This window comes from Longitalea arenae (genome assembly GCF_016924755.1).
Taxonomy (GTDB): Bacteria; Bacteroidota; Bacteroidia; order Chitinophagales; family Chitinophagaceae; genus Niastella; species Niastella arenae.
Map to the genome: position 1 here is coordinate 115343 of NZ_JAFFJX010000011.1, position 57671 is coordinate 173013.

General features: G+C 46.6%; 52 protein-coding genes (2 of these 52 running past the window's edge). 29 read left to right on the forward strand and 23 right to left on the reverse strand.

The genetic code is table 11. The annotated features are described in order from the left end of the window. The 5 genes from JT717_RS20230 to JT717_RS20250 form a co-directional block, all read left to right on the forward strand. A protein-coding gene (locus JT717_RS20230; RefSeq protein WP_205512855.1) for a methyltransferase crosses the window boundary here: on the forward strand, positions 1-230 show its end. 439 nt of this gene lie to the left of the window's left edge; the window shows 230 of its 669 coding nt (coding positions 440-669); its start codon lies off the left edge, out of view; its stop codon occupies positions 228-230. A gap of 174 nt (positions 231-404) precedes the next feature. Next, positions 405-1451 carry a radical SAM protein gene (locus JT717_RS20235; protein WP_205512856.1) on the forward strand — a complete coding sequence of 349 codons (1047 nt, stop codon included), beginning with the start codon at positions 405-407 and terminating at the stop codon, positions 1449-1451. A 175-nt stretch (positions 1452-1626) separates the two neighbouring features. Further along, positions 1627-3090 (forward strand): B12-binding domain-containing radical SAM protein, encoded by a 1464-nt coding sequence (locus JT717_RS20240; protein ID WP_205512857.1) that lies wholly within the window; start codon positions 1627-1629, stop codon positions 3088-3090. Beyond that, positions 3083-3892 carry a class I SAM-dependent methyltransferase gene (locus tag JT717_RS20245; protein ID WP_205512858.1) on the forward strand — a complete coding sequence of 270 codons (810 nt, stop codon included), beginning with the start codon at positions 3083-3085 and terminating at the stop codon, positions 3890-3892. The genes JT717_RS20240 and JT717_RS20245 overlap by 8 nt, the downstream gene beginning before the upstream one ends. After that, positions 3889-5295, forward strand: a complete 1407-nt coding sequence (locus tag JT717_RS20250) for a B12-binding domain-containing radical SAM protein (protein ID WP_205512859.1) — start codon at positions 3889-3891, stop codon at positions 5293-5295. Before JT717_RS20245 ends, JT717_RS20250 begins: the two co-directional genes overlap by 4 nt. Before the next feature lie 200 nt (positions 5296-5495). Here the strand turns inward: JT717_RS20250 and JT717_RS20255 are convergent, their stop codons facing one another. Then, positions 5496-6410, reverse strand: a complete 915-nt coding sequence (locus JT717_RS20255) for a hypothetical protein (RefSeq protein WP_205512860.1) — start codon at positions 6408-6410, stop codon at positions 5496-5498. 67 nt (positions 6411-6477) lie between these two features. Between JT717_RS20255 and JT717_RS20260 the strand changes: the two genes are divergently transcribed. The 5 genes from JT717_RS20260 to JT717_RS20280 all read left to right on the forward strand — a co-directional run bounded on the left by JT717_RS20260 (position 6478) and on the right by JT717_RS20280 (position 10508). After that, on the forward strand, positions 6478-7284 hold the full coding sequence (locus tag JT717_RS20260) for a sugar transferase (RefSeq protein ID WP_205512861.1): 807 nt from the start codon (positions 6478-6480) through the stop codon (positions 7282-7284). 265 nt (positions 7285-7549) lie between these two features. Continuing rightward, a complete protein-coding gene (locus tag JT717_RS20265; RefSeq protein ID WP_205512862.1) occupies positions 7550-8098 on the forward strand; it encodes a YceD family protein in 549 nt (182 codons plus the stop codon). A gap of 33 nt (positions 8099-8131) precedes the next feature. Then, positions 8132-8314 (forward strand): 50S ribosomal protein L32, encoded by a 183-nt coding sequence (gene rpmF / locus JT717_RS20270; protein WP_205512863.1) that lies wholly within the window; start codon positions 8132-8134, stop codon positions 8312-8314. A 68-nt stretch (positions 8315-8382) separates the two neighbouring features. Then, positions 8383-9330, forward strand: coding sequence for a phosphate acyltransferase PlsX (gene plsX, locus JT717_RS20275; RefSeq protein ID WP_205512864.1), 948 nt, complete (start codon positions 8383-8385; stop codon positions 9328-9330). Between the two features lie 203 nt (positions 9331-9533). After that, on the forward strand, positions 9534-10508 hold the full coding sequence (locus JT717_RS20280; protein WP_205512865.1) for a CPBP family intramembrane glutamic endopeptidase: 975 nt from the start codon (positions 9534-9536) through the stop codon (positions 10506-10508). A 15-nt stretch (positions 10509-10523) separates the two neighbouring features. Here the strand turns inward: JT717_RS20280 and JT717_RS20285 are convergent, their stop codons facing one another. From JT717_RS20285 to JT717_RS20305, 5 genes are all read right to left on the reverse strand, one after another. Then, entirely contained in the window at positions 10524-10727 is a 204-nt protein-coding gene (locus tag JT717_RS20285) for a hypothetical protein (protein WP_205512866.1), read from the reverse strand. A gap of 299 nt (positions 10728-11026) precedes the next feature. Further along, the gene (locus JT717_RS20290; RefSeq protein WP_205512867.1) at positions 11027-11254 is read right to left on the reverse strand and encodes a hypothetical protein; all 228 of its coding nucleotides are present in this window, start codon (positions 11252-11254) and stop codon (positions 11027-11029) included. A gap of 338 nt (positions 11255-11592) precedes the next feature. Further along, complete coding sequence (locus JT717_RS20295; protein WP_240348309.1) at positions 11593-12192, reverse strand: DUF4397 domain-containing protein; 600 nt, start codon at positions 12190-12192, stop codon at positions 11593-11595. A gap of 352 nt (positions 12193-12544) precedes the next feature. Continuing rightward, entirely contained in the window at positions 12545-14023 is a 1479-nt protein-coding gene (locus tag JT717_RS20300) for a DUF6600 domain-containing protein (RefSeq protein WP_205512869.1), read from the reverse strand. 435 nt (positions 14024-14458) lie between these two features. Then, positions 14459-15379, reverse strand: a complete 921-nt coding sequence (locus JT717_RS20305) for a polysaccharide deacetylase family protein (protein ID WP_240348297.1) — start codon at positions 15377-15379, stop codon at positions 14459-14461. Positions 15380-15808: 429 nt separating this feature from the next. Between JT717_RS20305 and JT717_RS20310 the strand changes: the two genes are divergently transcribed. Together JT717_RS20310 and JT717_RS20315 are read left to right on the forward strand one after the other, a co-directional pair. Next, positions 15809-16462 (forward strand): J domain-containing protein, encoded by a 654-nt coding sequence (locus JT717_RS20310; protein ID WP_205512870.1) that lies wholly within the window; start codon positions 15809-15811, stop codon positions 16460-16462. 81 nt (positions 16463-16543) lie between these two features. After that, on the forward strand, positions 16544-17104 hold the full coding sequence (locus JT717_RS20315) for a thioredoxin family protein (RefSeq protein ID WP_205512871.1): 561 nt from the start codon (positions 16544-16546) through the stop codon (positions 17102-17104). Here JT717_RS20315 and JT717_RS20320 read toward each other — a convergent pair. Beyond that, positions 17101-17718, reverse strand: coding sequence for a methyltransferase family protein (locus tag JT717_RS20320; protein ID WP_205512872.1), 618 nt, complete (start codon positions 17716-17718; stop codon positions 17101-17103). The two genes, JT717_RS20315 and JT717_RS20320, sit on opposite strands and share 4 nt — an antisense overlap. A gap of 187 nt (positions 17719-17905) precedes the next feature. Here JT717_RS20320 and JT717_RS20325 point away from each other — a divergent pair, with 187 nt between their 5' ends. The 3 genes from JT717_RS20325 to JT717_RS20335 all read left to right on the forward strand — a co-directional run bounded on the left by JT717_RS20325 (position 17906) and on the right by JT717_RS20335 (position 22528). Further along, positions 17906-19792, forward strand: a complete 1887-nt coding sequence (locus JT717_RS20325) for an ABC-F family ATP-binding cassette domain-containing protein (protein ID WP_205512873.1) — start codon at positions 17906-17908, stop codon at positions 19790-19792. Positions 19793-20037: 245 nt separating this feature from the next. Then, the gene (locus JT717_RS20330) at positions 20038-21567 is read left to right on the forward strand and encodes a M28 family peptidase (protein ID WP_205512874.1); all 1530 of its coding nucleotides are present in this window, start codon (positions 20038-20040) and stop codon (positions 21565-21567) included. Between the two features lie 142 nt (positions 21568-21709). Continuing rightward, a complete protein-coding gene (locus JT717_RS20335) occupies positions 21710-22528 on the forward strand; it encodes a CHRD domain-containing protein (RefSeq protein ID WP_205512875.1) in 819 nt (272 codons plus the stop codon). A 140-nt stretch (positions 22529-22668) separates the two neighbouring features. Here the strand turns inward: JT717_RS20335 and JT717_RS20340 are convergent, their stop codons facing one another. From JT717_RS20340 to JT717_RS20355, 4 genes are all read right to left on the reverse strand, one after another. Then, positions 22669-23616, reverse strand: coding sequence for a class I SAM-dependent methyltransferase (locus tag JT717_RS20340; RefSeq protein WP_205512876.1), 948 nt, complete (start codon positions 23614-23616; stop codon positions 22669-22671). Between the two features lie 102 nt (positions 23617-23718). Next, positions 23719-24924, reverse strand: coding sequence for an MFS transporter (locus tag JT717_RS20345; RefSeq protein WP_205512877.1), 1206 nt, complete (start codon positions 24922-24924; stop codon positions 23719-23721). 84 nt (positions 24925-25008) lie between these two features. Continuing rightward, on the reverse strand, positions 25009-25734 hold the full coding sequence (locus JT717_RS20350; RefSeq protein ID WP_205512878.1) for a DUF4197 domain-containing protein: 726 nt from the start codon (positions 25732-25734) through the stop codon (positions 25009-25011). A gap of 65 nt (positions 25735-25799) precedes the next feature. Next, on the reverse strand, positions 25800-26237 hold the full coding sequence (locus tag JT717_RS20355) for an acyl-CoA thioesterase (protein WP_205512879.1): 438 nt from the start codon (positions 26235-26237) through the stop codon (positions 25800-25802). An 83-nt stretch (positions 26238-26320) separates the two neighbouring features. Between JT717_RS20355 and JT717_RS20360 the strand changes: the two genes are divergently transcribed. The 3 genes from JT717_RS20360 (at position 26321) to bamJ (ending at position 28411) form a co-directional block, all read left to right on the forward strand. After that, positions 26321-26656, forward strand: a complete 336-nt coding sequence (locus JT717_RS20360; protein ID WP_205512880.1) for a hypothetical protein — start codon at positions 26321-26323, stop codon at positions 26654-26656. A 409-nt stretch (positions 26657-27065) separates the two neighbouring features. Further along, positions 27066-27611, forward strand: a complete 546-nt coding sequence (locus tag JT717_RS20365; protein ID WP_205512881.1) for a thioredoxin family protein — start codon at positions 27066-27068, stop codon at positions 27609-27611. A 53-nt stretch (positions 27612-27664) separates the two neighbouring features. Further along, complete coding sequence (gene bamJ, locus JT717_RS20370; protein ID WP_205512882.1) at positions 27665-28411, forward strand: BamJ family beta-barrel-assembly machinery protein; 747 nt, start codon at positions 27665-27667, stop codon at positions 28409-28411. Between the two features lie 56 nt (positions 28412-28467). Here bamJ and JT717_RS20375 read toward each other — a convergent pair whose 3' ends face one another. From JT717_RS20375 to JT717_RS20385, 3 genes are all read right to left on the reverse strand, one after another. Next, the gene (locus tag JT717_RS20375) at positions 28468-30258 is read right to left on the reverse strand and encodes a DUF4139 domain-containing protein (protein ID WP_205512883.1); all 1791 of its coding nucleotides are present in this window, start codon (positions 30256-30258) and stop codon (positions 28468-28470) included. Positions 30259-30589: 331 nt separating this feature from the next. Continuing rightward, complete coding sequence (gene glgP / locus JT717_RS20380; RefSeq protein ID WP_205512884.1) at positions 30590-32245, reverse strand: alpha-glucan family phosphorylase; 1656 nt, start codon at positions 32243-32245, stop codon at positions 30590-30592. A 161-nt stretch (positions 32246-32406) separates the two neighbouring features. Further along, positions 32407-33354 carry a hypothetical protein gene (locus JT717_RS20385; RefSeq protein ID WP_205512885.1) on the reverse strand — a complete coding sequence of 316 codons (948 nt, stop codon included), beginning with the start codon at positions 33352-33354 and terminating at the stop codon, positions 32407-32409. Positions 33355-33614: 260 nt separating this feature from the next. On the opposite strand from JT717_RS20385, the gene JT717_RS20390 reads away from it, so the two are divergent. Both JT717_RS20390 and JT717_RS20395 read left to right on the forward strand, forming a co-directional pair. Next, positions 33615-34283 carry a metal-dependent transcriptional regulator gene (locus tag JT717_RS20390; protein WP_205512886.1) on the forward strand — a complete coding sequence of 223 codons (669 nt, stop codon included), beginning with the start codon at positions 33615-33617 and terminating at the stop codon, positions 34281-34283. After that, complete coding sequence (locus tag JT717_RS20395; RefSeq protein ID WP_240348299.1) at positions 34273-36156, forward strand: Nramp family divalent metal transporter; 1884 nt, start codon at positions 34273-34275, stop codon at positions 36154-36156. The genes JT717_RS20390 and JT717_RS20395 overlap by 11 nt, the downstream gene beginning before the upstream one ends. A gap of 83 nt (positions 36157-36239) precedes the next feature. On the opposite strand, the gene JT717_RS20400 is transcribed toward JT717_RS20395, so the two are convergent. After that, positions 36240-36851 carry a Crp/Fnr family transcriptional regulator gene (locus tag JT717_RS20400; RefSeq protein WP_205512887.1) on the reverse strand — a complete coding sequence of 204 codons (612 nt, stop codon included), beginning with the start codon at positions 36849-36851 and terminating at the stop codon, positions 36240-36242. Positions 36852-36860: 9 nt separating this feature from the next. Continuing rightward, positions 36861-37463, reverse strand: coding sequence for a Crp/Fnr family transcriptional regulator (locus JT717_RS20405; protein WP_205512888.1), 603 nt, complete (start codon positions 37461-37463; stop codon positions 36861-36863). Positions 37464-37655: 192 nt separating this feature from the next. On the opposite strand from JT717_RS20405, the gene JT717_RS20410 reads away from it, so the two are divergent. Beyond that, positions 37656-38888 (forward strand): isocitrate dehydrogenase (NADP(+)), encoded by a 1233-nt coding sequence (locus JT717_RS20410; protein WP_205512889.1) that lies wholly within the window; start codon positions 37656-37658, stop codon positions 38886-38888. 854 nt (positions 38889-39742) lie between these two features. Here JT717_RS20410 and JT717_RS20415 read toward each other — a convergent pair. Next, complete coding sequence (locus JT717_RS20415) at positions 39743-41650, reverse strand: beta-N-acetylhexosaminidase (RefSeq protein WP_205512890.1); 1908 nt, start codon at positions 41648-41650, stop codon at positions 39743-39745. Between the two features lie 141 nt (positions 41651-41791). On the opposite strand from JT717_RS20415, the gene JT717_RS20420 reads away from it, so the two are divergent. From JT717_RS20420 to JT717_RS20430, 3 genes are all read left to right on the forward strand, one after another. Beyond that, a complete protein-coding gene (locus tag JT717_RS20420) occupies positions 41792-42619 on the forward strand; it encodes a universal stress protein (protein ID WP_205512891.1) in 828 nt (275 codons plus the stop codon). 66 nt (positions 42620-42685) lie between these two features. Then, positions 42686-43594 (forward strand): LysR substrate-binding domain-containing protein, encoded by a 909-nt coding sequence (locus tag JT717_RS20425; protein ID WP_205512892.1) that lies wholly within the window; start codon positions 42686-42688, stop codon positions 43592-43594. A 66-nt stretch (positions 43595-43660) separates the two neighbouring features. Beyond that, positions 43661-44836 carry a threonine synthase gene (locus tag JT717_RS20430; protein WP_205512893.1) on the forward strand — a complete coding sequence of 392 codons (1176 nt, stop codon included), beginning with the start codon at positions 43661-43663 and terminating at the stop codon, positions 44834-44836. Positions 44837-44981: 145 nt separating this feature from the next. Here JT717_RS20430 and JT717_RS20435 read toward each other — a convergent pair whose 3' ends face one another. From JT717_RS20435 to JT717_RS20450, 4 genes are all read right to left on the reverse strand, one after another. Beyond that, positions 44982-46031, reverse strand: a complete 1050-nt coding sequence (locus JT717_RS20435) for an agmatine deiminase family protein (protein WP_205512894.1) — start codon at positions 46029-46031, stop codon at positions 44982-44984. 233 nt (positions 46032-46264) lie between these two features. Beyond that, a complete protein-coding gene (locus JT717_RS20440; protein WP_205512895.1) occupies positions 46265-47143 on the reverse strand; it encodes a carbon-nitrogen hydrolase in 879 nt (292 codons plus the stop codon). A 140-nt stretch (positions 47144-47283) separates the two neighbouring features. Continuing rightward, the gene (gene bshB1, locus JT717_RS20445; RefSeq protein WP_205512896.1) at positions 47284-48021 is read right to left on the reverse strand and encodes a bacillithiol biosynthesis deacetylase BshB1; all 738 of its coding nucleotides are present in this window, start codon (positions 48019-48021) and stop codon (positions 47284-47286) included. Between the two features lie 296 nt (positions 48022-48317). Next, on the reverse strand, positions 48318-49457 hold the full coding sequence (locus JT717_RS20450; protein WP_205512897.1) for a serine hydrolase domain-containing protein: 1140 nt from the start codon (positions 49455-49457) through the stop codon (positions 48318-48320). Between the two features lie 277 nt (positions 49458-49734). Between JT717_RS20450 and lpdA the strand changes: the two genes are divergently transcribed. Next, positions 49735-51138, forward strand: coding sequence for a dihydrolipoyl dehydrogenase (lpdA, locus tag JT717_RS20455; protein ID WP_205512898.1), 1404 nt, complete (start codon positions 49735-49737; stop codon positions 51136-51138). Between the two features lie 174 nt (positions 51139-51312). On the opposite strand, the gene JT717_RS20460 is transcribed toward lpdA, so the two are convergent. Next, complete coding sequence (locus JT717_RS20460) at positions 51313-52050, reverse strand: DUF4197 domain-containing protein (protein WP_205512899.1); 738 nt, start codon at positions 52048-52050, stop codon at positions 51313-51315. A gap of 53 nt (positions 52051-52103) precedes the next feature. On the opposite strand from JT717_RS20460, the gene JT717_RS20465 reads away from it, so the two are divergent. Both JT717_RS20465 and JT717_RS28880 read left to right on the forward strand, forming a co-directional pair. Continuing rightward, complete coding sequence (locus JT717_RS20465; RefSeq protein ID WP_205512900.1) at positions 52104-53237, forward strand: NAD(P)/FAD-dependent oxidoreductase; 1134 nt, start codon at positions 52104-52106, stop codon at positions 53235-53237. Between the two features lie 258 nt (positions 53238-53495). Then, positions 53496-53813 carry a four helix bundle protein gene (locus tag JT717_RS28880; protein WP_369411725.1) on the forward strand — a complete coding sequence of 106 codons (318 nt, stop codon included), beginning with the start codon at positions 53496-53498 and terminating at the stop codon, positions 53811-53813. 36 nt (positions 53814-53849) lie between these two features. Here the strand turns inward: JT717_RS28880 and JT717_RS20475 are convergent, their stop codons facing one another. Beyond that, complete coding sequence (locus JT717_RS20475) at positions 53850-55004, reverse strand: MFS transporter (RefSeq protein WP_205512902.1); 1155 nt, start codon at positions 55002-55004, stop codon at positions 53850-53852. A gap of 371 nt (positions 55005-55375) precedes the next feature. Here JT717_RS20475 and JT717_RS20480 point away from each other — a divergent pair, with 371 nt between their 5' ends. Together JT717_RS20480 and JT717_RS20485 are read left to right on the forward strand one after the other, a co-directional pair. Beyond that, positions 55376-57217: a sensor histidine kinase gene (locus JT717_RS20480; RefSeq protein WP_205512903.1), complete on the forward strand. Its 1842-nt coding sequence runs from the start codon at positions 55376-55378 to the stop codon at positions 57215-57217. Between the two features lie 135 nt (positions 57218-57352). Then, positions 57353-57671, forward strand: the beginning of a protein-coding gene (locus JT717_RS20485; protein ID WP_205512904.1) for an HAD family hydrolase. The gene runs 350 nt beyond the window's last position; 319 of the gene's 669 nt are visible here — the first part of the coding sequence; it begins with the start codon at positions 57353-57355; the stop codon falls past the right edge of the window.

The window sequence follows — 57671 nt, forward strand, 5'->3', positions numbered from 1 at the left end:
ATGCCTGGTATTGCGGCGAAGCGGGTGAGTATTTCCAGCAATTGTTCTGCGGATTACAAAACTATATGCATGCACAGTCCATGGTGCTGATGATCCTGTGCGATGGCTGTGATATACCCATGATCAAAGAAATGGCCCGGGCGAATGGGTTTAGATTGTATTGCGTGTTTGAGAAGAAGAATTGGATTGAAACTAATTTCATTTTTATGATTGAGAAGTTGACTGGTTGACGAGTTGACGAGTTGAAAAGTTGACAAGGTTGACAAGTTGATAAAGGATAAAGAAGGTGATGAAGTAATAAGTAGTATGAGATCAGAAAAAATGTAGTGAGGCTTGAAATTTGGGCCATTGACCATTCACCATTGACCATTCACCATTGACCATTCACCAATGACCATTCACCAATGAAACTAACCGAACTATATCACACCTACCAGCGTTACCGGACGCTACAGACCGATGTCATCAGCGCATTGCCGGTGGTGATCCTGATGCCGCACAGCGCCTGTAACTGCCGCTGTGTAATGTGTGATATCTGGAAGGGCAACAATCACCTGAAGCAATTGACCGAGGCAGATATTAGCAGCTTGCTGGGCGCTTTCCGAAAATTTGGTACAAAGGTAGTCGTGATGTCGGGCGGTGAAGCATTGCTGAATCCCCATTTCTTCCGGTTCTGTGAGATGCTGAAACAGGAAGGCATTGCAGTTACCTTATTATCGACCGGTATTGCCATGGATAAAAAAGTTGACCAGTTATTGGAATGGGTGAACGACATTATCGTGTCACTCGATGGCGATGAAGCCCTGCACGATCAGATCAGGCAGCTACCCGGCGCCTTTCAGAAAATGCAAAAAAGCGTGCAATTGATCAAAGCCATTGACCCGAAGTACCGGATCACCGCGCGCACGGTGATCCACCGGTTGAATTTTCGGCACTGGATCCAGATCGTACACAGCGCTATGGAGATGGGGCTCGATCAGATCAGCTTTTTACCGGCGGATGTCAGCAGTCATGCATTTAACCGTTCCACTTTGTGGGATGCTGACCGGCAACAGGAAGTACTGGTGCATGAAGAAGAGCTGCCGGCCTTACAGGAAGCGGTAGCGGAACTGATCAGAGATCATCATCCCGCTATCAAAACGCATTTTATTGCCGAATCGCCGGAGAAACTGCAAAAGATCTATGGTTATTATGCGGCTTTTTATGGTAAGCAGCCTTTTCCTTATAAGAAATGTAATGCTCCCTGGGTGTCAACGGTGATTGAAGCCGATGGTACGGTGAGGCCCTGCTTTTTTCATGACCCCTTTGGCAATATTCATCAGCAAAAGCTGGAAACGATCATTAACAGTAAGGCAGCGATCGCCTTCCGGAAAAACCTGGATATGGATAAAGATGAGACCTGTGTGAGGTGTGTATGTTATTTGAATTTGTCACCCCGTGCAGACCTGTAAGGCGCCTCATTTGAGTTTGCCTTTGCAGTTGGTCGTTTGGCACCTGACAGGTCGAGCCATACATAGATATGGACCTGTCAGGATCGCGTAAACATTTTCAACGCAAGCCTCTGCCGTGAACCTGACAGGTCCTGGATCGATTCAACATTGACCATTCACGATACAAAGAACAAGAATGAATAAGACCATCCTTTTCTCGCACTCCTACTTTCTCCGCTTCGATCCCAAACAATGGGCTACCGGGCAACCCTATCCGCCGCTGGCCACCTTATATGCCGCCGCGCTGATGCGCGACAAAGGTTATGCCGTGTCTTTATTCGATACCATGTTTGCCCATAGCGCCGGTGACCTGCTGCCGGCCCTTACCCAATACCAGCCCCGCTTCTTCGTATTATATGATGACGGCTTCAACTACCTCACCAAAATGTGCCTCACCAATATGCGGGAAGCTGCTTTTGCCATGATGAAACTGGCCAAAGCCAATGGCTGCACTGTCATCGTGTCCAGCTCAGACAGTACGGATCATTTTGAACAATATTGCCGGGAAGGCGCCGACTTCGTGATTATCGGCGAAGGCGAAATGACCCTGCTGGAACTGGCAGAGGCCATCGGTAAGGATCAAAACGATTTTCAGCAAATACCGGGACTAGCATATATGCATAAGGGCACAGTGATCAAAACGCCCCGCCGCCTGGTCATGAAAGACCTCGATCTGCTGCCCCAACCCGCCTGGGACCTGGTTGATATTAGGCCTTACAGATCCATGTGGCTCAAAAGCAGCGGTTATTTCTCGCTGAATATGGTAACCACCAGGGGTTGTCCCTTCAAATGTAACTGGTGCGCCAAACCGATCTATGGCAATCGCTACAATGCCCGCTCACCGGAAAAGGTAGTGCAGGAACTATTATGGCTGAAAGAAAAATTCCGGTTCGATCATATCTGGTTTTGCGACGACATCTTTGGACTGAAACCAGGTTGGGTGCATGCTTTTGCCAACGAAGTAGAACGGTCGCAATTGTCGTTCCGCTTCAAGATCCAGGCACGCGCCGATCTCTTATTACAGGAAGATACCATTAAAGACCTGGCCCGGGCGGGTTGTTTCAATATCTGGATGGGCGCCGAAAGCGGTTCTCAAAAAATCCTCGACGCCATGGATAAAGGCACTACCGTTGAACAGATCTACCAGGCCACCCGCTTATTAAAACAACATGGCATTCATCCGTCTTTTTTTATACAGTTTGGTTATCCGGGCGAAACCAGGGAAGATATCGCAAAAACCATCCGGATGATCAAAGATCTGCTGCCATTTGAAATGGGTATCTCGGTCTCCTATCCATTACCCGGTACGCCATTTTACGAACGGGTAAAAGCCGAGCTCAATAACAAATCGAACTGGACAGATTCTGATGAGTTATTGCTGATGTTCCGGAATACCTATCCGCCCCGCTTTTATAAAAAGCTGCACCGCTATGTGCACCATGTCTTCCGCAAACAACAGGGCTGGGTAGCTTTCCGGCAACTTATAAAAAATCCTTTCGCAGTGTCCATCAGCGATTGTAAAAAAATAGCGTCTGCCTGTTGGCATATGCCTTCCCTGCTGATAGAACGTATGCAATTAAACCGGTATGCGCATGAGTAGAGCAAGCACCTTCGATGTACTGGCAGCTGACTATGATGCTGTGTTCACCGAAAGCCTTATTGGCCAGGCCCAGCGCCGGATAACACACAAATGGTTGCGTCCCCTGCTGAGCGGCCAAACAGTTTTACAACTGCTCGAGATTAACTGCGGTACCGGCGCCGATGCCTGCTGGATGGCAGAACAAGGCCATTATGTAACGGCCACCGATGGCTCCGCTGCCATGATCTTCAAAGCACAGCAAAGAACAGCGATCACTGCTTTACCGCACGCACCGGTATTTCAAACCTGCTCGTTTGATGAATTGCAAACGGCCTTCCAGGGCCGCCGCTTCGATTGTATCGTTTCCAATTTTGCAGGTTTGAACTGTGTATCGCCTGCAGCGATGAAGGATTTGTCGGTCCAGCTACAATCGTTATTAAAACCAGGCGGTTACCTGGCCATCGTCTTATTCGGCAAATATTGTTGGTGGGATACTTTGTATTACCTCTTCAAAGCCCGGCCGGCCCAGGCATTCAGAAGATGGACTAACAAAGAAGTATTGGTGCCGCTTTCCCCAACAGTGAAACAACCGGTTTATTATTATTCCGTAAAAACATTCACCCGGTTCTTGTCGCCTTTACAGTTGATCCGGAAAAAACCGGTGGGGCTATGCATCCCCCCTTCCTGGCTGGAACTGTACATACAGCAACATCCCCGCTTTTTCCAGACCCTGGTAAAAGGCGAAGATATCCTGGGAAGTATGACCCTGTTTGCCAGTTTGGCCGATCACGTTTTCCTGTTATTTAAAAAAGAGCTGACATGAAGATTCTGCTAACACACGGATATTTTTTAGAAGAAGACGCCAAAGAACAAGCCATCATGCGGCCCTATGTTCCGCTGGGCATCCTGTATATTTCCGCCTATCTCGAGCAATACGGGTATGAAAATGATGTATTCGATAGCACTTTTTCTTCATTCGATAAACTCTGCCTGCGGTTACTAGAGCAACCACCGCAGGTCATTGGCATTTACACCAACCTGATGACGAAACTGAACGTACTGTGCATTATCCGGTTCATCAAAAGCACTACCGCATTACAACATACGAAGATCATCCTGGGCGGACCAGAAGTAAGGAATCATGCCCTGAAATTCCTGGAGCATGGCGCCGATTTCATTGTTTCAGGCGAAGGGGAACAGACCATGCTGGAGCTGGTGCAATTTATAGAAGGTACATTTCCCGGTGATCTGGCTGATATTGAAGGGATCTCATACCTCGATACAGCAAAGAACCTGCTACAAAATAAAGAACGCACTAGACTAAAGAACCTCGACGTTTTGCCTTTTCCCAACCGGCATAAAGTAATCCTCTCTTATTATTTCGATGCCTGGAAAGGCCGCCATGGCACCAGCACCATCTCGGTAAGTACTATGCGCGGCTGCCCCTATAGTTGTAAATGGTGCAGCCGGGCGGTATACGGACAAAGCTACCGGCGCAGAACCCCGGCAAAAGTGGTGGATGAGATCGAGCAGATCAAAGCCAACTATGCGGTGGACAGCCTCTGGTTTGTAGATGATGTTTTTACGGTCAGTCATGTCTGGCTTGAACAGTTTACCGAGGAGATAACCCGCCGTGATCTAGTGATGCCTTACGAATGTATTACCCGGGCAGATAGAATGAATGAAGAAGTGATCATCAACTTAAAGAAAAGTGGTTGTTTCCGGGTATGGATAGGCGCAGAAAGCGGTTCTCAAAAAATAATTGATCTCATGGATCGCCGCGTGGAAGTGCAGCAGGTGCAGCAAATGATACAGCTGGCGCGCAAATATGGGCTGCAGGCCGGCACCTTCATTATGGTGGGTTATCCCGGCGAAACGAATGAGGATATTTATGCCACCGTACAACATTTAAAAAATGCCGATCCCGACCTGTTCACCATTACAGTGGCCTACCCCATTAAAGGAACGCCCCTCTATGCAGAAGTGGAAGACCGCTTTATTACCCACCTGCCCTGGGACAGCAGTACCGACCGGGACATTGACTTTACCAGAACCTATAACAGGAAGTATTACGACTATGCGATACAAATGATCAACCTGGAAGTGAACTACCACAAGGCGTTGAAGAAACCAGTTGCTAATTTGTTCAGGCTGCCAATGCTCAAACTAAGGTCTACCCTGGCCAAAGGGCATATGTGGCTGGAAGCAAGGAAGCCGATTAGCTAATTTGCTGATGTGCTAATTTGCTGATGTGCTAATTTGAGAATGTGATGATGTGACAATGTGATAATGAAATACACCGGTATCGGATGACATTACTATTGAGAATGTGAACGTATATCCTAAAGCTTAAAAATCAGAACTATGAACCGAAAACTTTGAACTTGGAACCATGAACTGAGAACTGTGAACTTAGAACCTTGAACCTAGAACTTTGAACTATGAACAGAGAACTGGTTTAACTTGGTGGCATAAGTTTCCAGCACTTTTTTCTGAAAGAAGTTGGGGTTTGGTTTTGAAAAATGCTTTCCGGTTTCTAATCCCATAAGATCTCCATGTGTATTGGTCCTTTTCAATAGTTCTTTTTTCTTCCAGCGGCGGGAGGTGATATGCATTAAAAAAGAGTCAAGGGCATCGCCAAGCCGGTTATCCAGCATCCATTCCAGCGCTTTTTTAAACCAGCCGGAACGGGTCGTTAGCATAGATGGTTTACCGATGGACTGATTGGGAAAATATTCTACAGTCCAATTGTTCTGATTGTAAAATGTATCCATGGTACCATTGCCGCAAACCGGCAAGAGGGTTATGAGTTCAGTGGCGGTGAAGATATTCTGTTCATGAATGCACATGGCTTCTTCATCAATATAATAGTTCATGCAGTACCAGTGTTGATGTCCTGTGATATAGGTCAGTTTTTTGAAAAGGTGCATGAGTGTTCGGGCTATCCACAAGCGATTTCTGCAGGTAATTATAAAAAAATCAATATCGGTATCCTGGTCAGCGAAGTTCTTTGATAAGGAGCCGGAAATACCGATCCCACGCACAAAAGGGAACTGGTATAAAAAGCCGCCAACACGGTAAGCCGTCTTTAACAATTGCGCCGCCTTATGATTACCATCAGTTCTTCTTGTACACAAAGCCGGATCAGCTTGTAAAGAGTAAAAATTACCCAATTGAAAAAGGCGCTGATCCTGTACCAGTTGTTTCAATGCCCGCGCTACTGCATCCATTGCTACCGGTTGATCCAGAAAATAGTAGATCTCTTCCCTGGTTAGCGGATAATTAAAAATATCAAAATACGCTAATGCTTTTATGATGCTTTGTTCAGCTTGTACAGGCATTCAATAAGTATTTAATGAAAAAGCAACTGTATAAATATATTGGCCGTATAGTTGTATTAAGAATACTATGATTCGTGAAAAAAGGTTGCCTGCATTGAAAAGGACCATCCTGCGCAAATACGTTGATACCAAAAAGGGTTATTTCGTTTGCAAACGAATAGTGGATGTATTGTTTGCAACGGTCGTAATCATTACTATACTTAGTTGGTTATTACCGGTGCTGGCATTACTGATAAAATGTACATCTAAAGGTCCTGCATTCTTCCTGCAAAAAAGAACCGGCCGTGGGGGCAGATCATTCACCTGCTATAAGCTGCGTACACTCGTTCATAACCCGGCCGCGCAGCCTAAGCACATGGCCGTACATGAGGAGCCTGTTACAGCCCTGGGGCGGTTCCTGCGGCAGTCGAACCTTGACGAACTGCCCCAGTTCTTTAATGTGCTGGCAGGCAGTATGAGCATTGTTGGTCCGCGCCCCCATATGCATGCCGATTGTGATGCTTTTGGGGAATTAATTCCCGGGTACAAATTCCGCAACCTGGTAAAACCAGGCATTACCGGGCTGGCCCAGGTAAAAGGATATCATGGTAAAGTGGTAAGCCGCGACTGTATCTTTAAAAGATTTGAATGGGATGCCTGGTATGTTCAGCACGCCAGCCTTTCACTGGACATATATATAATAAATGCTACCGCCTGGAACCTGCTGCTTTTCCTGGCAGGAAAGAAAAAAAGCCAGCCTCAACCACTGGAGACAGAAGAAGATACCATGCTGCAGGCGCCTGGGTTTAGCCCGGCCCTGATGAGCCGGGCCGATGGACTGCCGGCCATTGCAGAAAAAGAACTGCAAACCAGGAATTCCGAACTTTCCAACTGATGCGTGATACCGCTTGAAGGCAGGGCCTTTGCCGCCGGCAAAGGCTCATCTTTTTTATAATATCATCTATGGAGGCTGGTCAGAAGTGCTGGCTGAGGTAGTTAGGGACTTAAAAGCCATGCTTTTATAGTAATTTTGAACTGAAATCGGGGATATCGGGGTAAGGATGCTGGCTGTTGCAGCTATTTTTGCCATTTTTTTGCGATAAGCTTTAGCTGTTTGCCTGAGAATCCCTACCTTTGCAAACTCTTTAAAAGGGTAGTTCATGAATAGCCGTCGGAATTATGATATTGCTTTTGTAGGATTGAAACCGGGCCTTCATGAGTTTGAATATACCGTCGACGATAAGTTCTTTGTAGAATACCAGGAACAGGACTTCCGGAATTGCACGGCGCACGTTAAACTGGCGCTGGAAAAGCAAAACGGCTTTATGCTGTTGAAATTTGAGATCGGCGGCAAACTGGAAGTTAGCTGTGATCGCTGTGGCAATAACCTGCCGCTGGAATTGTGGGACGAGTTCAACATTGTTGTAAAAATGGTGGATGAGCCCGATGTAATGAACGAACAGGAAGAAGATCCCGACGTGTATTACATCTCAAAGGGTGAAAGCCATTTGCACATTGCCGACTGGATATATGAATTTGTGAACCTGAGTATTCCTATGCAACGGATGTGTTCTGAAGATGAATTGGGCGGACCGCATTGCAACAAAGAAGTGCTGGAGATGCTTAAAAAACTCGAGGAGCAGAAACAAACATCCAACAATCCTTTATGGAAGGGATTGGAGAAATTTAAAGATCTGGAAGACAGTTGATTTTTTTAAAATTGAAGTTATAAATCTGAGTGTATGCCTAATCCAAAACGGAGACATTCCCAACAACGGGGTGCTAAAAGAAGAACACACTATAAGGCTGAAAAAGTAACCTTGAGCAAAGACAGCACTACAGGTGAAACGCATGTTCGCCATCGCGCTCACGTAAGTGAAGGTAAATTATATTATAAAGGGAAAGTAGTTATTGAAAAGGCTTAATGGAATACGTTAAGCTCCTTTGTAATCTCCTTTATTCATTATAATATAATAAGCCTCGTTGCCGGAAAATGACTATCTGTTTAGACATGATGGGCGGAGACTTCGCACCGCTGGAAGCAGTAAAGGGCATCCGGGACTACCTGGCAGAAGCTGAAAATCCGGCTCTGTTGTTTCTGGTGGGTGATGAAGCGCAGATCAATCCTTTGCTGCAGCAATATCAGATCCCGGCCGATAAGGTACGCGTTTTTCACGCCCCACAGGTAATTGATTATAACGAATCTCCTACCAAAGCGCTGAAAGAAAAGCAGCAATCATCCATTGCTGTTGGTTTTCACCTGCTGGCATCTGGGAAAGCGGGCGCTTTTATCAGCGCCGGAAATACCGGGGCCATGCTGGTTGGTGCTATGTATAGCATTAAACCCATCGAAGGTGTTCAGCGCCCCACTATCTCAACCATCATTCCAAAAGACAACGGAAACACCGGTCTGTTGCTCGATGTTGGCCTCAATGCCGACTGTAAACCCGAGCACCTGAACCAGTTCGCCCTCCTGGGTTCGCTGTATGCGAAGCATATCCTGGGCATTGATAATCCGCGTGTTGCTTTGCTGAATATCGGTGAAGAAGAAGGTAAGGGTAACCTGTTGGCGCAAGGTACCTATCCCCTGCTGAAAGAAAATGAGCAGATCAATTTCGTAGGCAATGTGGAAGGACGGGATATCCTGCTCGATAAAGCCGATGTAATGGTGTGCGATGGATTTACCGGAAATGTGATCCTGAAAATGGCTGAATCATTATACGAGATCACGCACCGCAAAGAGATCAAACACGATTACCTCGATCGCTTTAATTTTGAGCTCTATGGCGGAACCCCCGTGCTGGGTGTTGCCAAACCGGTGATCATTGGCCATGGCATTTCTCACGCCAAAGCCTTCAGTAATATGATCCACCTGGCGCAGAAAATGATCGCCACCGACCTGCTGGGTAAAATGAAGACCAGTATCACGCCGAACGCTTAACGCGGAACGCAAAACGCCGAACACGCCAACTATATCATTTAATATAAACGCCCATCCTGGTGTAACCGGGATGGGCGTTGTTTTTTGGTTCAATGGTTAATTGTGGTTCTACTGGTGCCAGCTGCGCCGGCCGGCAGCTTATTTTTGGCTTTTGTGATTTTTGTAGATACCTTCCGCAGCCAACACACAATTGATATTTACAGATGAATGAGATCATTGGTTACCTGAAGAACTACTTCCAATCCATCAACCGCACCGTTTTCCTGCTCATTACCCTGCTTGTAGCCATCGCCATCACCTGCAATTATACCCTTGGCATTGAACGTGCTATCGTTGCGTTTCAATCCTGGCCCCTGCGAATCGCCGGCTTTTTCCTGCTCTTTGCCTTTATCTTTTCCCTGGCCTGGCTGCTGCAATTTCTTCTGGCCCCGGAAACCATACCACTTTCCGCTGGCAGGCTCCCCATGCCCGCAGGACCGGAATCCGCCGGAAGCCGGATCTTTTTCATGCTGCTAATGGCAGCACCAGCTATTTTTGCCCTGAAGATCAGCTTTGACGTGGTCTCGCGTACCCTTACGGCGCCGTTAGCGTTTCCCTGGAACCAATATTGGTACAAGGTGCTCGACTGGCCATTAAAATTGTTGGTAGTAGCCCTGCCCGTGGTCGCCATCTGGCGCCTGGGCCGTTTTGATGATCCAATGGCCGGTTTGCAGGGCAAAGGGTTCCAGCTTCGGCCTTATCTGTTGTTATTGCTGTGTATGGTGCCGCTGATCGCCTTTGCGGCCACCCAGCCTGATTTCCTGCACACCTATCCCAAGGTGCAGCGCATTGATGTGCTGGATCAATACGTGACCAATAGCCTTCCCTGGAAAGTGTTGTACGAGCTTTCTTATGGGATCGACTTTTTGACCATCGAATTCTTCTTTCGCGGATTTTTGGTGCTTGCATTTGCACGCTTTGCCGGTAAACATGCCATACTACCGGTAGCGGCATTCTACTGTGCTATACATTTCGGAAAGCCCCTGTTTGAATGTATCACCTCTTATTTCGGGGGCATCATTCTTGGCGCTGTAGTGTACAATACACGTAGTATCTGGGGAGGATTAATACTTCACCTCGGTATTGCCTGGCTCATGGAGCTGGCAGGCTACCTGGGGCATGTTTATAAAGGAGTGTAAAGCACCTATGCTGGATTACAGCAAATAAAGATTTTTCTGTTTAATATAAGCACAAAATGGATATTCCCGGGCAATGGCGTTTAAACGGGCCACTGTTTCTTCGCTGGGCGGAGTGGGTTGTACATTCTCACGCAGGAGCTTATCTGCAATAGTGCTGTTTTCGAAGGTGGGCGTTGCTGTGCTCGTAGCGGTTGCCAATGTGAAAGTTTTCTTTTTCATGCGCCAAAAATTTACAAGTAGTGAAAAAATGTAATTGAACAGGCTTTCCGTTGGATACGTGCTACTAAAATCAGGACGACTTCATATGGCAGAAAAAAGAAAGAATCGGAATTCGTTTAATCTATGGCAAGTAGGAAACAAGGAAGAAAGTACTTAGGAAAATGATCTACTCAAAGATAGACCAAAAAATGTAAATGAGCCAGCTTTTAACAAAAAATATAAGTGCCCAGTACCTGAAAAACGGGTTTATAAAGACAAGTACTTAGGTACACCCATAGTTTTATTCATATGCCATTTAATCACAATGGATCATTTACTTTCTGTTTATAGTATACGCAAAAAGGATATTCCTGCGCAATGCGATTTAGCTGTGCTATAACCTCTTCACTGGGTGGCGAAACTTTATTTACTATCTTAACCGGCTGCTCGCTGATGGTCTTTCTCTTCTTTATGCGGCGCGTATACTTCCGGGTGATAGCAGGCAACTCCAAAGCAGGAGCATACATAGTTGCCGATGTTTTCTTCATGCGTTAAATCTTTATTATGGTTATGAGATGATGGTAAACTAAATATGTATGTGCCACAACATGTGAATTGTGCACGTGCTACTACAAACATCAGGATAACCAGATCATTCAACGGGTACCTGCTAAAGAGGACGTGAGTGAGGATTAACTATTCAAAATAAAGTTCGAGAACTGAGCTGTAATAATTGCGTTTTGAAAGTTATCAAATTTAGACCTTTTTGATATATAATCCATATTTTTTAACCAATTCAGCTAATAAAAAAACCGGATGACAAACAATGATCATCCGGTTGCTTATAAATCAATTACTACTATCAAACGTTGTTCACACGCCGATCCTAATCAGCTGCCTGCAGTATTTCCAGGCCGAACTGATTCTTATCTGTTCCACCTTTGATACCCTTCAGAAAGATGGTATAAGCCTGCCCCTGCGCCAGGAAAACCGAAGTCCTTTGGGCAATGACTGAATCGGCACCCGCCTTCTTTACTATAATATTATAAGTATTGGGAACCGTTCCGGTGAACTGGTTAAAGAAATCGCTTTGCGTATTATCAGCATGCTGACGGCCGGTCTCAATTTGCGAATTGTCTAAATACACATCTACTTCGCCAATATCCGGGCTCATATGGAAAAACCGGTAATAGGCTTTGTCAGCTGTGAGCACCCGGTAATCATCCCTGATCCTGACTGCGCCCACATGGGTAGAGTCGATATTATACAGCAAGAGCGTATTATATTGAAGGGAGTCGTATAGGCCGGTACCCAGACTGGCCACCACGCTATCGCTGCCCGTTTTCTTAAAAACGACGCCATAAGCCCCCGGCTCAAGCGCGGAATAAGCATCCGCCACCATACCTGGTGTTATTGAGGAAGATGCCGGCTGGGAATTTCCATTGAAAAAGACCTGGATGGCAGGTGCCCTGGGCGCCAGATGCATTAATGACAAATATGTTTTTGGTGTAGGAGGGGTGGTTTGTGTCTCCTTCAAACAGCCACTTAACAACAAGGATAAAAAAGACAGTGCGCCCAAAGCCAAAAAAACATTTTTTCTTACTTGCACAGTTTTCATTTTTAGTTTAAAATATAATTATGGTGTTTAAACCTGGTGGCAACTTCACCAACTGGCCGGCTATCAGACCGCGAATGTACCAATTAGTTTAGCTGGATATAATGATTTTCTGGCCTTTATGACAATCAGCCAATAGGCTCCGTTGCACCCGCTTTTATATTATAGCTGCTTATAAAGTAAAAAGGGCTCATTCAGCCCTTTTTGTATCGAAAAAATCATTTTATCCCTGCCGGATCCAGCCGCCACGTCCCTGCCCCCGATCACCGCGGTTCTCTCCACCCTGGGGTGCTGTCCGCTGCTCCCGGCCAAACCCGCCCCTGTCTTCCTGGCTGCGGCGTTCAAACTGCGGTTGCTGCTGGGGCCTTTCGCGCATCAAACGCTCCTGTTGCTGCCTTCTTTCTTCAAACTGCCGGCGGTTGTTTTCGGCCTGGTTATTTCGTTCCTGCATTATGCGCTGCTGCCGGTCACGTTCTTCGAACAAACGGCGGCTGTTCTCTGCCTGGGCATTCCGCTCGCGAATCAAACGCTCCTGCTGTTGCCTCCTTTCTTCAAACTGCCGGCGATCATTATCCCCGCTCCTTTCCCGGATCATCCGTTCGGGCTGCTGCCGCCTTGCTTCGAATGGATGGCGGTTGTTTTCGGCCTGGTTATTTCGCTCCCGCATCATGCGCTGCTGCCGGTCACGTTCTTCGAAGAAACGGCGGTTGTTCTCTGCCTGGGCATTCCGGTCGCGCGTCATGCGCTGTTGATCGGCTCTTTCCTCAAATGGGCGGCGAACGTCTTCCCCACTCCTTTGCCGCATCATTCGATCCGGTTGCGACCTGTCTGCAAAACGACGGTCATTGTTACCGTGATTGGTTTCGAAACGCCGGTTCTCGCGCCTTCCATCGGCCATGTTCTGCTGTTGATCGCGGTTGAACCGCTGCACCCTTTCAGGCGCATAGCGGGCATTATCGCGGTTTACCCGGGGCCGGTAGATCGCCACTTCATTGTTGCGATAATTGGTTCTGCCTGGCCTGGCGGCGTCCCGCACCGACACGCTGCGAAACGGATCCCTGGCATAGCGGGCTACCTCTCGGTGGCCGGGCCCCGTGCGGAACACGTTCCGTTCATGATGATAATTATTAATGATAGTAGTGTTGTTAATAATGGTAGTGTTCCGTTGCACGTTGACGTAATAATTGGAAACACGCGGCGAAGCGATGTACTGCCTGTCTACAAAACACCAGTAATTAGCAGGGGGGTTATAATGGCCGAACGAAAGATTTACACTAAGCTGGAATTGCGGACCCAATGGCGCCCAGCCATAATAACTTCCGCCGCTGCGCCAGCAAACCCAGGCCGGAGACCATTCATAACCGGGCATCCACAGCCAGCCATAATAGTCATCGTAAAACCAGCGGCCATAGTGGAAAGGCGCCCAGCCCCAGCTGTAATTCGACACCCACATCCAGCCAAAATCATCTGTAAAGACCCAATGGCCGTTGGTGCTATAAGGTCTGAAGCCGGCGCCGATATCAGGGCGCCATACATAACCGTATTCAGGATAATCAATCCAGTTTCCATATGGCTCCAGCTCGTTGTAGAACGTCTGGTAAGAAACCTGCACCGATACCTGGGCAGTTGCTTTATGAGAGGCACTGCCAAACAGCAATACCATGAGTATTGTCGAAGTGCTGATTGCTTTGCATCGTTTCATTTAGGTATATTTTAGCATACACGATCGGGAGAGAAGTCAGGCTTGCGGCTTATTTCTTCCTTATCAAGATAAAACGAATACAATGCCAGCGTTCAGGCAATTATGTCTTTTACAAATACTTTATGTGAAGAAAGGTATAAAACTGATGTGCTGATGTGCTGATGGCTGGTGAAAAACGGTTCCGATAATCAATGAGGCCCTGAAAGAATGTGATAATGTGATAATTCGATAATGTGATAATGAAATGCAACAGTTCCTATAACCAGGAGATTGTAAAAGAATGTGACAACCCGGTTACCGGGACAAGTTGTGATAATTCGATAATGGAATAATGAAATACAGTGGAAATGGTAAAGGTGTGAAACGTTACAGGCCCCTGTAACTTCTAACCAGGAACCTGTAACGCAGAAAACGACAACCGGCAACCGGTAGCAATTAATAATATTTAAAGCCCGTGCGCATCGCTTTATATAATGCAGTGGGTTTCATAGCAGGTACAATAATGCGGCGAATGGTGAACAAGGGATCCTGTTCGTCGCGTGGTGCATACAACTGGAATGCAGCGATCATACCTCTTTTCTTCAGTTCGGGAATCGCCTGCGGATTCCACAAACCAAACGGATAAGCAAAGTATTTGATCGGCTTGCCGGTAATAGCTTCAAGCTGTTTGGTAGGCTTTTCAATTTGCGTTACCCAGTCATTTCCCTGGTATTTTTTCACATTGTGGTGATCCCAGGTATGTGAAGCAATGGTATGTCCTTCATCGGAAAGATCTTTGATCTGTTCTTTGGTCATGTATCTCGGGCGGCCGATAGATACGGTCATCACAAAGAACACACCTTTGAAATTATATTTGTCCATGATGGGCTTGGCCACCGTGTATTGATCCAGGTCGGTATCATCGAAAGTGAGCATGACCGGCTTGGAAGGTAACGGCGTTCCTTCATTCAGATAAGCATACAACTGATCGGGCAGGATCGTATGGTAACCACTATCGGCCAGCATTTTCATTTGTTCGGCAAATGAAGCCGGTGGAACAATATACGCCTGGGCTGTTTTTGAATCAGTAGGCTTCCAGTCACGGATCTGGTGATAACATAAAATGGGAACTTCCGGTCTGTCGAGAATGGTTTTGGGATCAGCTACTTTGATACCATCGACAGAAGGCATGGGCGCCGCTTTTTCAGAGGCTGGAGCAGTTCCTGCGGGCTTTGACAGTTCAGGTGTGGATTTACCGCTTACATCAGCGGCATTCGCTGAGGGACCAACCTGGCAATTGGCTGCCATAAAACAAAAGAAAGCAATTACAAGAATAGCTATCAATTCAGGCTTCGAACGAAAAGTATGTGTTTTCATAGAACGTCGCAAACTTACGTAAAATAGGCATTGAATAAACGGACAATACCGTTGATTTGTTGTAAAATGTACTATGCAGCGCTTATTTTTTTTGCACATTCTGGCAGCAGGCAACAGCTTTGCAGTTTTTACGATAAAACAACACCAAATACACTTAGCGAAATTCCGGTAATACTATTAGGTGGCTAGTGGCAATTGGCGAGCGGCGGGTGGGAATAGCAAGTAGAAAAAGGCAGCAATGGCAAATGGCGAGTGGCGAATGGGGAATGGCAGAAATGACGCGAGAGTCGCTAAATGTCGCGAGTGACGAATAAAAGCACCACTAGCTACTAACTATCAGCCACTAGTTACTCACTCACCGTTTAACCGTAGCTTTGCCCTTCATCATTGACCATTGCCCATTGACCATTCACCATTGACCATTGCCCAATGAATCAGGTAAAAGACTATTATAAAATTCTCGGTCTGCCCTCGACCGCTTCCCTGCAGGAGATCAAACGCTCATTCAGGCGGCTGGCGCAGCAATACCATCCCGACAAACATGGTGGTAGTCATATGGCGGCAGCCCAGTTCCGGGAAATACAGGAAGCGTACAAGACACTGAGCGACCCAAAAAAGCGGGAAGCCTACCATTATCAACGCTGGTATGTGCGCAGCACCGGTAACTCATTTGCCAGCGCCCCGCTCACCCCTGCCCGTATCCTGCAGGAATGCCGCCTGCTGCAACAGTATGTTGCCTCCATGAATATCTTTCACCTTCGTTATGATGCCGTGAGCCTGCATATTCGCGATTTACTGACAGATAATGCCATTGGCATTTTGCATGAACAGCATAATACAACCATCAACCGCGAGATCATTCAAAGCGTGTTGACCGCCGCCCTGCCCCTGCCTAAGAAATTCTTTATGCCCATCGCTGAACGGTTGCTACGCTTGGCCGGTGATGATGCCACCGCCCTATCATCCATACAACAGGCAATGGCCAATAAAAAGCAACGTCATGTGTGGGATAAATACAAATGGGTGCTGGTGCTGGTGATTACCGCATTGATCATGTGGCTGATGTACCGCTATGGCCTTTAACATGGCCAAAACCATTTGAGAAAACAGCTGTTTAGATATAGAACCTGGTAACAATTAAACGCGACACTTTATACATTCATTATGGCACGCACACCTTCTGTTATGACAGCACTGGGCAAAAAAGCACCCGACTTTACCTTGCCCGATACGGTTAGTGGAAAAGAGTTTTCGCTGCAGGATTTAAAAGGCGCCACCGCCACCGTGATCATGTTCATCTGCAACCATTGCCCTTTTGTAAAACATGTGAATACCGAACTTGTACAATTGGCGAATGACTATAAAAACAAGGGCATCGGTTTTATTGCCATCAGCTCCAATGATGTGGCCGGTTATCCGCAGGATGGTCCCGATCAGATGAAACTGGTGGCCGAACAACTGAAGTATCCATTCCCCTATTTATACGATGCGTCACAGGATGTGGCCAAAGCATATGAAGCAGCCTGCACACCCGATTTCTTTATTTTCGACAGCAAGCTGGTGCTGGTCTATCGCGGTCAGCTCGATGATGCACGCCCTGGCAACGACAAACCGGTCACGGGATCAGATATCCGCAATGCATTGGATCATTTGATCGAAGGAAAGCCCGTTCCGGCTGACCAGAAACCAAGCATTGGCTGCAATATCAAATGGCGGGAAAGTTAAGTGCTTCCGGGAGCGCGCGGTACGGTCAGGCGCGGGATCAGCATGGGAACCGTTTGTTGATAGCGCCGGTATTGCTCCCCGAACTGAGCCACCAGCTTTTTTTCTTCCAACCGGGCGCCAAAAACCGTGTACAGCGTTATAACCAGACAGGCCAACAGATTATTCAGGTAAGGAAATAAGAGGAAGAGCGACCAGATAAAGAGCAAAGTGCCGAAATACAGCGGATGCCGGACATAGCGGTGCATTCCACCCTGCTCCAGCGCCAGCGGCGCTTCTTCTTTATAAAATACGCTGATGCCACTGAGTGAGAAAAAGTATTTCCTGATCACTACCGCCATGATAGCTAGGCCCGCCAGCGCAGGTAAACAGCACAAGAGCATTAGCCAACCGGGCATTATGAATAAGAAGTGGCTGTCCATCGTGTATTGAAACACGAGGATACCAATGAGGGTGACCGCCGCAAACACCGAATAGGAAAAATGATAATATTTATACCTGGCTCCCAGCCAGCGCTGCATGAGGCGCTTCCACCCATCGGCCGCCAGTACGCTGTGCAGTATCCCGAATAGCAGCCATAAGAGCACGAGGATAATATGGTTGATGAGATAAACCAATCAGTACTTTACTGTAAGTTACGTGCCAGCGGGCAATGAAAATACAGTTACAGGTTACAAGTTGCAGGGGAACAGGGGCGAGCACGAGCTGCATCTTGAAACACAGCAACCTGGGACTTGTAATTGCAACCGGTTGCAGGCAACCGGCGCCTGGTGACCGGTAACTGTTTTCAACTATCTTTGCGCCATGCATTATGTATCTGTAGAAGCGCTCGGCAAGTCGTTTGGCGTAAAACCATTGTTTGAGAATATTTCTTTTCACGTTGAAGAAGGCGATAAAATAGCGCTGGTAGCCCGTAACGGCAGTGGCAAAAGCACCCTCTTGCGGATCCTCGCGGGTAAGGAAACGGCCGATAGCGGCACGGCCTGGATCAATAAAGAAGTGACCGTAGCGCTGTTTGAGCAGGACCCTGTTTTCGATGAAAAGGGCTCGATACTCGACAATATCTTCTACCATAATCACCCCGTTATCAATGCCATCAGGGAATATGAAGCGATCAGTGAAGAAGGTGACCCCGAAAAACTGGGTGCAGCCATTGTAAAAATGGATGAGCTGGGCGCCTGGGACTTCGACGCCAAGGTAAAACAGATCCTGGGCAAACTGAATATTCATCACCTCAACCAGCCGATAAATACCCTTTCCGGCGGTCAGCGAAAACGCGTTGCCCTGGCCAAAACGCTGATCGATATCGGCTTTGAACATAAACATGTGCTACTGATCATGGACGAGCCTACCAACCACCTGGATATAGAAATGGTGGAATGGCTGGAAAATTATCTCGATCAGCAAAATGTTACGCTGCTGCTGGTGACCCACGACCGTTATTTCCTGGATTCGGTATGCGAAGAGATCTGGGAACTGGATGGCAGCGAGCTCTTCGTTTACAAAGGCGATTATGAGAATTACATCGAGAAGAAAGCGGCCCGCCAGGAAAGCGATGCTGCCAGCATAGAAAAAGCACGCAATACCTACCGTAAGGAGCTGGAATGGATGCGCAAACAGCCCAAAGCGCGCACGACCAAAAGCAAAAGCCGCCAGGATAATTTTTACAAGATAGAAGCCAAAGCCAAGAAGCGCATTGAAGATGCACAGCTGGAATTGCAAATGAAAATGAACCGCCTGGGCGGTAAAGTGATCGAATTGAAGAAAGTGTACAAGAGCTATGGCGATAAACCGATCCTGAAAGGTTTCGATTACACTTTTAAAAAAGGCGAACGCATTGGCGTGGTGGGTAAAAACGGCGTTGGGAAGTCCACCTTCCTGAATATCCTGCAGGGTTTGGAAACGGCCGACAGCGGCAAGATCAATATTGGTGAAACGGTCATTTTCGGCAACTACTCGCAGCAGGGACTGGTGCTGAAAGAAGATATGCGGGTAATTGAATTTGTTAAAAGCATGGCTGAAAGCTTTCCGCTGGCCAGTGGTGGCGCATTAAGCGCCGCGCAGTTCCTGCAATTATTCCTCTTTCCGCCCGAGCAGCAATACACCTATATTTCCAAACTCAGCGGTGGTGAAAAAAGGCGCCTGCATTTATTATCCATCCTCTTCCGCAATCCCAACTTCCTGATACTCGACGAACCTACCAATGACCTCGATCTGCCTACACTTGGCGTACTGGAGAACTTCCTCAGCGATTATCCCGGTTGTTTACTGATCGTATCCCATGACCGGTATTTTATGGACCGTCTCGTTGATCACCTTTTTGTGTTTGAAGGCGATGGCGTTATCCGCGACTTCCCGGGTAACTATTCCCAATACCGGTTATGGTTAAAGGATAAAGAAGAAGAGGAAAAAACTGATACAAAAGCAGCCGCAAAAACAGAAGTGAAACCCGCCGCGGCCGCAGCGCCTGAAAAGCGGAAATTATCGTATAAGGAAAAAAGGGAGTTTGAACAATTGCAGCAGGATATAACCAGGCTGGAACAAGAAAAAGCAACCATTACGGAGCAATTGAACAGCGGCTCTTTGCCTTTTGACCAGTTGCAGCAATTATCGGTGCGCATAAGCGAGATCACCAACCTGCTGGATGAAAAGGAAATGCGTTGGTTGGAATTGAGTGAGTTCGAAGGATAAAGTTGCCTTACAAGTTCCAGCTTACGTGAAATTCAGTTACCTGTTGCCAGTTACCAGTTGCCGGGGCACAAACCAATGGCAGGCTGAGTATTGGCAGACTTGCTGCATTAAGGGCCTGGTAACCGGAAACCGGAAACCGGTAACAACAACATTCACCATTGCCCATTTATCATCCACCATTCAACAATCTTTCCTTAAAAAATAAGCGAACTCATTTATTTTTGAGATCAAACAAAAATCACAATATGAGAAGGATGTTCCTGGTTATGGCTATAGCCGCAACTGCCGCTGCACAGGCGCAGAAGATCGGCGACCCCAGGCCATTTGCCAATTCAATAACGCCAGACGATCTTAAGAAACACCTGTACATTGTGGCAGGCGCCGGTATGGAAGGCCGCGAAACCGCCACGGAAGGACAACGAAAAGCGGCCGCTTATATCGAAGATCAATTCAAATCACTGGGCCTGCAAGCCGGTAACAAAGGAAACTTTCAGGCGCCCTTCCCCATTTACCAGGATTCCCTGATCAGCGCTGCTATAGAAGTGAATGGAAAACAGTTTGCCTTAGCCACTGATTTTTCTATAAACATCAACATGTCGCATACCAGCACCTTATTAGGCAGCGAAGTGCTTTTTGCCGGTTTCGGCACTACCGACAGCAGTCAAAATGCTTACAAAGATCTGAATGCGCAAGGCAAGATCGTGTTGGTAATGCAGGGCGCCGCTCCCCCTGCTTCCGGAGGCACGAGTGCGGGCAGCCGTACGCGGTTCAACCAGTTTGCCGTGGTGGATGCGGCGCTGAAAAAAGGCGCTGCCGCTATTTTAATGGTGCAAAGCGGTTTTCCCCGCCGCAGTCTGCCTAACAAGGGAGGTCAGCATCTGCATGGATTCAAAAAAACCATTCTTCCGAATACCTATTATATTTCTGAAGAGGTGGCCAAAGCGATCATGGGCAGCGATTATGAAACGGCCAAAGAAGCAGGCAGGAACGGATATCTGCAACCTAAAACCTACGAAGCCAATATTAAGCTGGAAATAAAAAAAGAATTGAATGAACTCACCAGCACCAATGTGATCGGTTTTCTGGAAGGCGGTGATAAAAAAGACGAGTATGTTTTTATTACGGCGCATTACGATCACCTTGGCAAACGCGGCGATTCCGTGATCTACTACGGCGCCGATGATGATGGTTCGGGCACGGTAAGTATCCTCGAACTGGCCGAAGCATTTACAAAAGCAAAAGCGGCCGGTAAAGGTCCCCGCCGCTCCATTGTGTTCATGGCTGTTTCAGGCGAGGAAAAAGGCCTGTGGGGGTCTGAACACTATAGCGATCATCCCTTATTCCCGCTGGAAAAAACAACAGTTGATCTGAACATCGATATGATCGGCCGGATCGACCCGAAGCGTAAGGAAGGCGATAGCACCAACTATGTATATGTGGTAGGTGATGATAAGCTCAGCTCTGACCTGCGCCCGATCAGCGAGGCCATGAATAAGAAATACACCAAACTGGAACTGGACTATAAATACAATGCTCCAAAAGATCCCGAACGCATTTATTACCGCAGCGACCATTATAATTTCGCCCGTAAAGGGGTACCGATCATTTTCTATTTTAATGGCACCCATAACGATTATCACCGCCCCACCGATACTCCTGACAAGATCAATTACAAGCTCATGGCCAAAAGGGCACAGCTGATCTTTTATACAGCCTGGGAAATGGCCAACCGCAACGAGATGCTGAAAAGAGATATTCCGCTTACTGAACAATAGTTTTTGTAATCATCGTTTAAATAAAATGCCGGACATGAACCTGCTGTCCGGCATTTTATTGTTATGCTTAGAACTTTGAACCTGGAATATAAAGCAACCTCCCCTCCTGCCCCTTCGTATTATATGACAAACACTCCATAATATGAAAAAATTACTGCCTCTAACGGTAGCGGGTTTTGTATGGCTTGCTATGGTGTTTTCCGGTTGTGATAATGATGACGACGAAGGCCCGGGCATTGTGAGGGAATGGCACGTGGATATAAAAGCAGTCAATGAAGTGCCTGCGCCGCCAGGCAGAAATGAAGAGGGCGATGCATCCATTGAATTGCTGTCAGATAATTCGCTGAAATACAACCTGCATATTCACAATCTCTCCCCCAGCGATCAATTGACCAATGCACATATTCATACCGGCGACGCCGGTACTTCCGGCGGCATCCTCATTCCCTTCAACCCCAGTTTTACCGGGGCCGGCACCATGGGTATTGTTACCGGGCTAAGGCAGGGACAAATAGATACACTGTTAAGCCGACCGGTATATGTAAATGTTCACTCGCAGCAGGCGCCCGCCGGGATCGCGCGTGGGCAGCTTGACAAAGAAGTTGTGCTGGCAAGAGATATAGCGCTTACCGGCGCCAATGAAGTGCCTCCTGTTAATACCACCGCTACGGGCACGGCCATCTTACGGCTCACGCACGATAAAGTACTTTATTCGATCGTAACGGTGAATAACCTCGAAAGCAATGATACGCTAACAGTAGCCCATATTCATCCGGGTGCAGCCGGCACCAATGGCCCGCCGCTTATATTCCTGGCTAATAATATTAATGACTTTGGCGTATTGAAGATCTCGAATCCGCTGGATGATGCGATGTATAATCAACTTATTAATAACCCCATGTATGTAAATGCCCATTCCCGCCGCCATGGACCGGGATTGGTAAGGGGGCAGATCAGGTAAACGATATGCTGATTAGCTGATGTGCTGATGTGCTAATGAATACATGCTTTCGCCATTAGCACATTAGCTAATTAGCAAATTAGCTAATTGTCATTCCTACATTGCAAAAACAATGCTCCATGATCCACTTACCTAGCCCGTCACCGCTTTAATTTAAAACAATACCGAAACAGCTTTCCTTCAAAATCAAAAGGCGTTGTAGCGCGCGTAATGTCTTTGATGTCGCTTGCATCGATGAGCGCATGGTTCAGTTCAAACTTGCGGTAATTGGTGCTGAAGTAGATGGTGCCGCCGGGCGTTAAGGCGCGTAATGTTTTATTCAGTAATTCAGGATGATCACGCTGGATGTCGAGAAAATCTTTCATGCGCTTGCTGTTGCTGAAAGTAGGCGGGTCCATGATCACCAAGTCGAAAGAACCAGGTGCCAGGGTATCGAGGTATTGTTTTACATCGGCATGTACATAGTGATGCTTTTTTTCATCGAAAAAATTATTCAGCCGCATATTCTCTTCGGCCCATTGCAAATAGGTCTTTGACAGATCCACCGAAGTAACACTGGCCGCATTACCGGCAGCTGCATATACAGAAAAGGATCCGGTATAACAAAAGAGGTTCAGTACCCGCTTTCCACTCGCTTCATCCCGCACCATACCCCGCGTTATGCGGTGATCCAGGAAGAGACCGGTATCGAGATAATCGCTCAGGTTCACCTTAAATTTCAGTCCGGCTTCTTCAACAATAAAATTGGCGCCTTCTTCAGCTACCCGCTGGTATTGCCCCAGCCGGCCCGGTTTGCGCTGCCTTTCTTTGATGTAAACATTATCGGCCGGCATTTGCAGCACTTCGCAGATCAGCTCGATCGTGGTTTCCAGCCAGGCTTCGTGCTCAGCTTCTGCCATTTCAAATTTCCGCTTATATTCGGCCAGGTAGATATTATCGCCGTACCGTTCAATACATAAAGCAAATTCAGGCAGATCATGATCGTAGATCCGGTAACAGGTAATGCCCTGGCGGCGCGCCTGCTTGCCGATATGCCGGTATACTTTGGTAAGCCGGTTGCGGAACATCTGAAATTTTTCGGGAGACATGCCGCAAAAATAATGTGATAATATGATAATGAGATAATGAAGGCAGTCGTCAGTGAAGCTTATATTCAAATAGATGCAAATGCAAGCGCTGATTACCAGCAATTACAGTTTGTACGCTTTGCGCAACCAGATGAATCCAATAGCGGTCAAAATGCTGGTGCCCCCCAATAGCCACCACAAGACATCGAAGCCGGCATGTTCAGCAACCTGCGATCCCAGGAAAGGTCCGGCCGTTTGCGCTATTGACCAGGCAATTGTATACAAGCCTGCGTATTGGCCCCGATTATGGTCAGCACTGCGGGAAGTCCAGAAAGTGTTCATAAATGGCAAGACCAGAATTTCACCCATGGTCATCACTACCATCATCACCAGGGCCATCACATGATCGATATGAAAAATGTTCAGCATTAAATAAGCAATCCCTACGAGTATCGAGCCCCTGGTTATATAAAAAAGGCTTGACCGCCGGCCTTCCAGTTTAAAGATCAGTACCATTTCAATAACAGCGATCATTACCCCGTTCAATGCGCCAATTAAACCAATGAAGGCTTCGTTGAAATGAAGCGCAATCTTGTAGTAGGCATTCAGGTTAGTGAATAACTGGAAAAAGCAAGCTGCAAACAGAATGGTCAATAAAATGAACCACAGGTAAACTTTATCGTGGTACGGTGAATGGGAAGGATCGGCCATGCTTTCTTTTTTTTCCTGCTTAACCTGTTTTGATGGATGCAGGAAATACCAGAGGAGCACAGCAGCTGTAAGATTGGTGGCGCCATCTACCCAAAACAATAATTCATAATTAATGGCCGCCAGTAAACCGCCAATAGCGCTTCCCACGGCCCAGCCCAGGTTAATGGCCAAGCGGTTAAGTGCATACGAACGGGTACGGGCGCCTTCTTTGCTATAGGCAACAATGGCGGTTGAATTAGCAGGCCGGAATGCTTCATTCACCATGCTCAGCAAAAAAGTGAATAAACAGATCAGGGGAAAAGATCTCATCTGTCCCAACACCATAAACAACACACCACCACCCGATAAGGTAATCAGCTGAACAGGATGAAAGCCCAGGCGATCGGTTAATTTTCCGCCGATGAAGCCACCGGTTACTGAACCCAATCCAAACAATGCCATTACTACACCAGCCTGGCCAATGCTATATCCCATGGATGGACTGGTAAGATAAATGGTGAGGAATGGCAAGACCATGGTACCGCTGCGGTTCACCAACATAACAAACGACAGCCACCAGGTAGATGGAGACAAACCACTATAAGCACTTTTGTAGAGAGAAAGTGTTTTCGAGATCATGTGACTGTTGTATTATAAAAAAAACACCCCCGACTGGTCGGGGGATGCAATTTATAATAAATCTCAAAGCAGACGGAAGATAAATTAGCTGCCAAACACTTTTTTCAGAATATCAGATACTCGCGCAGCAGGATCTTTACGGATCTTTTGTTCTTCCTGAGCAACCTGGTAGAACATTCCGCTCAACGACTTCTCGGTAACATAACCCGCTAAGTCGGGGTTTATTTTATTAAAGGTGGTGGGCAGTTTGTTGTATGCATCGAATACTGTTTTCCAGTATTGGGTAGCCGATGTTTTTTGTAAAGCCGTATCAATTACCGGACGAAAAGCACTGGTAAGGGCCGTTACCGTTTTACTGCGCAGGTAACCGGTAGCGGCTGTATCACTACCTTTTAAAATGCCCAACGCATCCTGAATGCTCATGGTCTTTACCGCATTCACAAAGATAGGCGCTGCAGATTTGCTGGCTTCTTCGGCAGCCCGGTTCATCGACAAAATCGCATTGTCAACCAATTTGCCCATCCCCGCCGTACGTAATGCATTTTCAACTTTTTTTGCTTCGGGCGGCATCAGCACTTTAATGGCGGCATTGGCGAAAAATCCGTCTACCGCAGATAATTTATTAGCACTATTGGTTGCACCAACACTCAATGCTTCTTTTAAACCGGCAACAATGTCTTCATTGCTTAAGGAAGTAGTGCTGCCACCGGTCGCTTTATTCAAAATGCCACTTGCTTTCTTCAATAAGCCACTTTGTGCAAATGAAGCAACACTGGTAAGAAGTAACAGGGGTAATACAATTCTTTTCATAGTGATATTTATAATAATTCAGCTAAAATAACGTGTTAAATGGTAAAAAGTTGTTAAGCCTTCCCTTATTTATCCCACGCAAACTGTTCAGCCTTAGGCATTTTCTCAAATACATGTTTTACTGTATCGGGCGGAACCGTAAGTTTACGCTGCACTACATCCATCCATGCACCGTCAACAGTAAGTATTGCAGCGATTTCATCGCCATTTTTCCTAATATTATGCTGAATGCTCCAGCGCGAAAAGTCGGGCCGGGTTCTCAATAGTTGAACATCTATAGTAATGGTATCGCCCATTTTTAACTCCCGTCGGAACACACATTCTTCCCGGAAAAGAATAGGGCCAAACTGGTGTTTGATCATAAACGAAGGCGTTAAACCATGTTCACCCAGGAAAGACACGCGTACATAGGCCCCAAAATCATAATAAACAGAATGGCGTAAATGAAAATTGGGATCAAGATCAGACCAGCGGATTTCCAAAGGTTTAATATATGTACTCATAAAATATATTAAAATTGATGGGATCAAAATTAGTCAGTTCTCTTTATTCTTAGTATTTTTTCCATCTCACGTAATCCTGTCATGTGCGATCACTGACCGCCATCATATGTTTAACAGCCTTTCTTGCATTGCAATATGGCAAGCTGATCAGCTATTGGAATTGCCGGTTCGCCTCTATCTATACGTCAACGCGATGCGATTGCGTAAAACCTTTGCTCGACCTGCATAAAGATACTGCCCACTACCCTGCGGGCACATTAAAAGAAAAGACCGTTGAGATCATCCTGTTCCATGAAGGGCCGTCTTCCTGGCAAGCGCCTGCAATACCGGTCATTTATGTAATGACCTATATCGACGTGATCCCTGAGTCATTTACCGCTGCTATTTTCCAGCCTCCGCGCTTTACGCCCAACGCTTAACGCCAAATACTCTATTAATACAACTGGTTTGCGTGCCTGCTGGTGACCAGATTAATCAACGCAAGGCATAATCCCCCCGAGGTGTTATACGCAGGTAATTTGTGTCTGCCCAGCCAAAGCCCTGGTGGGAACTTATGCGTTGTACACTCCGGGTTAACCGTTGAGCGTCCGGCGTTCTGCGTTCCGCGTTTAGCGTTTTGCATTGTCGTTCAGCATTGAGCGTTCTGCGCTCGAGTTTAGCTTTTGCATTGCCGTTCAGCATCGAGCGTTCTGCGTTCCACGTTCCGCTTTCCGCATTTTAATCACTCACCAATTTTCTACTATGCAACTTAATATAACTGTAATAGCTATGTTCTTTTACGCAGTTTCTGCCTGCACTCATAATTTGTATAACCAACAAACCCAAGCTATGAATCGAGAAGCCACCGATAAAAGAGGCAATCTCATCCTGCTCGGCAAGAGTAGCCGCGAACGCCTGGCCCGCGCGCCATTCGATGTGTGGTTTACCAAAAATTTCGAAGCATACCTGGTTGACAGCAGCACGGCCGTTCAATTAAAACCCCTACTGAAGCATAAGCAGTTCCTGTTGTTCATGGGCACCTGGTGTGGCGACAGCCGGCGGGAAGTGCCCCGGATCTATAAGATCCTTGACTATTGCCAGGTAAAACCGTCGCAGATACAATTGATCAATCTCAATAACAGCGATACCGCTTACAAACAAAGTCCCGGCCATGAAGAACGGGGTTTGAACATCCTTCGCGTACCTACCCTGGTCATTTATGAAGACGGCCGTGAATGGGGCCGGATCGTGGAATCGCCGGTACTTTCCCTGGAAAAAGACATGCTGGCCATTGTGTCAGGTGCGCCGTATGAACACAAGTATAAGAACCGGGGAAATGCCCAGCCGGCTAAAATGGCTGATACTAGCAGGTCACAAGCCGGTAAGTGGCAATAATTCAACAATGAATTCGTTTCATTCACTTACTTTTGATCCCTAAAATTTAGATAATGAAAAAATCTGTGCTGTTGGTCTTAGCCTGTTTACCCGCCACTGCAATATTGGCCCAGGCGCCAGCCAAGAAAAAGCCTGTTACAGCTACTCAAAAACCCGCTCCAACGAAAAAAACTGCAGCTACCGCCCCCACTGCACCCATCCTGAAAAATTCTGCCGATTCATTTAGTTATGCCATTGGCCTCAGCATTGCCAGCTTTTATAAAGCCCAGGGCATAAGCGATATAAACAACCAGTTAGTGGTGAAAGCCCTTGCTGATGCAAAAGTTGATAAAGCCCTGCTGAATGAGACCCAGGTCAATAACTGCATAGTAAATTATATGCAGAAAGCACGCAGTGAGAAAGCATCGCCCAATAAAAAGGCCGGAGAAGCATTCCTGGCAGAAAATAAAAAGAAAGCCGGTGTAGTTGCCTTACCGAGCGGATTGCAATACCAGGTGATTAAAGAAGGTACCGGTGCCAAACCAAGCGCAGATGACCAGGTAAAAGTGCATTATCATGGTACACTGATCGACGGTACTGTTTTCGACAGCTCCGTTGAACGCGGTCAACCCATTACACTTGGTTTAAAGAATGTAATTCCCGGTTGGACGGAAGCGTTACAATTAATGTCTGTTGGCAGCAAGTGGAAACTCTTCATTCCTTCAGACCTGGCCTATGGCGATAACCCGGCCGGCCCAACCATCAAGGAAGGCTCTACCCTGATCTTTGATGTTGAATTGATCGAGATCGTAAAACAATAAAGCTTATAAAAAGTAATCCCTCCCGGTGTTTCGGGAGGGATTACTTTTTATGTTTATTACAAATTGATCGCCCTGTCCTTCGGATACTTCACACTATAACTTACCCGGTACTTTTTTATTTCACCCGGCGCCAGCTGCGCCTTCCAGGTTAAGATCCCTGTCTCCGTATTTACCGCAGCACCGTCGTGCTGCAGCAATTCCACTTCAATGTCTTTATTGGTCGACACCGGGTATTGATCCCGCAACTCCATCTGAATAGCTTCTTTCTTATTGTTGCGTACGGTTATTTCATAGGTAAGGGTCTGTTTCTTGTTGGCCCCCAGGAATTTTACACTGCTGAAATCGGCCAGCCTTTCGCGGTTCACCACTACCCTTTTATCTCTGCCCAATGTAAGGTTCAGCGTGTCCAACACAGAACCCGCATCAACAGAGGTTTTTCCGATATAGGTCCCTTCAAAAATGATATTGGCTTCGCCCGGCAACAGGTTCAGGGCTTCCCAGTCAACGATCTCGCCCAGCAGGTAAGCATCTTTATCGAGGCGGGGCGCGCTGTAATATTTGTATTGGGCCGGGATCTTGTAATCTTTCAGGTTCACGTTCTGTTCCTTGCCATTCGAAGGAACATCATAGGGCAGATCAATATCAAAGACCACATTCAACTGGTTGTCTTTTACCGCTACGTAATCACCCATCTCTTTCAGGGTCACCACAACCGCACCCCCATTGGCCCGGCTTCCGTAAATAGCCGTGGCCTGCGCATCTTTCAATACTTCCATATTTTTTATAGCACTCTTGCTGATCTTCCTGAACTCTGCCTTACTGATGATGGTTCCATTCACAACATACACCGGCTCCGCTGCCTGTTTTTCACTTTCCGCAACATCGCTATTGCTGTATCCTCTTACCACCACTTCTTCCAAATTCGCAGAAGGGGCAGCCACACCTGCTATCCTGTTGCTGTAGTAAGGAGCCACATAACCTACCGGATCAACATATGCGAGGAACCAGGCTTTTACATCGGGCGCATTACTATGCTGCGATGGCACTGATGTAGACAATGCCAGCTTAACCTGCTTCCAGTCGATACCGGTGCTTTGTACCAACCTGGCTTTATAAGCCAGTGAAACCGGTTTATTGATATTCTCTACCCGCAGATCATAGGAAGGGTTCCAACCAGCAGCGGGTGTTACATATGAGATGTTGAAATCGTACTGACCGGCCAGTGGACTATACAATTGCAGCAGCAGCTTACCGATCGTTTTGTTATTCTTCTGCTCTTCTTCTTTTATCTGTTTGGTGAGTTTACCCGAAATAATAAATAGTTTCGACTCTCTTTCCTTATACCGGCTGATCTCATTTTGCAGTTCCAGCGTTTTGTTCTTATAGTAATCCATCATTTTGGTTAACTCGGTAACGCTCACCCCGGTTTGATCACCACGGATCTCCTTGTTTGCTTTCAACAACTCGAGCAGTTCCTGATCGGTCTTCAACACTACCTGCACTTTGGTAATTTCATCTTTGATCACGTCCAGCGAATCTTCCAGTCTTTTTACAACAGGCGTCTTTACTTCGGGCCGGAGAAAATCGGTAGAAAATTCAACAGACAGGATCGTAACATTCCCATTACTGCCTATTTGCAAACTGTTAATATCAATGCGGTTGCTGATATTATCTATTACCAATTCATTATTGCCCTGGTTTAACGAAACTTTAGCGCTATGCGTTAACTCGGCGCCGCTGCGATAGACCATCGCTGATCTTAAGACCGAGGAAACAATATTTTTATCATCGCCGGCCTGTACGGATGCTGCCAGCAGGGACATTAAAACGATCAGTATGCCTTTCATATACTTTGGTTTAGTGAGTGATTTTCATAGTGGATGCACAGGTATCAATAATTACATAAATCCGTTGCAAGTAGTTTACAGGTTTCAGGTTACAGCGCGTGCGAAACTGCTGTTTTGAGCTTTGTTATAAAGCCCTGTAACAGGTACCTTGTAACCGGTACCGCCACTGCTTAATGTGAATAGCATAATTAAATCATTCAGATTGCTTTATCAATTACCGCCTGCCTTTCAAAAAAAAAAGGACCACCTGCAACCCAGATGATCCTTTGATATATTTGAAACATCGTACTTCCTGCTTCTTACCTCGTACTTCTCCTTTAGAACGATGTTTTTACTTATAAAGCAATTCATAGTACTCATTCGCCATCCGGCCCGAGTCGAACTGGAAGCGTACATCGCGCATCCCGTTTTTAGCGATCTGGCGCCAGGTATCGTAGCGCTCATAGTACATCGGCAGAATATCATGCTCCAGCAGGTCATAGATCTTATCCAGATCATACTGGTCCTGCTCCTGCACACTCATTTTGCTGTAATCAGGTTTCGGCACTACAAAACCATTATGGCCCTGATCAATAAATTCGGGTATCCAGCCATCTGAAGTAGAGAAGTTAACGGCGCCATTCATAGCGGCTGTCATTCCACTGGTACCGGAAGCTTCGCGCGGTACGCGTGGATTGTTCAGCCAGATATCCGCAGCCTGCTTCAGCCGTTTGGATAAGCCCAATTCATAACCGGCCAGCACAGCTATATTCTTGTAACCCTTGCTCAGGTGTACCAGGTTATTAAATTCATTGATGGCCGGGTAATCCATCGGGTATGGTTTGCCTGCCCAGATGATCTGAACCGGGTATTTGGTACTGCTCAGTAATTTTTCAAAACGCGCTTTATCGCGGGTGATCAGTTCCGAACGTTTGTAACCGGCAAAACGGCGCGCCCATACAATGGTGAACACATTTGGATTAAAGAGCTTACCCGTTTGATCGGCCACAATTTCGAAGGCCCTGCGCTTCAGGTATTTCTTGCGATCGTCCCACCAGCTGTCATTGCCTTCCTCTGCCGCGCGGTATAATTGCTTATCGGCCCAATACCGCCAGTTCTGCGCATTGGTGATAGAAATGATCGGACAAATATTCTCATACCTGCCCCACATCAGCCGCGATACTTCGCCGTGTAATTTCGATACGCCGTTTGCCAGGTGGGCAAAACGTAAAGCTACCAGTGAGTGATTGAACTGATCATCCTGCATGCCGGTTAGCTTACGCACTTCCTCAACACTCAATCCACAGAAGTAACTCATTTTATGGCAGAGATGAATATCATGTTTTTCATTGCCCGCTTCTTCGGGTGTATGTGTGGTAAAAACCAGGCGCTTCTTCACTTCTTCCACCTTGTTGCCGAACTTTTTATACAGGTAGAAAACGGAAGAAACACCATGAGCTTCATTCAAATGATAAAGCTCGGGATTAAAGCCGATCTCATCCATCAACTTGGCGCCGCCTACACCCAGCAAAATAAACTGGGCAACTTTAGTGGCCACGTTGGCATCGTATAAGCGGTGCGTGATCGTTTGTGAGATATGATCATTCTCCGGAACATCGGTGCTCAATAAAAACAGCGGCGCTGTTTTAAAGGTTTCCGGGTTCAGATAATATGCTTTCACCCATACCAGGTGATCGTGAATGGTAATTTGAAATTTGATACCTGTATCTTCCAGGAAATGATAATTCTTTTCGAGCCAGGTTACCTGCAGGGTATGATCCTGGTTACGTGCCTGATCATAATATCCATACTTCCACAAAATGCCAACGCCCACCATGTTCTGTTGTAACTCATATGCACTGCGTAAATGCGAACCCGACAGAAAGCCTAAACCGCCACTATAGATCTTTAACGGCTGATGAACCGCAAATTCCATTGAAAAATAAGCTACCCGTTTGCTGTATTTAGCTTCTATCGGGTAGGGAACTGTAAAATTCGTAAAACTCATATACACTGATCTTTTAACATTCGGGCACCGATATGTATTTGTGCCAATTGTGTGATTCAAAAAGCGACTAAACCCTGGCGAATATAACGCAAATTCAAATCCCCGGCAGCTTGTTACTACTAATGAATGTTAGTATGTTGTACTGCAGCATAGTCAAGCTGCTATTGTTTAGCCTTTGCGGCTTTCTTTTTCGGGTAACTGCCACTGAAAAAGCATTGTATATCACGGTATGAACCGCACCCGCCTTTTTCTTTCATGGTCACTTTGCTGCCGCTAAATGTAAACTCGAGCGAACAGGGATTATCACTTTTAACAAACTGCGCCACCGTTGGTGATATAAAACGGGCAGTTCCTTTCAATTCACCTATGCATTTCCCGCCATTCTTCTCAAAATGAACGAAGAATACCATCTCCGAAGCATTCCTGCCATCCCGTATGGAAACGAAATTCTTTTTATTTTCAATATAGTCGCCTGAAAATTTATTGGTGGCCGCCAAGGTATCTATTGGATTAACCACATCTTCAATAATATCTTCATTCGGCTCGGTAACAATAAGGGTAAAATTATCCACGTTCCGGTCGTAGAAATAAACGTTCCTTTTGTAGAGCAGCTCGCCACCTGTTTTTCTGGTTTCCCTGTATGTAGTGATCTGGAATTTTGAATCGAGCAGACCATAGGCCGAAGTATAACGGTCAAAGCCGGTTTTGAGAATGGGCATGGCCTGTAAAAATTTGTTCTCCCGGCTGAAAGTGGCCAGGTACACTACTCTTTTATTGCCAGCTACTGCCGCCGTGAACAAATATTTTTCTTTTTCCTTCTCCTGTGTTCTTCCCAATGCATAAAATTTCGGTGCGGCTGTTTTGCCAAGATCATTTCGCCATATACTATCCGGAATGAATTTGGAGAAGGTGTTCAATTCAATTGCCATGGAGTCATTTTGCTTTCTGGTAAGCATGGTATCGGCTACAATAAAGGGCAGGGATGCTTCGGGGTAAAAGGCAACAAAATCTGCAGCTGTTTCTATATCACCTGCCTGTAATGCCGTTTTCTTGTCCTTGCATGCAAATAATAACAATATCAATCCCAAACTAAAGAGGTACTTCTTCATACAAAATCCGATAGCTGTTGATGAATAAAAATACGCATTCATAATCACTTCCAAAAGAAAACGCCGTTCCAGCCCCTGATGCTGAAGCCTGACCAGGCACCGTAATGACCATCCACGCGCACTGGGAGGTAAGGCCAAACAACGTGTTAATTATGGCAGGCATTGTTTGGAACCAGGGAATTTATTTTTTAGATTTGTCTAAATTTTATTTTAGGTAAACAATAAAAGCAGGGAAGTTCGTTATAATAAACAACAAGCGTATGGGTCCAAAATATTCGAGCAGCAGAGAAAATTACCTGAAAGCGATCTTCCACCTGCAGGAGATCCATGGCACGGTGACCACGAACGACGTTGCCAATGAACTGCAGACCCGCCCCGCTTCGGTGACCGATATGCTGAAAAAGCTGAAGGCACAGAAATTACTGCTGTATGAAAAATATAAAGGCTTTAAACTGAATACGGAAGGGCGTAAAGTCGCCCTGCAGATCATTCGCAAACACCGCCTGTGGGAATACTTCCTCGTGGAAAAACTACGCTTTGGCTGGGATGAAGTACATGAAATTGCAGAAGAGCTGGAACATATCAGCAGTAAAAAACTGATCGACCGCCTCGATGAGTTTTTAGGGTTCCCTAAAAGTGACCCGCATGGCGATCCGATCCCCGACAGTCAGGGCCGCTGGACGCTCACCCGGCAGGTAGACCTGCTGAACCTGCCCATCAATCAAATGGCAGAAGTGAGCGGTATCGGCGATCAGTCGGCAGAGATCCTTGAATTGCTGAACCATAAACATATTGCCCTGGGCACCCGGCTGGAAGTAAAGAAAAAATTCGCCTTCGATAATTCCATTGAACTGAAAATAAAGAATCAGTCCCCCGTAACCATTAGTGAACATGTAGCAAAAAACGTATTTGTGAAATATGATGAATAGAATAAAAGGAGATGCTTCGTTAAGTGAGGTACATGAATCGGTTGATATCAGTAAAAAGAGCCTGGGCTGGCGGCGGATCCTGGCTTTTTTCGGACCGGCATACCTGGTAAGTGTCGGATATATGGACCCCGGCAACTGGGCCACCGACCTGGCGGGTGGCAGCCGTTTTGGGTATGCCCTCATTTGGGTTTTATTAATGAGTAACCTGATGGCCCTGCTGCTGCAAACCCTGTCGGCCCGGCTCGGTATTGTACGGGGCCGCGATCTGGCGCAGGCTAACCGCGAAACCTATCCCCGCCCGGTCAATTTCCTCCTTTATATCCTGGCCGAAGTGGCCATTGCCGCCACCGATCTGGCCGAAGTACTGGGCATGGCCATTGGTATTAACCTGCTGACCGGCTTACCGCTGATCTGGGGCGTAGCGATAACTGTATTCGATACATTTTTATTGCTGTTCCTGCAACGGCTTGGCATTCGTAAAATGGAAGCCTTTATCATTGGCCTGGTAGCCATTGTTGGCCTTTCTTTTCTCGTTGAGATCATCATTGCCAAACCGGCTTTTGCCGACATTGCTACCGGATTAGTGCCCAGCCTGCCCAATGACCAGGCCCTGTATATTGCCATCGGCATCATCGGGGCAACGGTAATGCCACACAATTTATACCTGCATTCTGCACTCGTACAAACACGTAAGATCGCAAAAACAAAAGAAGGCATTAAACAGGCCTTAAAATGGAGTTTTGTGGATTCGGCGGTGGCCCTGAATGTGGCCTTCCTGGTGAATGCGGCCATCTTAATTCTGGCAGCGACCACCTTCTTTAAAAAAGGACTGGTAGAAGTAGCGGAGATCAAGCAGGCGCATCAATTGCTGTCGGGGTTGTTAGGTTCTTCGGTAGCGCCGGTGCTTTTTGCCGTGGCGCTGATAGCGGCCGGACAGAGCTCTACCGTGACGGGCACGCTGGCCGGACAGATCGTAATGGAAGGATATCTCCGCCTGCGCATCAATCCCTGGATGCGGCGCCTGCTCACCCGTTTACTGGCCATTGTTCCCGCCATCCTGGTGATAGCCATTGCCGGTGAAAAGGAAGTTGACAGCCTGCTGGTATTAAGCCAGGTTATATTGAGTATGCAGCTGGGTTTTGCCATTATTCCGCTCATTCATTTTGTAAGCGATAAAAAGACGATGGGCGATTACGCCATCAAACCGGTTGTGCAGGTGATTGCCTGGCTGGTTACCACCATTTTGGTGTACCTGAATATTCGCATGCTGGTGAATGAAGCCACCGGCTTCTTTGCGGGTTCAACGAATATTTTCTGGAAGGCGGTGATCATAGCCGGCGGGGCGATCTTCCTTGGCCTGCTGCTTTATATTATTTTCTATCCGGTCTTCAGCAAGCGGTTGAAGGCCGGCAGCATTCAAATGCACCCGCAAATGGAAGGTTTACAAAAGCTCAATATTCCATCCTATAAGAAGATCGCAGTAGCGCTGGACTTCGGCGAGCAGGACGATACCCTGCTGGCCCATGCCATCGGGCAGGGACAGGGCCACGCCGAATATGTGCTGATCCATGTAGTGGAAAGTGCATCGGCCCGCATCCTGGGCCGGGAAAGCGATGACTATGAGACGCGGCACGACCTGGCGCGATTGCAATCCTATATGCAGCAATTGCAGGAGCAGGGTTTAACCGCTACCTGTCACCTGGGGTTCAGGCACAGGGCCGAAGAGATCGTTCGTATTATCAAAGAATCCGGAGCCGATATGCTGGTCATTGGCGCCCACCGGCACAGCGGCATCAAAGACTGGTTATATGGGGAAACGATTAATTCCGTTCGTCATGAACTGAAGATCCCGATCCTGGTCGTAAATTTATAAACAGCTCAGTTATTCAGTTATTCATCTTGCGACTACTGTATTAACTTAATAACTTATGAACGAATAACTCAGGAACTGAATAGCTACCGTTTAATATACAGCAAATGCTTTAACCTGCTGAAAGTTTCCGGTTTGATATTGAGATAAGAAGCCAGTACTTTTTGCGGCACCCGCTGCAGCATTTCCGGATGGGTGTTCATGTATTCGATAAAACGCTGGCGGGTAGATGTATTTAGCTGCTCGAAATAGCGGCTGTCCTTTTTAATGAACATCTGCATAATGATGGCGCGACCGAGCGCTTCGGCTTCCGGCACTTTATCCATCGCATCCTGCATGCGATCGAATTTAACAGATACCAGCACCGTTGGCTCCAGGGTTTGAATGACCACTTCGGAGGGTAGCCGGTGATGGAAAGAAATTTCTGATTGAATGAAATGGCCTTCGGTGGCCAGCTGCAGGGTTACTTCACCCCGGATGGAAGAAGGAATATATTTGCGTACAAGCCCTTTGATAACAATGTTAAGGTAATCCTCCATTTCGCCCTGGTTTACCAGCTTCTTCTTTTTATCGAAACGGCGGATCTCGAGGTAAGGAATTAATTGTTCAAGCCCCTCACGGCTGATCGGTGAGAACCGTTGCAGGTGTACCAGTAATTGTTCGTAGCATTCCCTGGCAACAATAATTTTATCCCCCATAGAAAAACATCATTTAAGATAAGGAGCATCTGAGCTTTTTTTGGTTCTCAGCAAATGCTTCAGGCGGCTGAATGTTTCCGGTTTGATGTTCAGGTAAGATGCCAGGTATTTTTGCGGCACCCGCTGAAACAGTTCCGGGTTATCAGTCATAAAACGTAAAAATCGTTCTTTGGTACTAAACCGGATGCGTTCCAGTTCCCAAACCTCTTTTTGCAGGAACAGTTCGGTAATGATCAGCCGGCTCAGGCGTTCGAGTTTAGGGTAGCGGCTATATAACTGTTCTGCCCTGTCATGGTGCAGGGAGTAGAACGTGGTGGGCTCAATGGTCTCTACCACATATCCTGAAGGCATTCCGGAAAAGTACGACACTGAGGAGGAGATCAGCTCTCCTTCTTTGGCGATCTGGGTAATTATCTCTTCCTTGCCTTTATAGAAAAACTTACGCGCGAGCCCTTTGATCACGAAATATAAATATTTCTCCGTTTCATTTACATCTGTGAGGCGAACTTTCTTGTCAACAGATCTTACTTCAATGGAGTTGATGAGTGCTTCCAGCTCTTCAGCCGGAAGATCAATAAACTGGTCTATATACTTTTGTAATATAGCAACCATACTGCAAGTTATAATTTATCAACAATTATTGTCAGCGTTTAACCGGGAGCCTTTGTTTTTTAGGTACTACCATGTAGCACCAGTATGGAAAACATCATACACCTGTACTGGTTGGGAGCTAAAAAGCCTTTTGCACATTTGGCCATTCTGCTGTAGGTTTGCACCCTTATTTGAAGGCAAAAACAAGCATTTATGGCACAAAAAATCAATGTACAGAATCCTGTTGTAGAACTGGATGGCGATGAAATGACACGCATTATCTGGAAGTTCATCAAGGATAAACTCATCCTTCCCTACATTAACGTCGATATTAAGTATTACGATCTGGGTATTGAATACCGCGACAAGACCAATGACCAGGTAACTATTGATGCCGCCAATGCCATCAAACAGTATGGTGTTGGAATCAAATGTGCCACCATCACCCCTGACGAAGCCCGCGTAAAGGAGTTCTCCCTGAAACAAATGTGGAAGAGCCCCAACGGCACCATCCGGAACATTCTCGATGGTACTGTATTCCGTGAGCCTATCGTAATCAACAATATTCCCCGCCTGGTTACCAACTGGACTGCCCCGATCATCGTTGGCCGTCACGCTTTTGGTGATCAGTACCGCGCTACCGATTCCGTTATCAAAGGCAAAGGCAAACTTACAATGACCTTTACTCCTGAAGACGGCGGCGAACCGCAAACTTTTGAAGTATACAACTTCAAAGGCGATGGCGTGGCAATGACCATGTACAATACCGACGAAAGCATTAAGGGTTTTGCCCGCAGCTGCTTCAATATGGCCCTCGCCAAAAAATGGCCATTGTATCTCAGCACCAAAAACACCATTCTTAAGAAATACGATGGTCGTTTCAAGGATATCTTCCAGGAGATCTTCGACAATGAGTTCAAACAGGCATTCCAGGAAGCGAATATCGTGTACGAACACCGCCTGATCGATGACATGGTAGCCAGCGCCCTGAAATGGAACGGTAATTTCGTTTGGGCCTGTAAGAACTACGATGGCGACGTTCAAAGCGACACCGTTGCACAAGGTTTTGGTTCTCTGGGCTTAATGACCTCGGTATTAATTACCCCCGATGGCAAGACCATGGAAGCTGAGGCTGCCCACGGCACCGTTACCCGCCACTACCGCGATCACCAGGCCGGTAAACGCACGAGCACCAACCCCATCGCTTCTATCTTTGCATGGACAAGAGGTTTGGCCTTCCGCGGTAAACTCGACGGCAACCAGGCCCTTATCGACTTCTGCAACACATTAGAGTCTACCTGTATAGAAACAGTTGAAAGTGGCAAAATGACTAAAGATTTGGCCGTTTGTATTCATGGAAATAAAGTAGAACACGGAAAACACTACCTGTATACCGAAGAATTCCTGGATGCGATCGATGCTAACCTGAAAAAGAAAATGGCTTAATCGGCCCCCGGTTAACAATAAACGGGTTACATATAAGCAAAAAGCGCCTTCCGGCCCAGCCCGGCAGGCGCTTTTTTATAACTGCCCGGCCGAAAAAAAGGCCCCTCCCGTAAACCGGGAGAAGCCTTGTGATGATAATACCCCTTAACTTACCTATTTCAATATTGTTGTTTTTAGTAACTACGGAAAAAAGCTACATTATTTGTGCCTGACCTTTCCTTCACCATAAAAATGCTGTTAAGGAAAGACTAAACCCCAAACTGACGACCCATTCACCATTTTTGCGGATAGTAGCCTGTGACAATATTTCTACAAAACAAGTCCCCCCGGTGTAGCGGGAGGACTCCTTGAAATGATTGATTAAACCCTAAACCTGTAATTATATAGATGCAGAACCACTATGAGCTTAGCGGTTAATCATCACCTGTTATGCAGGGCCGATGATCTTTTTTATTGACAGCACATGCAATAAAATCGTTGCGCCTTCAGTTAAGTATTCGAGTTAACAATGAAATAATCGCATGTGCTAACATTAAATATGCCGTGCCAGGCGGTGCGAGAAATGGGAAGCGACTACAGCGATGATGCCTGTAAAATAGCAGCATAATCATTATCTTAGATATTAGTACAAATAATATTTTGCTGTTAACCCGAAAAGGCCGAACGTTATTTTTTAAAATTGAATTTACTTTTCCAGTATAAGTCTTCTTGCCAGGGGAACGCCTATGTACATGTGAAGGATTAAACAAAAGTACGGCCGGCGTTCCTATTTTATTTTCTACCAAACGAAAATGTTCCGATAGCCAGGGCCATCGGAACATTTGCTTTCATAATCAAATTATCACATTAGCTGGTTACTTCTTTTTCTCCGCTCTTTTCCGCAGCTCAGTTACAGGAATAGTGACCATTCGTCCAATCGGTTCTTTACCCCTGTAGGTGATCATCCGCACATTTACCGCATCCCTGGGGATCTGTACCGGCTGGGTATATTTGGGATAAAAGCGATCGGGGAATGAATTATCGAAGCTGTAATAGATATCCAGTCCTTCCACTTCAGTGCTCAGATCGAGCTTCAGCAATTCACCGTCCTTGCTTACATTGATGATAGGATCATACATGCTGGGCGCGTATTTGATCTCGGCCACTTCAAAACGTTCGAAATGATCTTCCACGCGGCGGATAAAATCATTCCAGTTCTTTTTTTCCGCAGGTGACCAAATGCTTTCCGCAACCGCAAAGGCGCGGGGCCAGGTCATGTATTGCGCATGACGCATGTTGTAAATCTGTTCAGTCCATAAATTAGCTTGTCCACCCTTGATGAACTTCGGGTCTGCACCTTTGGGAACGGGTTCAAACTGGTATGAGGCTTTCAGACGTACGCTTTTGTAAACAGGGGGTTCAATAGCGGGATCGCCCTGCATCAGGTCGATGTACGTATGGTCATTCGGGCTCATGACCACTTCATGCTGCATTTTGGCGGCTTCTGCCCCACCCTTCGATCCACGCCAGCTCATAACAGCCGCATTCGGCGCCAGGCCACCTTCCAGGATCTCATCCCATCCGATCATCTTTTTGCCCTTCGACTCTATGATCTTCTCCACTTTCTTTACAAAATAACTTTGCACCTCATGCAGATCTTTCAGGTTCTCCCGCTGCATCAGTTGTTTAATGGCATCGCTTTTCTCCCAGAAATTCTTGGCGCACTCATCGCCGCCCATATGAATGTATTCAAAGGGGAATAGCTGAGCTACTTCAGTAAACACTTTATCAAGCGCTTCATATACTTTGTCATTGGCCGGACAAAGGGTATTATCTACCAGTGCATAAAAGCCGGTATCGGTCCATTGCATGAATTTTTCGCCTGAGTTCACCCGGTAGTTGCCAGGTGTGCAGGAAAGCTCGGGATAAGCCGCCACCATTGCCATGCTGTGGCCGGGAACATCTACTTCGGGCAGGATATTCACGAAACGATCGGCTGCATATTGTACCAGTTCCTTAATGTCGTTCTGGGTGTAGAAGCCGCCATATTTACGCGGCTCATTTTCGGCAGGTGGGCTGAAGGTTCCGAATGTACCGGTTTTCTCAACCCGCCAGGCGCCTACTTCGGTTAGCTTGGGCAGTGATTTAACCTCAATGCGCCAGCCCTGGTCATCGGTGAGGTGCAGGTGCAGTAAATTGTATTTATAACGCACCATTTCATCGATGAACTGTTTTACCTCCTCTTTGGTAAAGAAGTGACGAACCACATCGAACATCAGCCCCCGCCAGGCAAAACGCGGATAATCGGTGATCTGCACACCGGGGATGACCCAGGAGGCTTTCTTCACCACCGACTCACTTTCTATTTCCTTCGGCAGCAATTGCAGCAGGGTTTGAACGCCATAAAACAGGCCGGCCGCATCGTTGGCAGTAAGCTGCACGCCCGTGGCGCTTACGGCTAAAGTATATCCTTCTTTTCCAATTGTTTTATTGGCGGTAGGGTTCAGTGCAAAACTGATCACATTGGTTTTAGCTGCCGGAGCCGCCTGCCCCAGCGCAAAACCGGTAGCCTTTTTTACCTGGTCTGCAAAAAAACCGGCAACCCGTTTTACGTCGGCATTCTTACCATCGGCCGCGATTTTAGTTTGAGCGGTCAACGTAAAACGGCCGCTCTTTTTTTCAAGCGAGACCGGCTGCGGGATAAGGGATATCTCCGGGCTCGTTTGGGATACGGCAGAAGCAATCATCCAGAAACTGGCAAATAACAAGCTGATCTGTTTCATATTAATCTTAGAGGATTTATGTGGTGACGGTTTTAAAATTAGGGAAATTATTCACGCTGCCGGTTGAAAAAATCATGCAAACGATTGATCCTCTTTATGGAATGATCATTAATTTGTAACTTCCCAAAAACAATCAAATACATGAAGAAACTGCTGGTTCCCACCGACTTCTCCGATACATCGAAAAATGCAGCGCTGTTTGCTGCGCAAATGGCTGCAGACGTTCAGAATGCAAAGATCATTTTAATCCATGTGTCTGATAAGATCACCGGCGGCTCAGACGGTTCACCGTTAACCGAAGACGATGACGACCGCCGCCTGATACTGACCCAGGCCCTTAGTCAACTGAAAGACGAATTGCTGGCAGTAGCGCAGGTGCCTGTTGAATTCGTTATGGAAAAAGGAACTTCCCTTGTGGAAACCCTTAGCCGCTACGTTCGCCACCAGGCCATAGATATGGTGATCATGGGCATTACAGGCGCCACGCGGCTCGAACAGATCTTTATGGGCAGCAATACCCTCGAAATGGCCAAGGAAAGTGTTTGCCCCGTACTGATCATTCCGCCAGACGCAAAATACCGCAAGATCAAAAATGTGGTGCTGGCCAGCGACTTCAAAGACGTGGATACCACTATTCCCGTTGCGCCGCTGAAAGCAACCCTCGATATTTTTAAACCGGCCCTGCATATTGTGAATGTAGACAGTGAGCACTATGTTGAGCTTACCGATGAATTCAAGGCGGAAAGAGCCAAACTGGAGGGGATGTTGAAGGACTATTCCCCTGAATTCTATTTCATCAGGCAGTATGACTTCTTTGATGCCATCAGCCAGTTCGTCGACGATAAGAATATCGACCTCATCTTTATTGTTCCCCGGGAACGCTCATTCCTGAGTGGCCTGTTCAGGACCAGCCATACCAAAAAGCTGGCCTACCATAGCCATATCCCGATCGTAGCTATACATGAATAATATCGAGTTACCGGTTACCGGGTGCCAGTTCCCGGTAACTGGTAACCGGTAACTGGCATACGCAACATGCTCAGCTATAGTCACGAAGTATTTTTTGAAGTAGCCACCCATCTTAGCTTTTCCAAAGCCGCTGAGATCTTATATATCAGTCAGCCGGCAATTACCAAACACATCCAATCGCTCGAAAAACATTATAAGGTTAGCCTGTTCGAACGCAAGGGCAATTCCGTGTCGCTTACCAGCGAAGGCAGGATATTGCTTGAATATGTGGTACAGGGCCGCGAGCTGCAACGGCAGCTTGAATTCGATATTACCAAACAAAAGAACCTGCAACAGGCAAAAGGATCGCTCACACTGGGCACCAGCACCACGATCTCACTGTATGTTATTCCTCCCGTTTTTTCGGCTTTCCACCAGCAATATCCCAATATAGAATTGAAGCTGGTGAACCGGAACTCAGAGAATATTCTAAAAGCCCTGCTCGATCATGAAATAGACCTCGCCATCACCGAAGGACGCAATACCATCACATCGGTAAAATACCAGTTCTTTTTAACGGATGAAGTAATACCCGTTTGCAGCGCCAAAAGTGAATTGGTGAAAAAAAAGAATATTGCCCCCGAAGAACTAAAGACCATCCCGGTAGCCTTACGCGAGAGAGGCTCGGGCACCCTGGCCGCAGTTACAGAGGCATTGCAAAAATGCAAGATCAGCATTGCCGATATAAAGCATAAAATTGTGCTGGGCGGCACTGAAGCGCTGAAGAATTTTCTGCTCGATGACGTATGCCTCGGGTTCTTGCCCTTGCGATCGGTTGCCCGGCAACTCAAGAACGGCGAACTTGTTCGGTTAAGCATCCCTGGTTTACAGATCCACCGTGCATTTTATTTCATGCAAAGGCGCGGATCAGAGACCGATCGCATCAATCAATTATTTATAAAACTGGCTACGAGCTACTATAACAAAAAGTTATAGCGTATAAGCAAACGGTATCGTTCTCATGGCAGCAGCTTACTACTTTTACCCTGTCATAAAACTACAATGAGAACGATACGAACACTTACCTCCTTAACACAGCTTGCCTGCTCGCAATGCGGACAGATTTACAGCGCTTTTGAGCCTCAAACTTTTTCTTTCTGCTGCAGGCAGCCGCTCGTAGCCCAATATAACCTGGCAGAAGTACCTGCTAAAACGGTAGTGTATAACCGGCCCGCGACCATGTGGCGGTATAAAGAAGTGCTGCCCGTTTTTGAAGAAGAAAATATCGTTAGCCTCGGCGAAGGCATGACGCCCATTCTTGAACTAAAACGTTTACAGGCAGCTTACGAATTACCCAATCTCTTCCTGAAGGATGAATCGAAGAACCCAACAGGTTCTTTTAAGGCGAGGGGATTGAGTGCCGCCGTTTCCAAAGCAAAAGAATTTGGCCTGCCGGCCTGTATCATTCCTACCGCCGGCAATGCCGGTGGCGCCCTGGCTGCATATTGTGCCAAAGCAAACATGAAAGCTGTTGTGGTAATGCCCCGCCATACGCCCCAGGTATTCAAGGACGAATGCGAACTCTACGGCGCCGAACTGGTACTGGTAGATGGCCTCATCAGTGATTGCGCTAAAAAAGTGGCGCAGTTAAAGGAGTCGGCCCCCTATTTTGACATTTCTACCATGAAGGAACCTTACCGCCTGGAAGGAAAAAAGACCATGGGTTATGAAATAGCGGAACAATTCAACTGGACCCTGCCCGATGTGATCCTTTATCCTACGGGTGGCGGCACGGGCTTGATCGGCATGTGGAAAGCTTTCAAAGAAATGCAGCAAATGGGCTGGATAGGCGAAAAGCTGCCCCGTCTCTATGCCATCCAGGCCGAGAACTGTAAACCGGTAGTGCAAACCTGGAAGGGTTTGCAAGGCCATGCCAAAAATTATATGGGCCGTGCTTCCCTGGCTAATGGACTGGCGGTGCCCAATCCTTTTGCCGAGAACATGATCCTGCAGGTATTGCGGGAATCAAAGGGTCAGCCACTGGCTGTTAGTGATGCCGATATGGTAAAGGCCGTAAAAGAAATTGCCGGCAAAGAAGGGTTGATCATTGCTCCTGAAGGCGGCGCATTATGGAATGGCTTGTTACAACTGGTGCAGGATGGTATTGTTCAAAGGGCCGAGAAGATATTATTGCTGAATACGGGTTCGGGATATAAATACCTGCAGAATATTCTTTAAAATGCTTGAGTTATTAAGTTCATTGGTTCCTGAGTTATTAAGTTACCATAACGGAGTCTGCCACACATTAATAGTATGGTACAGGTTTTAGCTAACTTTCACTATGAACTTACTAAAAAACTCAATAACTGAATAACTCAGAAACTTATACGTCCGGTTCCTGCTGACTCAAACAATGGAAACTGCCAAGCCCCCAGATGATATCAGTTGAATCGATACCGATCACTTTACGATCAGGAAAACACTGCTGAATGATCTGAAGCGCTTTATCATCCTGTGCACAACGGTAAGTAGGCACTACGACGGCCGCATTGGCTATATAAAAATTGGCATAAGACGCAGGCAGTCGCTGGTCTTCATACACCACCGCATTAGGCATGGGCAGCTCGATAACATTCAATTGCTGCCCGTTCAATAACCGCATCTGTTGTAACTGACGCAGGTTGTGCTGCAGCAAGGCATAGTTCTCGTCCTGTTTATTCTCTTCGATCACCGTTAACACGGTATTGGCATTCACAAAACGAACGGTATCATCAATATGACCATCGGTATCATCCCCGATTATACCTTCATCTACCCACAATACCTGGTCTACCCCATAGTATTGGTACAGGTATTCTTCAATTTGCTGCTGGTTCAAATGCGGGTTACGGTTAGGGTTCAACAAACAGGCGGTTGATGTAAGCAAAGTACCTGCTCCGTTGAACTCTACGGAGCCGCCTTCCATCACAATACCGGGATGATATACCGGAATATTATAGTGTTTGCCAATTAATGTAGGGATCACGTCGTCAAGATCGTAGGGCGGATACTTGTTGCCCCAGGCATTATAGCCCCAGTCGACGATCACTTTTTTTATATCGGCTTGCGGGTTTATCAAAAAAGCCGGACCATGATCGCGGCACCAGGCATCATTGGTAGGATGAATAAAGAATTGAATATTGCTCATTTTGACGCCGGCTTCCGTAAGGCATTTTTCAGCAAATGTTTTCATCGCGGCATCGGTCACATTGATGTTTACTTTTTCACCCAGGGCCACTTCCTTTACAAACTGGCTGTAAAATGGATAAATGCTTTGAATCTTTCCGGGCCAGGAAGCTTCCTTATGGGGCCAGCTGAGCCAGGTGGCTGTATGCGGCGCAAATTCGGCGGGGAAAAAATAACCTAGTTCTTTGGGAGTGGGACTATCTTTCATTCTTGGTGCTTGGTTCACAGTTAGAAGTTCAAAGTTCGAAGTTCACAGTTCAAAGTTTCTAGTTACCAGTTTCCGGTTGAAAGTCACCGGTTGCAGGATTCAGGTTCCTGGTTACAGGGCTTCATTGCAGTTGCATACTGCACCTCGATGCTCCTTATATTGCAGCAGCTGCGACACGGTCCCTGCAACCTGAAACCTGAAACTCTATTTTTGATTTGACGTTTCAAAAACGGTTACGCTTCATCATCTATGAACCGTTTCATGATCGGCTGGTATGAATCAATCCTGCGGTCACGTAAGAAGGGCCAGTGCGTGCGATACCGATCGCTCAATTCGGTATTCAATTCTATTACATGCACTTCTTCCTGGTCGTGAGAAGCCTGGTATAAGATCGAGCCAAAGGGATTGCTCACAAAGGAACCGCCCCAGAATTTCATGGCGCCGTTCTGCTCCAGTCCAACCCGGTTTACACTCACCACGTGCACGCCATTCGCTACGGCATGACCGCGCTGGATGGTTTGCCAGGCATTGTACTGCTCGGTGTTGGTAACTGAATCCTGTGAAGTGGCCCAGCCAATAGCGGTGGGGTAAAATAGTATTTCTGCGCCCATCAGGGCAGTGATGCGGGCTGCTTCCGGATACCATTGGTCCCAGCAGATCAGTACCCCGATAGTGGCGAATTTTGTTTTGAACACTTTATATCCCAGATCGCCGGGCGTAAAGTAGAATTTCTCGTAGTAGGCCGGATCGTCGGGAATATGCATTTTGCGGTATTTACCCAGGTAAGTACCATCGGCATCCAGTACGGCGGTGGTATTGTGGTAAATACCCTGCGTTCTTTTTTCAAACAAAGAGGCAATGATCACCACGCCTACTTCCGCAGCTACCTTGCTCAGCGCTTCGGTAGACGGGCCAGGGATCGGCTCTGCCAGCTTGAAGTTGTCATAATCCTCCACATCGCAGAAATACAGCGAAGTGAACAATTCCTGCAGGCAAACGATCTGCGCACCTTTGGCTGCTGCCTCCCGTACTTTAGCGATCGCTTTTTGCAGATTTGCTTCTTTGTCGTTGGTGCAGCTCATTTGCACCAGGCCAATGTTAACTTTTGTCATTTTCTTATTTTCCCCGGCTCCGCCAACGGGCGAAGATTTTTTAAGTTTTAAACAAATTCCGCATTATAACAAGGAACTACCAGATTTGTTGAACGCTTAACCTGTTAACTGATCAACATGGTAACCTGTCAACCGCTCCCTCAGGTCTCTACCTGCAATAAAGCATCCAGGTTCCTGATCCCGATCTTCTTCTCACATATAAAGCCTTCGGCATATTTCACGCCAATGCGTTTGCCCATCATGCGCGCTCTGCCTATGATGCTATCCAGGAAATCGGGCGATGAAATATAGGTCTGCGGACCATCATGCCCGTTTACCGGGTTGTAGAACTGGGTTGTATAGGCTTCAATGGCCTTCATCCGCTGCTCAAAAACATCGGAAATATCCACCAGCAGATCAGGTTCATGGTACCAGTCCTGCAAATAATGCAGTATGTATTTCGGGCGCCAGCGTTCCTGCGGCTTCCCGCTTTCATCGGTGGTCTCGATCTTTGCCAGGCCCGATAAAAAGCAGGCGGTGGCGATCAGTTTGCCTGCGCGGCCATGATCAGGATGGCGGTCTTCCAGGGCATTTGCCAGCACTACTTCCGGCTGATAGGTCCTGATGGCCCTGATCAGTTGTAACTGATGTTCTTCATCATTCTTAAAAAATCCATCCCGCATTTTAAGGTTCGCCCGCATATGCACGCCCATGATCTCGGCGGCTTTAGCGGCTTCCGCATAACGGGTCTCAATAGTTCCCCGGGTGCCAAGCTCTCCCTGCGTAAGGTCGAGGATCCCGGCTTTCTTGCCCAGCTTGATCTCATTCAGCATCGTGCCTGAACAGCTTAATTCCACATCGTCAGGATGAACGCCTATGGCCAGTAAATCCAGTTTCATAGTTAAAATTGAGCCGCAAAGGTAATAAACAGTTTGTGGTTTATGGTTTGTGGTTTGTTGTTATTTCCGCCGTTTATAAAGGTTTAACAGTTGCTTTCTTCCGGAAATTCAAGCATTTAACGGTTTGAGGTTTATGGTTTGTGGTTTGTCGTTTGTAGTTATTCCGCCCATTGTAAATGTTTACCAGATGCTTACTTCGCGAAATTCAGGCAGCCGAAAACAGTTTAGACCTTTCGAAAGTGAGCAACCATAAACCACAAACCATAAACTCTATCCTGTTAACGATAACATCCCATTTAGAAAAAAGTCGTTGCCCACCGGATCAACGCATCTACTTCCGCCGGCGCATTGTCGATCCGCTGTTCAGAGCGCTTTTTCCCCAATCGTACGAGCACGGTTTTTTTGGAGGGAATAACTATGACATACTGCCCTAAAATGCCGCGGGCATAAAATATTTCAGGCCGGCTCGGCATTATCCACCACTGATACCCGTAGTAATTGCAGGGTTTGCCTTCAGTATCTGGTATCATGCAGGGTTTTATCGATCTGAGATAGTAATCCATGGGAATGATCTCATTGCCCTTCCACCGGCCACTGTCGAGCATCAACTGCCCCAGCCGGGCAAAATCACGGGCGTTCGAATTAAAGCAACAATAGGCTTTTTCGATGCCGCCTACCTGGTCGGTGCTCCATAAAGCCGCATGTTCAGCCCCTAGTGGCTGCCATAATTTTTCAGCTGCATAGGCGCTGAGCGATTTGCCGGTCGCTTTATTCAGGATCAGGGCAAGCAACTGCGTATCGCCCGATTTGTAGGAATGCACGGAACCTGGCGGATGAATGATAGAAACGCCGGTGGCCGTTTTATATGCATTATGCCCGTAATATATCTCGGTGGTTACCGAAAAAGGGTTGGCATAGGATTCCTCCCAGCTGCTGCCGCTGCTCATGGTCAGCAGATCGATGATGCGCACTTTTGCTTTTTCGCCGGTCCTGAACTCAGGAATGTAATTACCAACCGGCTCTTCCAGCGACCGGATCTTTCCTTCCTTAAGGGCCGCGCCGATCAGCAGGCTGGTAATGCTTTTCGCCATGGAAAAAGAGCCCGACAAAGAGGAATCGCCGTACCCTTCCCAATAGAATTCATACAAAATGGAATCGTTTTTAATGGCCAGCACCGCAACCGTCTCCAGTTCCTCGAGCATTTTTTTCAGCTGGCCTGGCAGCGGATTTTTGTTGTAATGGGCAGAAAGCGCCCATGGTTGCGGTTCCCCGGTTGTTACTGTGTTGTTCGAAAACTTTTTATAATCGTCGATATCAGCAAAATTGTACCATACCGCCTCAAACAGGTAGGTGCGGCCGGAGATAAAGGCGTAAGCAGTAAAAACAAGAATAATCGTCAGGAAAACATATACAATAACGCGTATAAACTTTTTCATAGCGGAGCTTGTTAAATGAAGGTAACAAATTGAACCAACCTGGATAAACCATCTGTCTGGTTATTAACCATTTTTTGAGGCCTGTGTAAAAAAAAGGAATATGTAACACAATAAAAATAATAACATAAGCTGCCGCAGGCAGATCATCCCTTTTTTTTGCTCTTTTCTCATTTTCGAGTAGCTTCGCAGGTCTTTATTAGAAAGTGAAATAGAAAGTCAGTAATAGAATACTGCCGGAAGAATCAGTAAATCGTAAAATCTAAAATCGTAAATCGAAATGGCATACGACGTAGTAGTTCTCGGAAGCGGCCCCGGCGGATATGTGGCAGCTATCCGGGCATCTCAACTGGGATTCAAAACCGCTGTAATTGAAAAAGAAAGTCTGGGTGGAATTTGTTTGAACTGGGGCTGTATTCCCACCAAAGCCCTGCTGAAAAGCGCCCAGGTTTTTGAATACATTAAGCACTCAAAAGATTATGGTATTGAAGCCAGCGGCACCGCTGATTTTTCGGCAGTAATTAAACGCAGCCGCGGCGTAGCTGACAAAATGAGCAAAGGCGTTACCTTCCTGATGAAGAAAAACAAGATCGATGTGATCATGGGTTTCGGTAAACTGAAAGCCAAAGGCCAGATCGAAGTGAAAGGCGCTGATGGTAAAACGCAGATCGTTGAAGCAAAACATATCATTCTGGCAACCGGTGGTCGCAGCCGCGAACTGCCCAGCCTGAAAATAGATGGTAAAAAGATCATTGGCTACCGCGAAGCAATGGTATTGCCACAACAACCTAAAAGCATGATCGTGGTAGGTAGTGGCGCTATTGGCGTTGAATTCGGTTACTTCTATGCCACCCTGGGCACTAAAGTTACCATTGTTGAATTCATGGACCGTATCGTTCCGGTAGAAGATGAAGAGATTTCAAAAGAACTGGCGAAGAACTTCAAGAAAAATGGCATCGAGATCATGACCAGCTCTGAAGTTACCAGCGTTGATACCAGCGGTAACGGCGTTAAAGCCAAAGTAAAGACCAAAGACGGTGAAGTTACCCTCGAAGCTGATGTAGTGCTCAGCGCCGTAGGCGTTGCTGCCAACATCGAAGGTATTGGCCTCGAAGAGCTGGGTGTAAAAACCGAGAAAGGAAAGATCGTAGTTGATAAATATTACAAGACCAACGTTCAGGGGGTATACGCTATCGGCGACTGTGTACCCGGACAAGCTTTGGCGCACGTGGCTTCTAAAGAGGGTATCATTTGCGTGGAAAGCATTGGCTACGGCGAAAAGAAATACAACCACCAGCCAGAACCGCTCGACTATGGCAATGTACCAGGTTGTACTTATTGCACACCGGAGATCGCTTCAGTTGGTATGACCGAAAAACAGGCTAAAGATGCCGGTTATGAGATCAAGGTTGGTAAATTCCCGTTAAGCGCTGCCGGCAAAGCTTCTGCTGCGGGCCATAACGAAGGTTTCATCAAAGTGATCTTCGACGCTAAATACGGTGAATGGCTCGGCACCCACATGATCGGTTACAACGTAACTGAAATGATCGCTGAAACTGTAGTTGCCCGTAAGCTGGAAACTACGTACCACGAAGTACTGGATAGCATCCATCCTCACCCAACCATGAGTGAGAATATCAAGGAAGCTATTGAAGTAGCTTATGGCGAAGCCATCCACATTTAATAGGATTACTCTTCCATAAAAAGAAGGATCACCTGGTTTCAGGTGATCCTTTTTTTATCGTGAATGGTGAATGGTCAACGGTGAGTGAGAACCCGAAAGTGCAACAGCCTGAAAATTCGCGAGCCACACTATAATTCGGAAAACTTAAAATCCGTGAACCCACTCACCACTCACCTACTGACCCTGCGCCTGCTTACTGCCGAACACTTTCTTCAACAGATCAGTCACCCGGGCAACAGGATCCTTACGTATTTTCTGCTCTTCCAAACTAACCTGGTAAAAGATCCCATCAATGGCTTTACCGGTTACAAAACCCGACAGGTCAGGATTTACCTTGTTGGTCGCAAACTTATTGTAGGCATTAAATACATCGCCCCAGTATTTGGTAGCGCCTACTTTCGACAATGAATTTTCGATAACCGGTTTAAAAGCAGAAGTCAATGCCGTCGTGGTCTTTGACTTCAGATAATTGGTAGCCGCAAAATCACCGCCTTTCAAAATGCCTACCGCATCCTGGATTGTCATGGTCTTGATGGCATCGATAAAAATAGGCGCCGCTGACTTGGCAGCATCCTCGGCCGCGCGGTTCACCGACAAGATCGCTTTATCAACCAGGCTGCTCATACCGAGGTCGCGCAGGGTTTTCTCCACTTTTTGCGCTTCTGGCGGTAATAATATCTTTATAGCAGCATTTTTGAAAAAGCCATCCAGGGCAGAAAGGCTGTTGGCAGAGTTCTGAGCGCCCACTTCCAGGGCCTGCTTCAATCCGGCGGCAATTTCACCGGAGGTCAGCTGGCCGTTGGCGCCAGCAGCATAGGGTTCCAGGGCTTTTACGATCTGTTGCGTATGTTCGCAACTGGTAAAGAAGGTCAGCAGGATTACACAGGATAATAATTGGATAATTTTTTTCATCATCAATTGTTTACTGATTAATTTTTGCAAGATTAAGCTGTAAAATTAAAAAAATGCAAATATCAATCTGGGAAAAAGAAAGTTTTTATGCACCAAAAGATGTGATCATCGTGGGCAGCGGCCTGGTAGGACTATGGTGTGCCTGGCATCTTAAAAAAAAGGATCCCGGACTTTCTGTGGCCATTGTAGACAGAGGCATTATTCCCACAGGCGCCAGCACCCGCAATGCCGGCTTTGCCTGCTTTGGCAGCGTTACCGAACTGGCGGAAGATGCCGCCCGCTTTGGTGATGACAATATGCTGCAGCTCGTTGAAATGCGCTATAAAGGTTTGCAATACATTCGAAAGGTATTTAATGCAGCAACCATCGACTTCGACCTTTGCGGGGGCTATGAGCTTTTTACGGAAAAAGAAGCTGCACAAATAAGCGGACTTGAATATGAAATAGAGCGGCTGAATACATTATTATCACCCATTACCGGCGAAAAGAAAACTTTCAAACAGGCCAATGAAAAGATCGCCAGCCTCGGTTTACATAATATCACACATTTGATCGAAAACAAACTCGAAGGCTATTTGCATTCCGGCAAACTATGCCAGAGTTTGTTGCAGTTGGTACAATCGATGGGCGTCACCGTTTTGAACGCCATTGAGATCAGCGGGTTTGAAAAACGAGGCGATCATATTGAATTATATACCAACCAGTTTATACCGCTGCATGCCGGTAAACTGCTGATCTGCACCAATGCGTTTGCACGGCAGTTATTACCCAGCCTGGATATTGTTCCCGCGCGTGGACAGGTACTCGTCACCTCTCCTATCGAGAACCTGCCACTCAAAGGCACATTTCACTTCGATGCCGGCTATTATTATTTCCGTAACCTGGGTAATCGGGTATTGCTGGGCGGTGCTCGTAATAAAGCATTTGAAGAAGAAACCACCACGGAGCTTACTACCACCAATACCATTCAACAGGAGCTGGAACAGTTTCTAAGCACTTATATCCTGCCGGGTTATTCATATGAGATCACAGATCGCTGGAGTGGCATCATGGGCATGGGCAATGAAAAATTACCGATCGTAAAAGAAGTATCTCCTCAAGTCTTTTGTGCGGTTCGCATGAGCGGAATGGGTGTTGCGCTTGCTCCTGTTATTGGGGAAGAGATTGCAAAGTTACTCAGTTCATAGCCCATGTTTACAGTTCAATGTTCTAAGTTCATAGTTTAAGCTTCTTCGTTCTTTGTAAACTATGAAATATGGTTTATATAGCTCTCAGGCTTTCTCATAGTAGCATTTATCATATATACCTCATTAAAAGTTAGAATGGCTACTTTTACCTGTTTTGAAGAAATTAAAGCCTGGCAAAAAGCAAGAATGCTCTGCGCTAAAATTCATTCACTTTCTATCACGACAGATCTGGCAAAAGATTACAAATGAAAGGACCAGATCAATGGCTCCAGCGGCTCAATTATGGATAACATCGCAGAAGGTTTTGGGAGAGGAGGCAATAAAGAATTTGTTCAATTTCTTTGCATCCCAATTGGATCTGTATGTGAATGTCAATCCCGGTTACACCGCTTGTTGGACAGGAACTATATCAATAAGCCAATATTTGATGAGCTATATTATTTGTGTAATGAAATCAGAAAAATGATTTTTTCATTGATTCTTTACATTAAAAAAACCAGCAGAAAAGGAGTAAAATTTAAAATTCGCCAAAACCGGAGAAAGACAACGCCCCTCCCAACGCAGATGAAACCTTAAATCATGACTTTGAACTTTGAACTGTGAACTTTGAACTTAAAACTTAGTTTTACTAGAAATGATCGTCGTCGTAAACCCAAGCACCGCTATCAAAGCAAACGACCAGCGCAAACTCGACAGATCAGCAATAAAACCGATCATCGGCGGGCCGGCTAAAAAGCCAAGATAACCAATAGTTGAAACAGCGGCCAGCGCTACACCTGGTGAGAATTGCGTTGATTTTCCGGCCACACCATATACCAATGGCACCACAGAAGAAACACCAATGCCTACCAGCATAAATCCCAAGGTGGCCGTCACCAGGCTGGGAAAGCCAATAGCGATCGCCAGTCCGCACGCAATAACCAAACCGCTTAATTGTAGGATGCGCAGGGTGCCCAGGCGCGTGATCAGTTTATCGCCGACAAAACGGCCTCCGGCCATGGTACTCATAAAAGCCGTATAACCAAGCGGGATCAAACCTTTCGGCGCCTCCACCACTTTCTGAAAATACACCCCGCTCCAATCGAACATAGTGCCCTCACATACCATACAGCACATGGCGATCAAACCCAGCTTCAGCAATGTGCTATCGGGTTTTGCAAATAAAGGCCGGTCATCACCTGCATTGATATCCTGTTTCAGGGTATTCCTGTACAGCAGCATGATCAGCAAATATGCAGTACCGGTAATGATACAAAAATGCGTGAACGGCGAAAGATGAAAATTGATCATGAGCGTACCAATAGCAGCGCCGGCAAAACCCGCCAGGCTCCAGATGCCATGAAAAGATGCCATGATCGAGCGGCCATACAACACTTCCAGACTCACTGCCTGGGTATTCACCGCGATATTGAACAGGTTTCCTACCAAACCAAAAGCAAACAATACCACCACCAACTGCCAGGTTTGATGAACCAACCCGATAGTACACAAAAAGAAGGGATATACCACAGCAGCCAGTAACACCATTTTGCGGCTGCCGAAACGGTGCACCAGCCATCCGGAAAACGGGAGGGAAAGCATTAGTCCGACCGGTAATGCGAAGAGAACTGCGCCCAGTCCGCCATCGCTCAATTGCAAGTGCAATTTTATATCGGGAATACGCGAAGCCCAGCTGGCAAAACATAAACCGGCAATAAAAAAGAAAGTACCTATCGACAGCCGCGCTGCTCTTTTTGAAATAGCAGGCTGCTCCAGCAATCTATCCATGGCGCCAAAATTACGATGCGCTGCTAATCACAAAAACATTTTTGCATCAATTTCTTCTTTTTACACAACCATTGTCGTTTTGCAAACGTAATTCTGGCTATACAAAGTTTGCGTACAAAAGGTGGTTAGGAATTCGAATAAATGTTCAACCAGACAATAGATAAGATTTATAACCGTTAATGCAGTCTGATTGATATATTTCTTTAAATTTACAAAACGGGTTTTCAATTTATACGCCCTAAAGGCTCAGTGGCTTTCCAACCAGCAATCATTTCCTCTGACTAGTAGCATCAAATCCCTTCCAAACCAGGCTACGTTTTCGTGACAGTCATGAAAACAAGGTGTTTTTTTGACATAATACTTACAATTTTATGCAAACCTCATCTGTTTCGCGTAGTGACGCCACTATGCCGGCAACGAATAGCCCTAAGCGGCAGTCAGCCTTTTCCGCCATTCTAAATGGTGTAATTGAAAATACAGAAGGATACACGTGGATCATTGACATGGACCTGCAATACATAATTTGCAATGCCCAACTTCGCCATATCGTTAAACAATACACCGGCAAAGAGATCGAAGCCGGCGATGGGGTAATTGACCATATTGGTTTGCTCGACGGCTCGAATAAACTGCCCTGGGACGAGATCTACCATTCTGCCTTCAACGGCCAGCCGCAGCGCTTCACTCATCATGTCAATATCGCAGACAAACCCGTTCACTTCGACATTGCGGTAAACCCCGTGCGCGAAACCAATAATATCATCGCGCTCTACTGTACGGCCCAGGATATTACCGAACAAAAAAATGCGGAAGAAGCACTCCGGCAAAGCGAATTTAAATTCAGATCGCTTATCGAGAACAGTACCGACGTCATCACCATGGCCAATGCCGAGGGCAATATCTTTTATGGATCGCCCTCTTCCTATAAGATCTTCGGGTATGAAGAAACCGATTATATGGGCCGGCATGTATGTTCGTTTCTGCATCCCGATAGTTTGCCTGCCATGGGCGAGCTCATGCAAAACCTGATACAATATCCCGATAAACTGTTCACTATTGACCTGAAGGTTTTTGATAAACAGGGCAACGAAAGATGGGTGCAGGGACTTGCCTCGAACATGTTAGAGGTGCCGGGCATCAATGCGCTGGTTGGCAATTACAGGGATATAACCGAACGAAAAAAAGCCGAAGAATTAATAAAGGAATCGGAAAACCTGTACAGGGGCCTTTTCTACAAAAGCCCGCTCCCAAAATGTGTGTGCGATGCCAGCACCATGCAATTCCTGGATGTGAATGAAGCCATCATTAAATTATATGGCTATTCGCGGAAAGAGTTCATGGAAATGACCGTGTATGATCTGGTGTCGCCAGAAGATAAGCCCGAACTTCAATTTCCCATTCCGAAAGCAGAACATAGCCGTCCTTCGATATTGCGTAAACACATCAAAAAGAATAATGAAACCATTTTTGTTGAAGTGTGGACGCACGCTATTAATTACAAAGGCAGCAATGCCTGGCTGGTGCTGGTGAACGACATTACCGAAAAGATCCAGCTGCAGAACCAACTGGTAGAAGAAAAGATCCGGCGGCAACAGGAAATTGCGAAAGCAGCTATCGATGCGCAGGAAAACGAACGGCAAAGCCTGGGCCGTGAACTGCACGACAATATCACGCAGGTATTAACAACAGCCCGGCTTTATCTTAATTGCGCCAAAGATTCTCCCGCCATGCAGGAAAGTATGGTCAAAAAAAGCATTGAGACCATCAGCAGCGCTATAGAAGAGATCAGGCGTTTATCCAAATCGATGATCGAGGCCTTTCATAAAGAAGTAGGGCTTGAATTATCATTGAACGACCTCATTGAAAACGTAAGGCTGGCACAGCCATTCACCATATCGCTGCATGTTGATGTGCCCGATGAACAGCAACTCGACGACAAACTTAAAATGACCATCTTCCGCATCGTACAGGAACAATTGAACAATACCATTAAACATGCGGCAGCCTCGGAAGTGCAGATCGCAATTGTGCAGAAAAGCCGCTTGTTACAGGTTACCATTGCCGACGACGGCAAGGGATTCGACACCAATCTGAAAAGAAAAGGAATTGGCATTACCAATATTATCAGCCGCACTGAATTATTCAATGGCCGTGTTAAAATTGAATCGTCCCCGGGACAGGGTTGCCGTATGCAGGTAAGTTTTATTATTTGATAACCAACCGGTTTCTACACAAACAAGCGTTCGCCACTTTTTAATATAACATTGTGTTTGGTTGTTTTACACCGTAAAACGAGGCTGATGTCTTACTTTTGCGGTGTTTTTTTATTAAATGCACGGGGAATTCTTATGGAAAAGGCTTTTTTATTCGATTTGAACGGCACCATGATCGATGATATGGAGTTTCATTTGAAAGCTTGGTATCACATTCTGAACGATGATCTGGGGGCTAATTTAAGCTGGGAGGAAACCAAGAGCCATATGTATGGCAAGAACAGCGAACTCCTGATCCGCATATTTGGTAAAGACCGCTTTACTGCGGAGGAAATAGACCGGCTTTCAGTAGAAAAAGAAAAACGCTATCAGCAGGAGTACCGGCCGCACCTCCAGTTGTTACCAGGTTTACACCAGTTCCTGGAAAAAGCACATGCATTGAAAATTCCGATGG

What these genes read in the sequence shown, in the direction of transcription:
- lpdA (WP_205512898.1), top strand. Translation starts at nt 49,735, where the DNA reads ATGGCATACGACGTAGTAGTTCTCGGAAGCGGCCCCGGCGGATATGTG.
- JT717_RS20340 (WP_205512876.1), bottom strand. Translation starts at nt 23,616, where the DNA reads ATGTCTCCCGAAAAATTTCAGATGTTCCGCAACCGGCTTACCAAAGTA.
- JT717_RS20305 (WP_240348297.1), bottom strand. Translation starts at nt 15,379, where the DNA reads ATGAAAACACATACTTTTCGTTCGAAGCCTGAATTGATAGCTATTCTT.
- bamJ (WP_205512882.1), top strand. Translation starts at nt 27,665, where the DNA reads ATGAAAAAATCTGTGCTGTTGGTCTTAGCCTGTTTACCCGCCACTGCA.
- JT717_RS20355 (WP_205512879.1), bottom strand. Translation starts at nt 26,237, where the DNA reads ATGAGTACATATATTAAACCTTTGGAAATCCGCTGGTCTGATCTTGAT.
- JT717_RS20265 (WP_205512862.1), top strand. Translation starts at nt 7,550, where the DNA reads ATGAATAGCCGTCGGAATTATGATATTGCTTTTGTAGGATTGAAACCG.
- JT717_RS20325 (WP_205512873.1), top strand. Translation starts at nt 17,906, where the DNA reads ATGCATTATGTATCTGTAGAAGCGCTCGGCAAGTCGTTTGGCGTAAAA.
- JT717_RS20435 (WP_205512894.1), bottom strand. Translation starts at nt 46,031, where the DNA reads ATGAAAGATAGTCCCACTCCCAAAGAACTAGGTTATTTTTTCCCCGCC.
- JT717_RS20245 (WP_205512858.1), top strand. Translation starts at nt 3,083, where the DNA reads ATGAGTAGAGCAAGCACCTTCGATGTACTGGCAGCTGACTATGATGCT.
- JT717_RS20335 (WP_205512875.1), top strand. Translation starts at nt 21,710, where the DNA reads ATGAAAAAATTACTGCCTCTAACGGTAGCGGGTTTTGTATGGCTTGCT.
- JT717_RS20345 (WP_205512877.1), bottom strand. Translation starts at nt 24,924, where the DNA reads ATGATCTCGAAAACACTTTCTCTCTACAAAAGTGCTTATAGTGGTTTG.
- glgP (WP_205512884.1), bottom strand. Translation starts at nt 32,245, where the DNA reads ATGAGTTTTACGAATTTTACAGTTCCCTACCCGATAGAAGCTAAATAC.
- JT717_RS20290 (WP_205512867.1), bottom strand. Translation starts at nt 11,254, where the DNA reads ATGAAGAAAACATCGGCAACTATGTATGCTCCTGCTTTGGAGTTGCCT.
- JT717_RS20405 (WP_205512888.1), bottom strand. Translation starts at nt 37,463, where the DNA reads ATGGTTGCTATATTACAAAAGTATATAGACCAGTTTATTGATCTTCCG.
- JT717_RS20285 (WP_205512866.1), bottom strand. Translation starts at nt 10,727, where the DNA reads ATGAAAAAGAAAACTTTCACATTGGCAACCGCTACGAGCACAGCAACG.
- JT717_RS20480 (WP_205512903.1), top strand. Translation starts at nt 55,376, where the DNA reads ATGCAAACCTCATCTGTTTCGCGTAGTGACGCCACTATGCCGGCAACG.
- JT717_RS20375 (WP_205512883.1), bottom strand. Translation starts at nt 30,258, where the DNA reads ATGAAAGGCATACTGATCGTTTTAATGTCCCTGCTGGCAGCATCCGTA.
- JT717_RS20415 (WP_205512890.1), bottom strand. Translation starts at nt 41,650, where the DNA reads ATGAAACAGATCAGCTTGTTATTTGCCAGTTTCTGGATGATTGCTTCT.
- JT717_RS20430 (WP_205512893.1), top strand. Translation starts at nt 43,661, where the DNA reads ATGAGAACGATACGAACACTTACCTCCTTAACACAGCTTGCCTGCTCG.
- JT717_RS20460 (WP_205512899.1), bottom strand. Translation starts at nt 52,050, where the DNA reads ATGAAAAAAATTATCCAATTATTATCCTGTGTAATCCTGCTGACCTTC.
- plsX (WP_205512864.1), top strand. Translation starts at nt 8,383, where the DNA reads ATGACTATCTGTTTAGACATGATGGGCGGAGACTTCGCACCGCTGGAA.
- bshB1 (WP_205512896.1), bottom strand. Translation starts at nt 48,021, where the DNA reads ATGAAACTGGATTTACTGGCCATAGGCGTTCATCCTGACGATGTGGAA.
- JT717_RS20350 (WP_205512878.1), bottom strand. Translation starts at nt 25,734, where the DNA reads ATGAAAAGAATTGTATTACCCCTGTTACTTCTTACCAGTGTTGCTTCA.
- JT717_RS20420 (WP_205512891.1), top strand. Translation starts at nt 41,792, where the DNA reads ATGAAGAAACTGCTGGTTCCCACCGACTTCTCCGATACATCGAAAAAT.
- JT717_RS20410 (WP_205512889.1), top strand. Translation starts at nt 37,656, where the DNA reads ATGGCACAAAAAATCAATGTACAGAATCCTGTTGTAGAACTGGATGGC.
- rpmF (WP_205512863.1), top strand. Translation starts at nt 8,132, where the DNA reads ATGCCTAATCCAAAACGGAGACATTCCCAACAACGGGGTGCTAAAAGA.
- JT717_RS20235 (WP_205512856.1), top strand. Translation starts at nt 405, where the DNA reads ATGAAACTAACCGAACTATATCACACCTACCAGCGTTACCGGACGCTA.
- JT717_RS20365 (WP_205512881.1), top strand. Translation starts at nt 27,066, where the DNA reads ATGAATCGAGAAGCCACCGATAAAAGAGGCAATCTCATCCTGCTCGGC.
- JT717_RS20440 (WP_205512895.1), bottom strand. Translation starts at nt 47,143, where the DNA reads ATGACAAAAGTTAACATTGGCCTGGTGCAAATGAGCTGCACCAACGAC.
- JT717_RS20255 (WP_205512860.1), bottom strand. Translation starts at nt 6,410, where the DNA reads ATGCCTGTACAAGCTGAACAAAGCATCATAAAAGCATTAGCGTATTTT.
- JT717_RS20260 (WP_205512861.1), top strand. Translation starts at nt 6,478, where the DNA reads ATGATTCGTGAAAAAAGGTTGCCTGCATTGAAAAGGACCATCCTGCGC.
- JT717_RS20250 (WP_205512859.1), top strand. Translation starts at nt 3,889, where the DNA reads ATGAAGATTCTGCTAACACACGGATATTTTTTAGAAGAAGACGCCAAA.
- JT717_RS20475 (WP_205512902.1), bottom strand. Translation starts at nt 55,004, where the DNA reads ATGGATAGATTGCTGGAGCAGCCTGCTATTTCAAAAAGAGCAGCGCGG.
- JT717_RS20330 (WP_205512874.1), top strand. Translation starts at nt 20,038, where the DNA reads ATGAGAAGGATGTTCCTGGTTATGGCTATAGCCGCAACTGCCGCTGCA.
- JT717_RS20400 (WP_205512887.1), bottom strand. Translation starts at nt 36,851, where the DNA reads ATGGGGGATAAAATTATTGTTGCCAGGGAATGCTACGAACAATTACTG.
- JT717_RS20465 (WP_205512900.1), top strand. Translation starts at nt 52,104, where the DNA reads ATGCAAATATCAATCTGGGAAAAAGAAAGTTTTTATGCACCAAAAGAT.
- JT717_RS20425 (WP_205512892.1), top strand. Translation starts at nt 42,686, where the DNA reads ATGCTCAGCTATAGTCACGAAGTATTTTTTGAAGTAGCCACCCATCTT.
- JT717_RS20240 (WP_205512857.1), top strand. Translation starts at nt 1,627, where the DNA reads ATGAATAAGACCATCCTTTTCTCGCACTCCTACTTTCTCCGCTTCGAT.
- JT717_RS20385 (WP_205512885.1), bottom strand. Translation starts at nt 33,354, where the DNA reads ATGAAGAAGTACCTCTTTAGTTTGGGATTGATATTGTTATTATTTGCA.
- JT717_RS20450 (WP_205512897.1), bottom strand. Translation starts at nt 49,457, where the DNA reads ATGAAAAAGTTTATACGCGTTATTGTATATGTTTTCCTGACGATTATT.
- JT717_RS20295 (WP_240348309.1), bottom strand. Translation starts at nt 12,192, where the DNA reads ATGCATCTGGCGCCCAGGGCACCTGCCATCCAGGTCTTTTTCAATGGA.
- JT717_RS20310 (WP_205512870.1), top strand. Translation starts at nt 15,809, where the DNA reads ATGAATCAGGTAAAAGACTATTATAAAATTCTCGGTCTGCCCTCGACC.
- JT717_RS20395 (WP_240348299.1), top strand. Translation starts at nt 34,273, where the DNA reads ATGATGAATAGAATAAAAGGAGATGCTTCGTTAAGTGAGGTACATGAA.
- JT717_RS20390 (WP_205512886.1), top strand. Translation starts at nt 33,615, where the DNA reads ATGGGTCCAAAATATTCGAGCAGCAGAGAAAATTACCTGAAAGCGATC.
- JT717_RS20315 (WP_205512871.1), top strand. Translation starts at nt 16,544, where the DNA reads ATGGCACGCACACCTTCTGTTATGACAGCACTGGGCAAAAAAGCACCC.
- JT717_RS20280 (WP_205512865.1), top strand. Translation starts at nt 9,534, where the DNA reads ATGAATGAGATCATTGGTTACCTGAAGAACTACTTCCAATCCATCAAC.
- JT717_RS20300 (WP_205512869.1), bottom strand. Translation starts at nt 14,023, where the DNA reads ATGAAACGATGCAAAGCAATCAGCACTTCGACAATACTCATGGTATTG.